The sequence below is a fragment of the Pinibacter soli genome (assembly GCF_029961145.1).
Classification (GTDB): Bacteria; Bacteroidota; Bacteroidia; order Chitinophagales; family Chitinophagaceae; genus Pinibacter; species Pinibacter soli.
Genome location: NZ_JASBRG010000007.1, coordinates 2,145,860 through 2,203,530, shown reverse-complemented (window position 1 = coordinate 2,203,530; position 57,671 = coordinate 2,145,860). Strand labels below are relative to the sequence as shown.

The window sequence follows — 57,671 nt, the reverse complement described above, 5'->3', positions numbered from 1 at the left end:
AATGAACGCAGACATTATCGACGAGCATTATTATCGCAAGCCAGAATGGTTCTTTGAGAATGCCAAACGATATGATAGTTATCCGCGCAACGGTTCAAAAATATTTGGTGGCGAATACGCTGCGCAAAGCGATAAAACAGTAAGTGTAGATAACAGAAACTGCTGGTTGACAGCATTGTCTGAAGCTGCTTTCATGACGGGCTTAGAACGTAATGCAGATGTGGTTAATATGGCATCATATGCACCTTTATTCGCACATGCGGACGGTTGGCAATGGACGCCGGATCTTATTTGGGTAAACAACCTGAAATCTTACGGAACACCTGATTACTATGTGCAGCAACTGTTCTCTTTAAACAAAGGAAACAAAGTAGTGCCGATTACTTTAAACAACGATGTCGTAGCAGGTCAGGATAGTTTGTATGCTGCTGCCGCAATCGATACCAAAACAAGTGAGTTGATCATCAAATTGGTAAACGCATCGAACAAGGCACAGGAAACGTCGCTGTCGCTCGATGGTGTTAAGAAGTTAGCTTCACAAGGCTCGTTGACTGTTTTGCAAAGCGATGACTTGATGGCGGTGAATTCATTCAACGATCCTGCAAAAGTCTCTCCAAAACAATCAACGATTAAATTAAGCGGTAAAAAAATAAATCTCTCTGCAGCACCTTATTCATTTAGCGTGCTACGAGTGAAAATATAAGTTCTCAGTTGTTGTTAAAACGGGTTTGAGGTGAGATGAGAATCTTATACCTTGAACCCTATTTTTTTAGGAATTAGAAGTTAGGAACTAGGGATTAGAGGCGTATGGAATTCTTTTTTGACCAAAAGATCCTTGTATCAGTCTAATCCGTGTCATCTGTGTGCCATATTCCAAATAAGTAATACCATGAAAAATATTTTACTTCTTAGTTTATTAGCTTGTTCAATTTTGGCACAGGCGCAAAAGCCAGAGACAAGCATTTCTGTACATGATCCGGTAATCATTAAACAGGATAGTGTGTATTATATTTTCTGTACCGGCATGGGCATTTCTGTTTGGTCCTCCACCAATATGAAAGAATGGAAAAAAGAGAAGCCTGTTTTTGAGAAAGCTCCGCAATGGGCCGTGGATGCAGTTCCTGGCTTTAAGGGACATGTGTGGGCGCCTGATATCAGTTTTCATAATGGCTTATTTTATTTGTACTACGCGGTTTCCGCATTTGGAAAAAACACTTCTTGCATTGGTCTTGCAATTAATAAAACATTAGATCCTCGGTCTCCAAACTATAAATGGACTGATCTTGGAAAAGTCATTCAATCTGTACCCAACAGAGACAAGTGGAACGCCATCGATCCTAATTTGATCGTAGAGGAAAATAAAACTGCATGGCTGGATTTTGGTTCATTTTGGGACGGCATAAAACTGGTGAAGCTGGATAGCAACTTGGAGAAAGTAGCACAACCGGAAGAGTGGCACTCTCTTGCATCACGTCCGAGAAGTTCTGCTGCAGATTCTGCTGCAGGTGACGGCGCCATAGAAGCACCATTCATCTTTAAGAAAGGAAAATATTTTTATCTCTTTGTGTCATTTGATTATTGCTGCCGCGGTCCGAAAAGCACTTACAAAATGATGGTGGGCAGATGCGAAAAAGTAACCGGGCCTTATCTTGACAAAAACAATAAAGACATGGCACTAGGCGGTGGAACACTGCTACTCCAAGGCGATAGCAACTGGTACGGTGTAGGACATAATGCGGTCGCAACATTTGACAACAAAGATTATCTCATCTTCCACGGCTACGATGCCCACGACAATGGAAAGCCAAAGCTACGCATCGAAGAACTTACGTGGATAAACGACTGGCCTGAAGTGAAGTAGTTTTTTTTACCACTAAGGCACTAAGGACACTAAGCCTCACTAAGGAATCGCTGAAATTAAAACCACTCTTAGTGAAACTTAGTGTCCTTAGTGCCTTAGTGGTAAATCTGAGTCTTGCACAGAAAACTAATTTCTGATTCCTGCATCATCGACGAAATCATTTCATCGCACATTCCCTGCAATCTATCTCTCATTTCCCCATCTCCCGCGATTATTAAAAATTAAAGGTTTGCCGTTGAATAATTTTATACGACAAAACAATACTGACCTTAATTTTTAAAATGATTTGTTATGAAAAAGATGCTCCTGATCCTCGCGATCGTTGTTACTGCCACTGGCTTTAAAGCAAGTGCTCAAGACGAAAGCGCTGCTAAAACTCCTAAATGGATATCCGACAAAGGCTACTGGGTTCTCGAAGACAACAAGAAAGGAAATTCATTTTCCGTTATCAACTTTTATAACAATGAAAATCAACTTGTTTACAGGGAAAAACTGATCGGCACCTCTCTAAATATCAACAAGAAAAAGACATTGATGAAGCTGAAAGATGCGCTGGATGCATCCATCGTAGCCTGGGAAGAAAAACACACACTAAGAGAAGATGAAGCCATCGTAGCCAAGGTATTGAAGTAGAGACAAGGCACCGCCTTGTCTTCGCATTTGTTGGAATTTTGGCTGAGACAAGGCAATGCCTTGTCTGTACGGAGCCTGAGATTTTCTGTATACAAAAAGCGAATGTTCGTCGCTTATCAGATTTTACGGGTTTTCAAAGGCTGAACATTTTTGTAACTTAGTAAGGAGGCTTAAATTCCTCGTAGTTATGGAAAAATATCCGCTCTTATTTTCCGACAAATACAAGTATACGCGGCATTTGCTGTGGTGGTTCAGCTGGTGGATATTCAGCGGAGTTCTATATTCATTTGGTTGTGGTTCGGCCTTTGTTCCTTATACCCAGCGACTGTCATGTGCACTGGCCGAATCGCTTCTATTTCTGCCCGCACATATTTTCATGGCTTACACACTTATGTACTTTGTGGTGCCAAGGTTTATCCTGAAAGGAAAATATCCAATGGCCGCAATAATGGTAATCATTGTAGTCGTTTCAACCGGCATAATTTCCGCGATGATTGCAAACTATTTGGTAATGCCTTTCAGGAAAATGTTCTTTCCGCAGATGTACACGAGCGTTACCAGTTCTCTCTATGCAACATTCTTTTTGTCATTCCTTGCAGGGCTTCGCGGTGGTATTACCATAGGTGGAATGGCGGCCGCGATAAAGCTCATGAAATACTGGTATGTAAAAGAACAACGCAACCTGCAACTGCAAAAAGAAAATGTAGAAACACAATTGCAGTTATTGAAGGCCCAGGTGCATCCTCATTTTTTGTTCAATACGCTAAATAACGTATATGCACATACGCAAGATTCATCTCCTGTTGCTTCGGGGCTTGTGTTGGGACTTTCAGATATGCTACGTTACATCCTGTATGAATGCAATCAGCCATTAGTGCCGTTAAGCAAGGAAATAAAAATGATCAGAAATTATGTAAAATTAGAGACTGTTCGTTACGGCAATAAGCCCGACATAAATATTGATGTGGAAGGAGAAGTGGATGAATACCAGATTGCGCCGCTGTTGCTTTTGCCTCTTGTCGAAAATAGTTTTAAACACGGCGCCAGCGAAATGCTTGAGAACCCATGGATCAACATGCATATTTATTTTGAAAAGAATATTATGCATTTGAAAATAATGAATGGTAAAGCTCCTTCCAAAGGAATTGCAAAAGTGGGAGGAATTGGTTTGCAGAATTTGACGAAGCGGCTGCAATTTTTATATGAAGGAAAACATAGCTTCTCTATCATTGAAGATGTTGATGTGTTTGTTGTGAATCTTGACATTGAACTACAGCAACAAAAAGTTAAGATGCCGGCAGTCGCCCTAAAATATGCCTGATTATGAGTGACCCAAATGTGATCAAATGCCTGGTGATAGATGACGAACCACCTGCACGCAGCATACTCAAAAACTACATTGAAGCAATGCCTGCATTAAAATGGGTGGGAGAGTGTGGAAATGCCATACAGGCTTTGTCGTATCTGCAACAGCACGAAGTACAACTTATTTTTCTTGATATAAGAATGCCGCAACTCAGTGGCATTGATTTTCTTAAAACACTTAAAAATCCTCCGGCTGTAATTTTCACAACTGCTTACTCTGATTATGCCATTCAAAGCTACGATCTTGATGCTGTTGATTATTTATTGAAACCAATACAATTTGAAAGGTTCATAAAAGCGATCAACAAAGTATTGTATGCAAAAGGCAGTAATCAACTTACTGAAACCACTGTAAGCAACGAAGCTCCCGCCGTTAAAGAAAGTTTTGTTTACTTCCGCGCTGATAGAAAAATGGTAAAGGTTATGCTGCGCGATATTCACTACATCGAAAGCATGAAGGACTATGTAAAAGTCTTTACCGGCAATGGCACCATTGTAACTCGTCAATCCATCATATCACTCGAAGCAATGTTGCCCGGCAATATGTTTCTCCGCACGCACCGTTCCTTTATCGTATCTCTCGAAAAGATTCGTTCTTTTACAAACGAAGTCATTGAAGTAGAAAAATCAGAAATTCCTGTAGGGAAGTTGTATAGGAATAATGTGATGAGAGCATTGGACGTTAGAAATTAGAAATTAAGAATTAGGAATTAAGAATTCTTCAAAGTGTGGTCAGCCAAATTCATATTCTACAACTCGCTTTTCCGAAATTGTAATGAATAATACGCTCAAACAATTCTTAATTCTTAATTGCTAATTCTTAATTACTTGCCATAGCTTACTCTCCAAATCTTATTACTCGTATCGTCAGTAATCAACATCGAGCCATCAGGAAGAACAACGATACCAACCGGGCGACCACGTACCTTTCCTTTGTCAAGATCTTTAATAAAGCCGGTTAAGAATTCTTCGGGATTGCCGGATGGTTTGCCATCTTTAAACGGAACAAATAGCACCCTGTATCCTGCGATAGGCTTGCGGTTCCAGGAGCCATGTTGTGTAATAAATGCCCCATTGTGATACTTTTCCGGAAAAGCTTTTTTGTCATAGAAAGCAAGGCCCAAAGACGCTGTGTGCGAACCCAGCGGCACATCCGGCACTATCGCCCGCTGAACAAGATCAGGCTGTACCTGCTCTACGCGGGGATCAAGATGCTGACCCCAATAACAATACGGCCAGCCATAAAAGCCATTCTCTTTAACACTTGTCAGGTAGTCAGGCACGAGATTGTCGCCCAATTCGTCGCGTTCATTTACGGAGGTCCAAAGTGTTTCTGTGCCCGGCGCCCAGGCCATGCCCACAGGATTGCGAAGGCCTGCCCCGTACACTCGCATCCCAGTTCCATCAAGACTTACTTCGAGAATATTTCCCCTTAATTTTTCATTTTCCAAACCTTTCTCACCGTGATCAGTGCCCGAGCCGACGGCTATGTATATTTTTGAATTGTCTTTGTTGGCAATGAGATTTCTCGTCCAGTGGCGATTGATTTTCCCATCAGGAAGATCTAGCAATTTCTCGCCCTTGGACGTGATTTGCGTAGCTCCGTTTTCATAAGTGTAACGTACAAGTGCATCTGTATTTCCGACATAAAAATGATTGCCAATTAACAACATTCCGAATGGCTGTTTGAGTCCGTTCAAAAAAGTTTCTTTTATTTCCGGTTTGCCATCGTGATCAGCATCGCGAAGCAAAGTGATCCGGTTCGCGCTTTTCTTCATGCTGTTGGATTTGTTCGCACCAATAAACGCAGCGCCTATCTTTTCAAAGAATCCATGATGAGTATTTGATTCTGCCACTAACACATCGCCATTAGGAAGCACGTACAGCCAGCGGGGATTTTGTAAACCATCATAATATAACTCCACTGTAAAGCCCTCCGGTGCAATTGGTTTTGCTCCGTCTTTCCACCCTTTCACCTTGCTGAAGTTCATGTGTGATTTTGTTGCATTCGGCGGCGGTAAAGTATCTTTTTGCTGCGCAAAAGACAGCAGAGGAGCAATGGTTATAATCAATAAAATGTGTCCTGTTTTCATGGTCATTTTATTTGGCTTGAATAATAATGGGAAGAGAAAATGATACAGATAAAGAGGTATATTCAAAAGACATGCCCCTGCCGATCGTTTGGATGCTGTGTTAAAAATGAGTAGTTTATGGAAAAACACTGTTTATGAAATGCAAGCTTTTACAATCATTGTTACTGGTTGTTATTGTTTCTTTTATGGCAATCAATTCAAACGCACAACAACGAAGCAATACAAACGAATATTTTACGATCGAAAATTATTACAAAGTAAAATGGGGATCTGCAGGTGAATTCATTGATCTGTGGAAGAAAAATCATTATCCTTTATTGAAGAAAGCGATAGAAAAAGGGGACATTATCAGCGTTTCGGCACAGGCTCCAATGTTACATTCCGGCGAAGACACAAGATGGGATTTTCGTGTAACAATCGTGTTTAAAAATGCGGCACTGGCCTTCGCTACCGATCTTCTCGATCCCTACAAAAAGCAGCTATATCCCGATCAGGAGAAGCTAAAAAAAGATGAACAACACAGGTTTGAGTTGTTGATTTCGCATTGGGATGTGATGGTAGAGCAATTAATAATTAATAATTAAAAATTAATAGCTGTTGCATTCTCTTATGAATGTTAACCTCTTGATAACTGAAGAGTTTTGAAGTCATAATTTGTAAGGGTTAGCACCTCCGATAATTATTAATTACTACGACTGAATCAATCTCGCAATGCCAAACGCACAACCTGCGGCAATAGCGCCAATGACAGTTACACGTAATGCGCCGCCCCACGGATTCACACCGGTAATTTTACTTTTAAAGAACCCAAATGCAAACAAACAAATTAGTGTAACAACCGCGGAAATTTTTAACGCCTGTAAGGGCGTATCGATAAAGAAATATGGCAACAACGGAACAATGCCACCGGCGACATAAGACAAACCGATATTGAAAGCGCTGTTCCTTGCTCTTTTAGGGTCTGGCTTGTCAAGTCCCAACTCGTATTTCATCATGAAGTCAACCCATTTTTCTTTGTCTTTCGTCATCTCCTCAACCGCTTGCTGCTGTACATCTTCACTAAGACCAAGATTAGCAAAGAACTCTTTTACTTCTGCTTTTTCTTTATGAGGAACCGTTTCCACCTCGTCATGCTCACGTTTCAATTCTGAGTTATAGTGATCAATTTCTGTTTTGCCCGCAAGATAACCACCAAGTCCCATCGCAATGGAACCTGCTGCAATCTCTGCCAAACCTGCAATTACAATCAAATGCGTCGAAGAAACAGCGCCACTCAAACCCGCTGCTAATGCGAACGGAACCGTAAGGCCATCGCTCATCCCGATAACAATATCTGTAAGAATATCCGAACTCTGAAGATGTAGTTCTTTGTGTTGGTGGTCGTGATGCTCCATGGGGTAAATGTAAAATGAATAATCGAATAACTGAATAGACTGAATGAACTGAATAAACTGATCTATAACGAGGACGTTCCATCACTAGTTCAATGATTACACAAGCAACGTTTCAGTCTATTCAGTTCATTCAGTCTATTCAATCAATCCAGCACCTTCAGGCTCTCCGCAATAATCCCCACGCACTCATCAATCTGTTCTTTGGTAATCACCAGTGGAGGTGCGAAACGTATTTTATCGCCGTGAGTTGGTTTTGCCAGCAAGCCATTTTCTTTTAGTTGTAAACACAGGTCCCATGCAGCTTCGCGGTTTGCATGATCTACAACAATGGCATTCAGCAAGCCTTTACCACGGATCAATTTGATGTGAGGAGAATTCAATGCCTCAATTTTTTCTCTGAAATATTGGCCCAATGTTTCTGCATTTTCAGCCATCTTTTCATCTATCAAGGCATTCAATGAAGCCATCGCTACTTTACAAGCCAATGGATTTCCGCCGTAGGTAGAACCATGTTCACCTGGTTTAATGGTGAGCATTAATTCGTCATTTGCCAATACTGCACTTACCGGCAAAGTGCCGCCACTCAAGGCTTTGCCAAGAATCAAAATATCCGGATGCACATTCTCGTGATCGCAGGCTAGCATTTTTCCTGTTCTTGCCAACCCAGTTTGAATTTCATCTGCAATGAAAAGTACATTGTGCACTTCACACAATTGTTTTGCTTTACTCAAATAGCCTTCTGTCGGTACCACAACACCTGCTTCCCCTTGAATGGGTTCTACTAAAAAACCTGCAACATTTTTATCCTGCAACGCATTTGCCAACGCCTCAATATTGTTATAAGGAATGATCTCGAAGCCCGGAGTATAAGGCCCGAATTTGCTGTAAGAAGCAGGATCACTGCTGAAAGAGATCACCGTACTGGTACGGCCATGGAAATTTTCAGAACACACAATGATCTTTGCTTTATTATCTTCAATGCCTTTCACCAAGTAACCCCAACGGCGACAAAGTTTGATAGCTGTTTCCACCGCCTCAACACCAGTGTTCATTGGCAATACTTTATCGAAACCGAAAATGTTGGTGATCATTTTCTCAAACTCTCCCAGCAAATTATTATAGAAAGCACGAGACGTAAGCGTAAGCTCTTGCGCCTGTTCAATAAGTGCCGCGACAATTTTAGGATGGCAATGCCCCTGGTTTACAGCCGAATAGCCGCTCAGGAAATCGTAGTAGCGCTTGCCATCAACATCATACACAAAAACGCCTTCTCCCTTGTTTAAAACAACAGGAAGCGGGTGGTAATTGTGTGCGCCATATTTTTCTTCCAGCGACAAATAATAGTTGGTTTGCTCACTTACAGAAAGGGTTTGTTCCATGATAACAGTCTTTAAAAAGTTGATATAATAGTGCAGCACGCAGTTAGTGTCAACACAGTATTGGTAAAAATAAATGACAGGTGAAATTGCCCGCCAGATGCAGCGGGTAGCACATTACCTAACCTCGATGATTAAGGAAATCAAGGTTGAAAGAAAGAAAATGTGGTATGTGAATTAGTGTTCTGATAGATGCAAGATAAGAAAAGTTCAATTAACAATTAATAATGAATAATTAATAGGTGTGGCGGCGAAAGAGGTTGTTGTCATCTTGAATTTGTATCTCTTAGAAAATATTTGTTGTGAGGTGAGCGGTGGAATAAGCATTAAGCTTCAATTGCGTCGTCGCGATTGATGTCTCATCGCGATTCCGATACGAAGTAAAATCGGAAGTTGAACCGTAGTAACTCTAATCAATGCAATAAGCGATGAATGACAACTATCTCGGTTCTGCACCTATTATTTTTTAATTATTAATTGATTTATTCGCCCGAATAAATCACCCCTGTTGTCGGTGTTTCATACAATTCTATTCTGCTGAGTTTTGGTAAAACAGGTTTTAATGTATTCCAGATCCAGATGGTAATATTTTCCGCAGTGGGGTTTTGCAGACCGGGTACATCATTGATCAGTTTGTGATCAAGTGTGTCAATGATAGGCGCGATAGCGTCTTTCAATTCTTTGAAATCCATGATCCAGCCGTAATGCTCATCCGGTTTTCCCTGAATGAAAACTTTCAGTTTGTAGGTGTGGCCGTGCATGTTTTTGCACTTGTGCCCTTCCGGTACATTCGGTAAAAAATGCGCTGAATCAAAAGAGAATTCCTTATAGATTTCCATACTGCCCAAATTTCAGGCTGCAAAAGTACTTAATTTGAAAATGTGGTAATTTGAAAATTTGAAAATTAGCTGCTTCGGGTGTTTACCCTTTGTTAGGGAAATGCACAGAAAGAATCTTCAAATTACCACATTTTTCAAATTTTCAAATTATTGAGCAAGGCGTAATAACGCTTGCCAGGCCTCATTCACCTTGCCCTCGTTCAGCAGTTCCGCGGCGTACTGAGCGATTTGTTTGGCTTTTTCGCCGTTGGTCGTTTGGGCAAGTTGGGATAGTTTTTCATCCCTAAAAGTGGCTTCTGCGGCCGGTAAAATGTCCACATTAGCCAGTTGACCCAAATGGTTGCCAGTCAGTGTGTTATGCTCTCTTATAAATGAAGGCAGTTTGTCAACGCCAATTCCAAGCTTGGTATTCGGCTTTTCTACCTCAAACAAATTATCCGGCGTAATGCGGGCGTACCAGTTGCTTCCCAACCTTGCGACATGGTGTATTTTGCGCTGATCAATCATGCCTTTGCCGTCCAAAATGGTTTCGTCGATATGCATGCAAAGTACTTCGCAAATCACCAGATTGCCGGCACCGCCATTGGTTCCCAGCGGTTTAACTTCAATAACCTTACATTCCAGTTTTATTTTAGATTCCTTCACCATTGGCGGTTTTACCAATGTTGCAGGTTCTTGTGTAAAGCCCGCTTTAAGAAACTCGTTTACCCCTTTCTCATATTCGCAGGACGCAAGGCTGGTCTGTTGCACCATGTCCTCATCCACAATATTGATTACCACTTCCGGCACTTCTTGCACGTTCAGCAGGGAGTGCTTTACGGTATTATCTCTCACTCTCCGGCTTGGAGAAAATATAACAATAGCCGGGTCAGACGAAAACAGATTGAAAAAACTAAATGGGCTAAGGTTTACATTGCCCTCCGCATCAATCGTGCTTGCAAACGCGATCGGTCTTGGTGCGATGGCGTGTTGCAAATATTGCTGCCTTTGTACAGTGGTTATTTCACTAAGATTGATGAGCATGTTTTTTCAATTGTAAAATGGAATAATCAGTGTCTTCTTTTACAATAGTATTGGAGAGTTTGCCCAGTGCGTCAATTTCCATATCCACCACATCGCCATCTTGCAGCCACTGTTCTTTATAATCAGGGTTTTCTAATTTGCCTGTGCCGTTCAGTTCAAGGAAACATCCTGTACCAACAGTACCGCTGCCAATCACATCACCCGGATAAAGCGTAACGCCATAGCTCGCACGTTCGATTATTTCAGCGAATGTCCAATCCATGTCTGCAAGATTGCCTGCGCTTACTTGTTTACCGTTTACAAAACATTTCATAGCTAGGTTCCAGGATTTACCTTCATGGTTTGGCTTTGCAGGAACTTCGTAGTTTGTCAATTCGTCTTTTGTAACCAAATATGGTCCAAGCGTCGTAGAAAAATCTTTTCCTTTTGCAGGGCCAAGGTTCAGTAACATTTCTTCCATTTGCAAAGTGCGGGCACTCATATCGTTCATGATCATGAGGCCGCCGATGTATTCATCAGCATCTTTCGCTTTAATGTTTCTGCCTTCTTTACAAATAACGATCGCACATTCCAGTTCAAAATCAAGTTTGTTGAAATGATCCGGCATGCAATAAATTTTTCCTGGTCCATCCACTGCCTGATGATTGGTAAAATAAAAGATCGGATATTGATCAAACTCAGGTATCATCGGCACTTTGCGGTTACGACGCGCCGCTGCTACGTGCTGACGGAACGCATAACCGTCACGCATGGATGTAGGACGCGGAACCGGCGAAAGCAATTGTACCTGACCAAACGGCGTGCTGGTCACCACTAATTTCCCGCTGATAATTTGTTCCAATGCCTGCGACGCCAGTCTGATCTGCGTATCCCAATCGCCAAGGAACAAAGCCATTTTCGAAAGCAGCTGTGGATGCAAACTTTGCATATCATACACATTACCTTCATGCAGCAAACCCAATTGCTCACTGCCTTTTTCGATATAAGAGAGAAGTTTCATGTTGCGCCAAATCTTGTTTTATTGTTTAAATAACCGAGGGCGAATTAATAATTAATAAAGAATAATTAATAGGGCGGTCTTCAAAATCAACACGAACTCTAAAGGTTGTGCGATATTTTTTTTTAAGTGGCCCCACTATTCTTTATTAATTATTAATTACTCCGCCCAGCTCATTATATACCCCTCATTTTCAATCTCCAGCGCTTCCTGGGTGAGCATGAGGGGGTGGAACGTATCTACCATTACGGCGAGTTCTTTTGTTTCTTTTGCACCGATGCTTTTTTCCACCATTCCCGGATGTGGGCCATGTGGAATTCCTGCCGGGTGCAATGTGATCATACCGCGAGTCACATTTTTGCGGCTCATAAAATCCCCGTCAACATAGTATAGTAATTCGTCGCTGTCAATGTTGGAGTGATTGTATGGAGCCGGGATGGCTTGCGGATGATAGTCAAACAATCTCGGTACGAAGGAGCACACTACGAAGTTGTTGGCTTCAAAGGTTTGATGTACCGGTGGCGGCTGATGTACACGACCTGTAATCGGTTCAAAATCGTGAATGCTGAAAGCAAAAGGGTAGCAGCAGCCATCCCAGCCTACAACGTCAAACGGATGTGTCCCGTAATGTAGATCGTACATGATGCCTTTCTTTTTCGCCCTGATAAAAAAGTCGCCTTTTTCATCAATTGTTTGCAGGTCCTGCGGCGTGCGAATATCTCTTTCGCAGTATGGCGCGTGTTCCAGCAATTGCCCATACTTGCTTTGATACCTTTTCGGAAAACGGATCGGACTGAATGATTCAACGATGAACAGTCTGTTGTTTTCCGTTGCAAATTCTATTTGATAGATAGTGCCTCTCGGCAACACCAAATAGTCTCCGTAAGAAAAAGGCAACTGGCCGTAAACAGTTTTCAGCACGCCACTTCCTTCGTGCACAAAGATCATTTCATCTGCATCAGTATTTTTATAGAAGTAATCCTTCATGCTTTGCTGTGGAGCGGCCAATACAATGTGGCAATCATTGTTTACCAAAACAGCTTTGCGACTGTCGAGAAAATCTTTCTCCGGCTTTACTTTGAAACCATCGAAACTATGATGTGCCAATGTATGTTGCTGTGCGATCTTTGGCGAAACGTCTTTGCCCGTCACTGCTTTAATGATCTGTGTTGGCGGATGTACGTGATACAGCAAAGAATAATCGTTGGAAAATCCTTCCGTTGAAAAAAGCTGCTCCGAGTAAAGCGTACCGTCTTTTTTGCGGAACTGCGTATGTCGTTTATGAGGAATTTCCCCCAGTTTGAAATAGTGTGGCATGACAAACAAGTTATGAGTTATGAGTAGTAAGTTATGAGTAGTAAGTTATAACTTACAACTTTCTTATAAATTCCCTCTTAATGCCTGCTCTCTTTCTATCGCTTCAAACAATGCTTTAAAGTTGCCTGCGCCAAAGCTTTTAGCACCTTTACGTTGAATGATTTCGAAGAAGAGAGTTGGTCTGTCTTCTACAGGCTTTGTAAAGATCTGCAATAAATAGCCTTCTTCATCACGGTCCACCAAAATGCCCAATTCTCTTAGTGGAGCAATGTCTTCGTCAATTTTGCCCACACGAGCTGAAAGTTCATCGTAGTAAGCACCCGGAGGAGCCGGTAAAAATTCAACGCCGCGGGCCTTCATCGCTCTTACGGTAGTAACGATATCTTTTGTAGCTACCGCAATGTGTTGAACGCCTTCACCTTCGTAGAATTCAAGGTATTCTTCTACCTGCGATTTCTTTTTGCCTTCAGCCGGTTCGTTGATAGGGAATTTCACATATCCATTACCGTTACTCATTACTTTACTCATCAAAGCGGAGTACTCGGTGTTGATTTGTTTATCATCAAATGAAAGAATGTTGGTGAAGCCCATGATTTTTTCATACCATTCAACTACAGGAATCATGCGATTCCAGTCCACATTACCCACGCAGTGATCAATATATTGTAAGCCTGTTGAGTCCGGATGATAGTTAGTTTTATACTCAACAAACCCCGGCATGAAAACGCCTTTGTAATCTTTTCTTTCTACAAAAAGGTGAACAGTTTCGCCGTATGTGTAGATACCACACATTTTCACTTCACCGTTGTCATCCATCAGAGTAGTTGGTTCCATGTAAACTTTGGCACCACGTGAAGTTGTTTCCTCAAAGGCACCGTAAGCGTCATCCACAGACAGCGCAAGTATTTTGACGCCGTCACCATGTTTTTTAACATGCTCAGCGATTGGGCCTTCAGAGCGCAATGCAGTAGTAAATATTAATCTGATTTTACCTTGTTGCAAAACGTAAGAAGCTCTGTCGCGAACACCTGTTTCCGGTCCGGCATATGCCAGGTCCTGGAAGCCGAATGCTGTTTTATAAAAGTGTGCGGCCTGTTTAGCATTACCTACGTAAAACTCAACGTGGTCAGTGCCATTAAGTTGTAAAAAGTCGTGTGCGGCAACCACCTCAGGTGCGCCTGAATTTGAAGCAATCATGTTTAATTTAGTATTAAGTGAAAAATAAATCGTGTCGGTGTATAGCAACAAATGCAGCTGCATAAAGCATACTGGCATTGCATAAGAACTATGTAACGGAGATTATATGGCCGAGTCGGTTGCGAGCGTCACTATGAGGAAAATGTAGTGTCCACGCTCATCAGAAAATATTTTATGAGAATAATCTGGTCTCAATATGTTTCGTGTTAGTACAAAGTAAGGGTTTTTTACAGGTATCAGCAAACGGAGTTTGTTAAAAGGTAAGGGGTATATTTGTGAATATGGAGGAAAGAAATCTGTACATTATTGCAGGTTGTAATGGAGCGGGTAAGACTACTGCCTCATTCACTATTCTACCTGCGATGTTGAATATTAGGGAGTTTGTCAATGCTGATGAAATTGCAAAGGGGTTGTCCCCTTTTCAGCCAGAAGGCGTTGCTCTTGAAGCGGGAAGAATAATGCTTCAACGTATCAATGAATTGCTGAACGAGAATAAAAGCTTTGCTTTTGAGAAAACGCTTTCTAGCAGAAGCTATAAGAATAAAATCAGGGAAGCAAAAGAAAAGGTTACAGAACTATTTTGTTGTTTTTTCATTTAAATTCTGTTGAATTGGCAAAACAGCGGGTGAAAACCAGAGTTTCCGAAGGCGGTCACAATATTGAGCCCGAGGTAATTGAAAGGCGATATATAGGCGGGCTAAGAAATTTGTTCGATATTTACCTTGAAATTGTAGATGAAATTCTCATTTTTGATAACTCAGAAGGAACGCCTGATTTGATTGCGCTTAAAATCGCTCCGCAAGACATTCAAGTCTCGAATCAGAAGATGTATGATAATTTAAAATTTCTCTATGGACGAAATAAGTAAAGCATTAGAACGTAAAGAGAAGATCTTGCTAGGACTCAAGGAGTCTTACAAAAGACTAATTGAGTTTAAAAAAAGCAAGAAAACGGATTTAGTCGTTTCTCGCGACGGCAAGATTGTAAGAATTAATCCAAACGATATTAAAATTTAATAAAAGTTCAGTTTTCTTCAAATCAGACTGATGCACGTATATTTTGGAAATCATACGCTCGGCTATTGTGCGGAGCGCATGATCGATAGTACGTTTAAACCCATGCATGTAGCATCACCGGTGAGCCGGTTTCCTGGTAAATACCTTTTGTGTGGATATTATACTCAGGAACAATTGATAGGAGGAGCTCTGTTATCATTTCGGCATGCGACTTCTCGTGATAAGTTGTAACAGCAATTTTAGGTTTATTCTTTTTTATTAATTCTTTTGCTCCTTTTAGAGTTTCAACATCAAAGCCTTCGACGTCAATTTTGATATAGTTAACAGGAATGTTGTTTTCGAAAAAAAGTTTGTCTAAGGTCGCAACTTTCACTTCGCCTGTTCCAATTGACAAACTTGAAGCGATATCGTTTTCACTTATCGAAGCATAGCCATCCTGGCTTGAAAGGCCCAGTTGAAGGATTTCGACGTTGTTCGACTGAGCAAATGTTTTATGCAAACTGTCACAAAAACTTTTTAGAGGTTCTATTGCGTACACTTTTTTGCAACGAGGCGCTACAATAAAACCAAATAAACCTTCTGCTGCTCCGCAATCCACTACAATATCATCCGGAGAAACACGGGTTTGTGGAATTTCATAGTAGTGCCAGTTCGCATCATAGAAGCTTTCGCAAATAACACGTTCAAGAGAAGTTATTGGCATGCTTTCGGGGTAATACATCGGAGTGTCGTAGCCTTTGAAGTATACTTTTTTAAATTTTCCCTCAGCCTCGATACTGGCTATTTTCCTTTTCGCTTTTTTGCTATAGGAGGTATCAAAGAAGAACTTTAGCATTTCTTTTGTTGATAATCCATTGCGTTGATGAAGCAGGAAATATTTCAGGACCTTTAGTCTTGTGGGAGTCATATAGTGTACATTTTAGAGTTAATTATTTAAAATAAGGTAAGATCACAAGGATAAATCCAGACGATATTTTGGTATAGTTTTTTACAGGTCGGACTGATGCACAAAGTAATTTTCAGGCAACCGAAGTTCTGCGATATTATTTTTGTTAAAAATACCAAACAAGGACGCTCCGCTTCCGCTCATGGACGCATAAAGTGCACCTTGCGCATACAATTGATCTTTGATGTTTTTTATAGCCGGATGTGCGGCAAAGACAGCTTCTTCAAAATCATTTTTTAAAACGTTCTTCCAGGTTGTTATCGGTTGTGCAATGATGTCAGATAATGAATGACTGATCGCGGTTGGTGTGATTTGAGAAAACGCCCAGCCGGTATTAACATGTATGCCGGGATTTACAATTATGATTTTAAGACCTTTCAAAGCAGGAACGTCAATCGGCTGCAATATCTCGCCACGTCCGCTGGCGATACAAGGTTTATTGATAATAAAAAAAGGACAATCGCTTCCCAGCTGCAGTGCCAAATCGATCAACTCGCCCGGAGATAGTTTCAGTTGAAATTTTTGATTGAGCAGCAAAAGCGTTGCCGCGCCATCAGAAGAACCGCCGCCAAGGCCCGCACCTAAAGGGATGGCTTTGTGCAAATGCATATAAACAGGAGGCAGGTCAAATTTTTGTTTGAGTAAATCATATGCCCTTACGCAAAGATTTTTTGCCGGATCGCCGTCAACAGGAATGCCTGTTGCCTTAAATGAAAATGTATCTGCCTGGATGATCTCTAAAACATCATTCAATGCGATAGGGTAGAAAATGGTTTCCAGATTGTGGTAACCATCGTTACGTTTCCCAACAATATGTAGTCCAAGATTGATTTTGCAAATGGGAAATGAAATCATGAGAGCGGGTTGTAGAGACAAGGCACCGCCTTGTCTTGATCAAAAAGAATATCAATTTTTTAATCCGAGACAAAGCAGTGCGTTGTCTGTACAAATATCAAAATAGTTATCTCTTCCTGTTATTTATTTCATCGCGGATAGCAATGGCACGGATGTAGTCCTCCTGCTCCAATACCTCGTTAAGAAGAGTATTCAATTCTTCCAGTGACAGGGCTTTGAGGTCTTCATTGTGCGTCATTTCCTCTTTTTGAGAAACGGTAGTAGTAGAAGACGATTTCTTTTTCTTGCCGGTGTCTTCCATTAGAATGCCGGCACTTTCGAGAATGTGCTCGTAAGTATAGATCGGGCAACCGAAACGAACTGCCAATGCCAGCGCGTCTGAAGTACGGGAATCAATTTCAACAGTATCGTGTTCGCTTACACATAAAAGTTTGGAGTAGAAGATACCTTCTTGTAAATCGCTGATAACGATTTCCGTAAGGTCAACATTAAAAGCGCTCATGAAATTTTTCATGAGGTCGTGTGTCAGAGGGCGGCTCGGGTGCATTTTTTCCAGCGCAACAGCAATCGCCTGCGCTTCAAAGCCTCCGATGACAATCGGCAAACGGCGAAGTCCGTTTATCTCACCTAAAACCACTGCATAGGAATGTGTTTGCGTAATGCTGTGCGATAGGGCCACAATTTCTAATTCTATTTTCCTCATATAATTAAACACATCCGCTTTTTACAAACGGACTTTTATGGTTGAAAGGCAAATATAAGAATTTGAAATCTGAAAAAAGGGAAGGAATTTGGGGAATTGAAAATTGAAAGTTGAAAATTGAAAATGAGCTTGAGTGGGAAAAAATATCTATGCCCATAGGCATTTTTAGATGAAAAAAAATGGAAAATGAGATATTCTTAATCCCATTTTCCATTTTCAACTTTCAATTATCAATTAACTAAGCTCCTTTCAGTTTTTTAACTGCAGCGATCATTTTAGGAAGTACTTCAAATGCGTCTCCAACGATACCGTAATCGGCGGCTTTGAAGAACGGAGCTTCAGGGTCTTTGTTGATCACGACAATTACCTTACTCCTGTTTACACCAGCCAAATGTTGAATAGCACCAGAGATACCGATAGCGATATAAAGATTTGGAGCGATTGCCAAACCTGTTTGTCCTACGTGCTCGTGGTGAGGGCGCCAGTGTGCATCTGCCACCGGACGGCTACATGCAAGCGCAGCGCCCAGCAGGTATGCAAGCTCTTCAAGCTGGCCCCAGTTTTCAGGTCCTTTCATACCCCGGCCACCGCTTACTACCACTTCAGCTTCACTCAATGGTACCTCACCGGATACTTTATTGGTAGCAGTAACTTTTACTTTTGGAGCGTCAACGGCGGCATCAAATGCAGCCACTTCTGCTGTGCCGGCACCTTCTGTAACCTGGAATGCATTTGGGTTCAAAGCGATGATCTTAATATCACTATTGATCGCCACATTCGCGAAAGCTTTACCGGAGAAAACAGTTTTCTTAACAGAGAAACCGTTGCTTGTATCTGGTAGTGCCATTGCGCCGGTTACGAGTCCAGCTTTTAGTTTTGCTGAAAGACGCGGAGCGATCGCTTTCCCGTCAACGTTATTCGAGAATACAATTACTTTAGCGCCTGTTTTTTCTGCCACTTGTGCAATTACTTTAGCATACACCTGGCCATCAAGATGAGCAAGATTGTCATTTGTAACCTGGTGGATCTTTTTTACACCATATTTACCAAGACCAGCAAGATCATCCTGTACTTTACCTAATAGCACGCCTTCTGCTGTTGTTCCTAATTGTTCAGCGATTTTTGCGCCATAAGAAAGCACTTCGTAAGAAGCCTTTTTAATGTGACCATCTGCCTGATCGATATATATTAAAACTGACATGAGTTAATTTGAAAATTTGAATAAATGAATGTGAGAAATGTGGTGAATGTGAAAAATGTGGAAATGAAAGACTAAAAACAATTTTCACATTTCCATATTTTCACATTAATTAAATAGCTTTCGCTTCGTCGTGAAGCAGTCTTACCAATTCTTCCGCCTGATCTGCCGGAAGAAGTTTTACGCCAGATTTTGCAGGTGGTAATTCAAAACCTACAATGCTTGTAAGATTGTCCACTGCAACAGGTTCTACCACTTTCAACGGTTTTGTACGTGCTGCCATGATACCGCGCATATTTGGAATGCGGGCTTCGGCCATACCTTTTTGGCAGCTAACTACCAAAGGCAATTGTACTTCGTTGATCTCTTCACCGCCTTCAATTTCGCGTGTAATGGTGGCAGTTGTACCATTCAAGTCAAATTTCGTAGCAAGAGCAACATATGGAAGGTCGAGCAGTTCTGCCACCAGACCTCCAATAGATGATCCGTTATAATCAATTGTTTCTTTACCTGTGAATACAAGGTCGTAAGCACCTTGCTTAGCCACCTCTGCAATTTGCGATGCGATGTAAAAACTGTCGTGATTGTCGGAATTTACACGAATGGCTTCATCGCCACCCAATGCCAGGGCCTTGCGGATAATAGGTTCTGCATCTGCAGCACCTACTGTTACAAGGTGAAGCGTAATGGAACTGTCTTTTTCTTTTAGTTCAAGGGCGCGAACCAAAGCATACCATTCATCGTAGGGGTTGATGATCCATTGCACACCGTCTTGTGCAAATTTCGTGTTGTTATCGCTGAAGGCTATTTTTGCCGTAGTATCCGGCGTCTTACTAACGCAAACTAAAATCTTCATATCGCATATTTAGAGTTGACTAAAAGGTTGTTTATGCAACCAAAACAAAGATAAGCGGTGTAAAGATAGGGCAAGAACATTTTTTGAATTAAATTTTGTCTACTGATTTTATGGACCGTATAGCAAAACTGAAGGAGTTTTTACAGCAAAATCCAAACGATAATTTCCTGGAACATGCGCTGGCATTGGAATATATTAAAGCTGGAGATGAAGAGAAAGCCCGGAATTTATTTGAAACAATTTTGCACCGCGATCCATCGTACATCGGTTCCTATTATCATCTCGCACAGCTGTTAGAAAGAAATGGCCTCACAAGTGAAGCCATTTCGTGGTATGAGAAAGGTATGGTTGCTGCTAAAAATGCGAATGATAATCACGCTTTTAACGAGTTAAAAATGGCTTGGGAAGAACTGACGCTGTAGTGCCAGCTGGGTTTTCCTGTAAGAAATGTCTGAAAGAAAATCTGCGGCGGCCAGCAAAAGGATCACACGTGTAAAAAAGTAGGCGCCAAGATTTAGCAAACCTATTTGCGGCACCAGCATTCTCTGTTCTTCAAACGTTTTTGCAAAGAAGTAATACGGCATCAACGCTTCAATTATAAAGTAGGTGAAATTGTAGATCATAAACCCGGAAACAATCAGGAAGCGTGTAAACACAAAGTTTTGCTTTTCCGGTTTTTGATAAAGCAGCGCCAAAGCTACGGCCGTGATGATTATTGACCACATGGAAGGCGGTATCAACGCTGCTAAATGAATGTGATCAATGGGTTCAAAGCAAAGTTCCTTCAACCACAGCACCATAACCGGTATAACTGAAAAAACCAGGAATTTCCTGAAAAGGGGCTTATCCCATAACACATATAATATTAGCAAAGCCGTAATAATATCTACAGGACGGGTAAGATTAAAGCCGATCGCATAAGCTGGATTTTCATGGCCCAGGAACAAACGCAGCAGGGTAATGATAAGATTGTAACCCGCATTTATCGCCAGTAATTTTAAGAATGTAAATTGCATTCCCTTTTTCAGCAGAATAAACAAGATGGTGCAAAGGAGGATGAGGGCGGACAAAACATCTGCGGTAGTGATAAGGCCATTAATGATCTCCATAGTTAAGGGGTTAATCTTATATAAGGGTTAAATTTACTTGTCTTGTATATTTCTTACAAGAGCAAAAACACTCTAGTAAACTTTCGATTTTTTCGAGTATTTGCTACATTGTACCGGTTACAAAAAACAACCATAGATCACGTTTTTATCGGATGAAAAGACTTAAAGAACTATTTAAAGATTTTATAGAGCAGGAAAAGCTTTTTTCTGCAAAAGATCGACTGCTCGTGGCTGTTAGCGGCGGTGTGGATTCAGTTGTAGTGTGTGAATTATTGCATCGCATCGGATTTTCTTTTGCCATAGCCCATTGCAATTTTCAGTTACGCGGAGAAGAAAGTGAGCGCGACGAACAATTTGTTCGCTCGCTTGCAGAAAAATATCAAGCGCAGCTTTATATAAAAAGATTTGATACAAAAAAGGAAGTTGATGAGAATAAAATCTCTATACAGGTAGCAGCCAGAAAGCTTCGCTATAACTGGTTTAAGGATATTTTGGAAAGTGAAGAATGGACTCAGGCTGCGGGCGCAAAGAATTATTTGGTGACGGCTCACCACCGCGATGATAATGTAGAAACGGTTTTGATGAATTTTTTCAAAGGCACTGGTATCGCAGGTCTTCACGGTATTTTGCCAAAAAAAGAACATGTTGTAAGACCTCTGCTGTTTGCCGGAAAAGAGGAGTTGAAACTATTTGCAAAAACTGAAAACCTTGACTGGGTGGAGGATAGCTCCAATAGTTCAGATAAATATTCCCGCAATTATTTCAGACACCAGGTTATTCCTCTGGTTGAGAAGATTTACTCAGAAGCTGCGCAAAATCTCGCTGACAATATTGAACGGTTCCGTGATATAGAGGTTTTGTACAGCAGCGCAATGGCCAAACAAAAGAAAAGACTGTTGGTACAAGACGGAAAACAGTGGCAAATTCCTGTGTTAAAATTGGCGCAAACACCTGCCGGCAGAACCATTCTTTTTGAAATATTGCAACCATTTAATTTTTCGGCTGCTCAAACGCCGGAAGTATGGAATTTGCTACAAAGTGAAAGTGGCAAATACATTGATTCATCAACGCACAGGGTGCTAAAGAACAGAAACTGGCTGGTGATTTCGCCATTGGCAACTGAGCAAGCGCAGATTATCGTTATCGAAGCAAATGATGAAGCAATAACATTTGCCGAAGGCAAATTAATCTTCAAAAAGACTGCGAACAGAGAGATCGATGCTTCTACTGATATTGCCAAACTCGATGCATCTCAAATCACTTTTCCTCTCTTGCTGCGTAAATGGAAGCAAGGCGACTATTTCTACCCGTTAGGTATGCAGAAAAAGAAAAAGATCAGCCGTTTTTTGATCGATCAAAAAGTTTCACTCACCAATAAAGACAAGGTATGGGTGCTGGAAATGAATAAAAAGATCCTTTGGGTAGTGGGAATGAGAATAGATGACAGGTTTAAGATAGGAGACAAGACAAAGGAAGTGCTGGAGATTTCTTTTCATCGGTAGGCCGCTCACTTTATTAAGATTTTTTTAACCACAGAGGTAACAGAGGTTTTTTTCACAGAGGAAAGGAGGTTTGTAAAACACTCTTTTATGCTCTGCACGTCGTTATTAGCTGTATGTTTTTAAGGAATTTCTCTTTCACTCTGTGAAAAAAAACTCCTTCTCTCTGTGGTAAAAAAAAGACGCCAAGGGCGTCTTAAATAAAATTTATATTCTCTAGTATAAAATTAAAACTTGATCCCGAACGTCAGTACAGCGTTCCCATTGCTGCCCATTACTGTAGCAAAAGTGTTGTCGCCGGAGCTGATGCGGTAAGGGAAGTTCACATCTTTTGTAAGCGTTTGAACATAGGATAGATCAACGAATATTCCTTTGTTTCTGTAACCAAGGCCTCCGCTTATATTCATCAGGTTTGCTTTCAGATTGCTTTTGTCTTTATAAGGATTGCCGTAATATGCAAAACCTGCACGAACCATATATTTTTCAAGTTTTATTTCCCCGCCTAATTTGAAATTAAACGCACCGCGATAATATCCTTTTACAGTACTATTTACTCCATCAAAATAGGCTTGATCATCGGCATAACCTTCATTTGCTGATGAAAATCTCGACCATCGGTGGTTCAGGTACTCGACATCTGCTGTAATAAAACCTTTTTGATTTTTCACATTTTCCTGGCCGCCACCAAACATATACGTTCCGCTCAGCATAAAGCGGGTGGGCGTTTGCAGATCGTACTTGTAAGAATTTGGCAGATTGGATATATAGTTCAGATTATCCGTCGTTTCTGTAAACTTGCCGTACCTGGTCCCTATGTCACTGGTGATACTTGCATGATAAGTATCCGTAAGTGCAAAAAGGCTCGGTGTATGGATTGCCAATCCCATTCTGAAAGTCTCAGAAAATTTATAGATCGCACCGATTTTAAAGTTGAAACCTACGCCGGTTGATTTGTAGTCTTCCGTGTATGTCATGCTATTGAATACGCTGTCATTGGGCAGCACTGTATTGCTTTCTGTGAAAACGTGGTGGCTGCGGAAATTAACAATAGGTATTCCTATACTACCGCCGATAGAAAGTTTATCTTGTTTCGAAGAAGCAAATCCAACTGCAATCTCTGTAATGCCCCCCTTATTGGTAATTGTATTTTCCTGGAGGAGAGGATGGTGGTCGAGGAAAATAACATCTTCCGGACGGGAGTAAACTTCATCGTTGCTTGGGTCTACACTCACGAGGTTGGTGGAAAGGCTCATTCTTGTATTGTAAGAAAGCGATGGATCTTTGATCCCCTGGTCTATGATTTGATCGATGGTACCTGAATTTTTGTTTTGCTGGTAATAGCCATAAAATTCGTTTGCCGGTTCTGTAGTAAATGAACTGTAATCATTTTGTCCCTTGTAATGAACGGTCGAGTTGAAATTTGCCGTGCGGTTTACCCCAATACTAAAAGCCGAGTTGTTCCATTTTTTGTAGGAATTTGGCATTCCCCAAACGATACCGCTTGTTCCAATTACAAAACGGGTCATATTATCAGCCTTAGTGCCGTCTGTTCCTCTGTAATCGCTTTTGCCACCATAAAAAGAAAGGCCGGGGCTAAAGGTAATTTCGCTTGTTTTATACAAACCAAGACCTGCAGGGTTGTAAAAGAGTGAAGTAATATCACCGCCTAAAGACACACTTGTTCCACCAATAGCCTGGTTGCGGGCGGTACCGGAAGGAGTGGCCCAGGAATGACGCAAGGCATCTTCGGGTACTTGTGAATAACCATAAACGTAACTGATTAAAAAGCCAATCGCTGCGAGAGTTTTTTTCATGTCCAGATTAATTCTAAGAAATTAGGAATACTAGACCTGACAGGTTTAGAGCCATATTCAATAAAATCAAAACGTTGAGAAAACCTGTCTGGTCTTAATAAAAAAGGAAACACGTTTCAAAGCATGTTTCCTTACAAGTATCGTGTCTTTGTGGTATTACATCAATGACCTCTGCTTGGTCTGCTGTAGCCACCGCCACCTCCACCACCAGAAGTACCACCACCGCCGCTACCTCTGTAGCTACCACCAGATGATGATGGTGCAGGGGAATAGGACGGAGGGGGAGTATAAGTTCTTTGCGGCCTGTTGTCGTTCGCGCTGTTGGTGTTATTATAAGTCCTGCTGGAAGTGCTGTTAGTGCTTCTGTTGCTGTTATTGTAACTATTAGGAGTATAATAACTGCTTCCGCGATTAGCGCTTGGTCTCACCGCATTCGCATTATTGTAACCATTGTTGAGGTAAGAACTACTTGATCTTGGGTTCAAATATTTATTTGAATTGCTATAACTGCTGCCCAAATAGCTATTGGTGTTAAATGCCGGACGCGTATATGTTGTTCCGGTAACAGGATATTTACCAGGATAATAACCATAACCACCTACAGGATAATAGCTGCAATATGGGCTGTAATATGCCATTGCATATGGATTGTAAAAACTGTTCCAGTAGTAATAGCTGTTCCATGGGTTGTAAATGCTTGAACCCATTCCGAAACCATAACCATAACTCATGCTGTTCCAGTAATAATCGCTGTATGCGGAATAGTACATTGGATTGCCAATGCTTAAACGCAGGAAACGGTCATTGTAATAATCGTAATTATTGTAGCTGTCATAAGTGCTGTTATGACCGCCGTAATAATCGCGATAACTGTCATTGTTGCCATTATTACCGGCGTGTGCCGTTGTATATGCTTCACCTTGTTGAGCGGGAGGGGCCGGAGAATAGTAGGTGTCATCAGGAGTTTGTCCTTGCTTGTACACGGAACAACTGCTTAGAACCACCAATCCCAAAACAACGCTCAAAAATTTGTTATTCATTGCTGAGGGTTTATATTATTAAATATATTTTTGCGCTTTCGCAAGTATAAAGTTACAACAAATAGTCCACGGATAACTACAAAAGTTCGGAAGGAAACCAACTTTTATATGAGCGGGAAGGTGAAACGTGAATGGTGAATCGTGAAACGGCGATTCCTTCATAAATTCGGAAACCTGAGATTTGGGGCATCATATTCACGATTCACGATTGACGATTCACGTTAAAAAAACTACAAGACTTCAAAAAATGAGCAAAGAAATTACAAGCAGGCAGCAGGATTATTCGCAATGGTACAATGACCTGGTTCTAAAAGGAGAGTTGGCAGACTATTCCGCCGTAAGGGGATGTATGGTAATAAAACCATATGGGTTTGCACTCTGGGAAAACATGAGAGATGTGCTGGACAGAAAATTTAAAGACACCGGGCACGTGAATGCGTATTTCCCCTTGCTTGTGCCGAAAAGCCTTTTTGAAGCAGAGGAGAAAAATGCAGAAGGCTTCGCAAAAGAATGCGCCGTAGTTACGCACTACCGCCTGAAAACAGATCCTGAGAAGCATGGTAAGCTGATGGTGGATCCTGAAGCGAGGCTGGAAGAAGAGTTGATTATCAGGCCAACCAGTGAAGCAATCATCTGGAACACCTATAAAGGCTGGATACAATCTTACCGCGATTTGCCTTTGCTGATCAACCAGTGGGCAAACGTAATGCGCTGGGAAATGCGTACACGTCTTTTCCTGCGAACTGCGGAATTTTTGTGGCAGGAAGGTCATACTGCACATGCCACTTCCGAAGAAGCCGTAGCGGAAACGGTTCAAATGCTGGATGTATATGCTGATTTCGTAGAAAAATACATGGCGTTGCCTGTAATTAAAGGTGTTAAAACTGAAAGCGAACGTTTCGCCGGTGCGGTTGATACCTATTGTATCGAGGCATTGATGCAGGACGGGAAGGCCTTGCAGGCTGGGACTTCACATTTCCTTGGACAAAATTTCGCAAAAGCTTTCGACGTAAAATACTCTGATAAAAATAACAAGCTGGATTACGTTTGGGCCACCAGCTGGGGCGTGAGCACAAGATTAATTGGCGCGTTGGTAATGGCGCACAGTGATGATGATGGATTGATATTGCCTCCAAAAATCGCTCCGTTGCAAGTTGTGATTGTGCCTATCTATAAAGGCGACGAGCAAAGAGGAATGATCAAAGAAGTGATGAATCCTGTGGTAAAAATGCTGAAAGAACTTGGCATTTCCGTGAAATATGATGACAGCGACAACTCAAGACCAGGATGGAAGTTTGCAGAATACGAGAAAAAAGGCGTGCCTGTTCGTATTGCCGTGGGTGCCAGAGATCTTGAAAACAATGTGGTGGAAGTTGCCAGACGCGACACAAAGGAAAAAATGAGCGTAAGCATGGAAGGTATTTCTTATTACATAAAAACATTGCTGGATGAAATTCAGCTGAACATGTTTGAAAAAGCAAGGATCTATCGCGACGAGCATATCACCAAAGTGAATACATGGAATGAATTTGTAAATACTTTGGAAACAAAAGCAGGCTTCGTTTCCGCGCACTGGGATGGTACAGCTGAAACAGAAGCGGCGATCAAAGAGAAAACGAAAGCTACCATTCGCTGCATTCCTCTAAACAATGAGCAGGAAAGCGGCAAATGTATTCTGACAGGTAATCCTAGCACGCAAAGAGTGTTGTTTGCGCAGGCTTATTAATAATGTGAGAATGTGGTGATTTGAAAATTTGAAAATTGGGGAAAGGAAGAACGCAGATTGTTATGATTATCAAGATTTGTCAAGATATTTTTAAGAAATCATCACAATGATAATAATCTGCGTTCTCTCTCATTCTCAAATTGTTCCTAACCCCTTAAATACTTGTATCTATGAAAAGTAGAATTGACTTGATAAAAGTAATTTGTTCGATTTTGTTGATTGCGATTTTTCAAATCAGTTGCGGTAAAACTAGTCGTGTTCAGACCAGTCAATTACCAAATGACAAGGCACTCGTACAAAAGGACTGGGTGGTAGATCAATTACACCACGTCATAGCGGGCAAATATTCGGCCTATCAGAGAAACGGAGATAATACGACTGGTACAAATTACGATAACCTGCGATTTACCTTTCATCCCGATGGCACTGGAATTCATGTCAATGAAAACGGCAAAAGTGTCGATTTTACATGGAGATTTACATCAGAAGATAAGCGAAGTTTAGCGCTAACTGAATATGGGCGTACCGACAATTGGCAAATGCTGGACATTAAAGGCCGGTACTTATATGCGTCAGTTAATTTGACACTCAACGGAGATCCTAATAATATTGAAACATTCAGATTGGTACAAATACCATAAACTAATTTGGAAATGTGGTAATTTGAAAATTGGAGAAATAAGCACGCAGATTGTTATGATTATGAAGATCTTTTTAAAAAATCATAGAAATCATCATAATCATGAAAATCTAGGTTCTCTCTCATTTTCAAATTACCACATTTTCAAATTTTCAAATTGAATTATGAAACTCCAACTCTGGTCTATAGGAAAATCACACGAAGCTTACGTAAAAATGGGTGTGGAAGATTTTACGAAGCGCATCAACAATTATTTTCCTTCCGACTGGACAATCCTACCTCCTCAAAAAAATGCAGCCACACTTTCTGAGGTCGACTTAAAAAGAAAAGAAGGCGAAGTAATCCTGAATATGCTGCAAAAAGATGATTACCTCGTACTGCTTGATGAAAGAGGTAAATCATTCACGTCGGAAAAACTTGCAGAGTTTGTACAGCAACGGGCAAATGAAAGCACAAAAAATGTGATCTTTTTAATTGGCGGCGCATTTGGCGTAGATGAAGCGGTTTCGAAACGTGCCAATTATAAATGGTCGCTTTCTCAACTTGTATTCCCCCATCAATTGGTAAGATTAATTTTGGCAGAGCAGGTGTACAGAGCATGTACGATTTTGCGAAATGAGAAGTATCATCATGTATAGCCGAGAAGTCAAAAGTCAAAATTAAAAAGTAAAAGGGCCAGCCGTATTCTGCTTTGGTGCCGCGTTTGAATTTTTACTTTTTACTTCTTACCTTTTTTAATAGTTTTAGTGAAAATGTCCTGAATTGCATCTTCGCATATACGGGCATTTTTACCTTTTATTTTTACTTTTTTTTACAACCCATGTTAACAACTTTTAGCATAACAACCATCATCATCGTCGTAACCTGTATTGTGTCATTCATGGCGTTCGGTAACGAGCGACTAAAAAATGATCTACTCTTCTGGCCCTCTGAAGTTGAGGACAGGCGGCAATACTATCGTTTTCTCACATATGGATTTGTTCATGGAGACTTTATTCACCTGGGGTTTAATATGCTTTCATTGTACTCATTTGGTACCTATGTAGAGAAATATCTTTTTACGCAAAGTCATTTATTTGGACATTCTGCAGCTACCATGTACATATTGCTGTATGTAATGGGACTTATCGTTTCTGCGATTCCAGATTTTTTTTACTACAAAAATTATTCTAGCTATCGTGCATTGGGTGCTTCCGGAGCGGTGTGTGCGGTGATATTTGCAGGAATTATGCTGGAGCCCAAGTTGCCAATATCAATGTTCTTTATACCTGTTCGCATACCGGGCTATATATTCGGTGTTATTTTCATTGCCATTTCAATTTGGCTCGGGAAAAGAGGGGGCGATAATATCGGTCACCGCGCTCACATAAGCGGCGCGATTTTCGGAATTCTGTTTACCATTATAGCAGCCAAGGCATTTTCAAATTTCGATGTAATGAAGTCGTTTTTGGATGAGGTGCTGAATAGATAATAGGGCGTTGGTAGTTGTTAGAAATGGTTCTTCAGTTGGCGACCGCTGACAACTATCAACTAACAACTCTACTGCGTCAACAGATCTCTGAACCAATACCCCGAATCTTTTATCGTGCGTAATTGTGTTTTGAAATCTACATGTATCAAGCCGAATCTTGCATTGTAGCCTTCTGCCCATTCGAAGTTATCCATTAAGGTCCATGCCATATAGCCCTTTACATTAATGCCTTCTTTTTTTGCTTTAAGCACAGCTTGTAAATGGCTTTGGAAATAGTCTATACGTTGTTGATCTGCAATCGCTCCATCTTTAACAACATCGTTAAAGGCAGCACCATTTTCTGAAATAATTATCTCTTTAATGGCGCCATATTTCCAAAACTGTTTAATGATATTGTAAAAACCATTTGCATTTATTTCCCAACCCATCGCTGTGTGCGGAACCTTGCGTGTGGTCGCTTTTACTTCAGATGCGTTAACAATTGGAATGAATGGATTGTGTTTTACAACCACCGGAAAGTAATTCTGCAATCCGATGAAATCCATGTCAAACCTGAGTTTGTCAGTATATTTCCATGCAGTGTTTTGCATCTCTAATTTTTCCAGCAATGCAAAATCATCTTTCGGATAACCTTTGCCAAGCAATGGTTCTATGAATAACCGGTTAAGCAGAATATCTGTTTTTAGTGCAGCAGCTTTGTCTTCTTTTGAATCGCTAAATGGAATAACCTGCGAACATGAAAAAGTAGTGCCGATATATGCTTTGGAAATCTCACTGCGTAAAATGCGTCCGCCCTCTGCCTGAGCCATGGCAGCGTGGTGAACAGCTTTCAGAAAGTTATTGACGCCTGTTTTGCCCGGAGCATGTTTGCCGATCATATAACCCAGCATGGTGAATCCAAAAGGTTCATTTAACACGATCCATTTTTTTACTTTATCCCCATATTCAGTTGCACAAAAAGTCGCGTAACGATTGAACCATTTGTTCATGTGATGACTTGTCCATCCTCCTTCTTTCTCCAATGCAGCAGGGAGGTCCCAGTGGTACAGCGTTACAAACGGGTCCATATCCAGCTTAAGGCATTCATCAATTACTTTATGATAAAATGCAACGCCTTCTTTATTTGGTTTGCCGGTGCCTTCGGGAAATATCCTTGACCATGAAATGGAAAAACGAAAGGCTTTAAAACCTAGCGCTTTTGCCAATATGAGATCATCCTTATAGCGATGATAGAAGTCGCAGGCTACATAAGGCTTTGCAGCGCCTTTGATCTTCCCTTGCCGGCGCGAAAAATTATCCCAAATGGAAGGGCCACGACCATCTTCATTATAGGCGCCTTCATTTTGAGCAGCGGCCATTGCCACGCCCCAAATAAAGTTATCTCCAAAATCTTTTAAGCGGAAAGGTAGTATACTTGTAGTCACGTCTTCACTAAGGTTTTGATTTTACGTTATCATAAAATCGTAAGGAACAATGTACGAAAGATGTGTGAACATATTGTTATGTTTTTCCGTACATGGCACGCAGATGACGCTGATTTAGCAGATTTGCACGGGGTATTTTTAGGCCAGTATGGCCCTAATTAAATTTGATGAATTTTCAATAAAATTTTGCTGTAAGAATTACAAAAAATAATCAGTGAAAATCTGCTAAATCAGCGTCATCTTCGTGCTCTCATTTATACTCTTTTTCAAACATTAATTTACCACGTTTGTTGTAGATGCTAAGCCGCACCAGACTGCCATTTGCATCATACCATTTCCATTCTCTTGTTTTCACGCCGTTATCATAATTGCCAACAGATTTCAATCTTCTGCCATTTTCTTCAACTGTTAATAACCACACGCCATTGCGCATACCGTTATTGTAATAGCCAGAATCCTGTACGGTTCCGTTTTCAAAATAATTCATGTACAGGCCGTGTTGAAGGCATGAAAAAAATGGAGGTTTGTAAGAAGATGAAGTTGTGTTTTGTTGCACCAGCTCCAGAAGAAAAATTCTTTCCGAAAGATTGCCGGATATATTGAATGAATAGTAAGAGGTAAGTTGTTTGAATGCCGCCGGCATGTCCTGTTTTGCAAGTGTAGTTAATGGATAGATAATCTGTTTGCCATCTTTTTTCGCAAATTCGTTTATTACCATGCTGTAGCGGAAGGCGTTGTAAGTTCTTACGTAACGCAAGTTGCCATTTGCATACCACACTTTCCATACACCATCGGGAATATTGTTTTTAAAACTTCCTGAATCACAAATAATGCCTGAATCGTACCAACTGTTCCAGGTGCCGTTTAGTTTGCGATTTTTAAAATGACCGTGGAAGCGAATATTAGCATTGCTTTCGGCGATTGCAATTTCATTGATTATATAACGACGACCATCTGCAATTTCATCCTGAAATACAGTCATGCTTTTAACTTGTCTGATCAATTCTGAGTGAGGCTGCGTAGAAGTATCAGACTTTGCAATCGTTGAATGGTTGGCAACACACCGTGTAATGCAAAACAGCATTACACAAGTGTAAGTAATGTGTTTCATATATGGCCTGCTTTTGTTATCGCGGGATATTGGACACGTAATCTTCTATGTTGCTGATGTTTGTGGGTGCAAACCATTGAATAGCTGCGTCTCTGGAAAACCAGGTAATTTGTCTTTTCGCGTAGTGTCTTGTGTTTTGCTTTATCAGTTCGACCGCTTTTTCTAATGTTATTTTTCTTTCCATATAGTCAAACAACTCAGAGTAGCCAACAGTTTGCAAAGCGTTCAAATTTCTTTGTGAAAATAATGCTGAGGCTTCCTCAAGCAATCCTTCACTAATCATTTCATCCACACGTGTATTGATTTGATTATAGAGAATTTCACGAGGTAATTGCAAACCAATCTTAACAATTTTAAACGGCCTTTCTTTTTTTATGTTTGATTGAAAGCTTCTTATGGATCTTCCGGTAGATAGCACCACTTCCAGCGCACGCATAAGGCGCTGCGGATTGTATAGCTCGCCGGTCGCGAAGTATTCGGGATCTTTTTCTTTTACTTCGCTTTGCAACCATTCAAGTCCTTTTTGCTCAAATGATTGTACGATTTCTTCTCTTACATCAGGAGAAATTGCTGGAATGTTATCCATGCCTTCGCAAAATGCCTTCACATACAACCCGGTACCACCTACCATTATAGTAGTGTTTTTTGTAATAAATATCTCCTCTGCTTTGGCGAGAGCATATTTTTCAAAAACGGCGGCATTTACTTCATCATGGATCGAGTGGGAGTTAATAAAATAGTGTTTTACCTCTTCTAATTGTTTCTGTGTTGGTTTTGCTACGCCAATATTCATTTCTTTAAAACATTGGCGAGAATCGGCAGAAATAATGGATGTGTCAAACTTTTTTGCCAGCTGAATAGCCAAAGAAGTTTTTCCGACAGCCGTGGGCCCAACGATTACGATGACTGTGTGAGGTAGAATAGAAATTAGGAATTAGAAATTAGGAATTAGGAGTTAGAAACCAGTCGGATGTCTAATTCTTTGTTTGGTAGAGGTTTGGCCACTAAGTTTCTTTAAGAGAATTTCTTAGCGAAACTTAGTGTATCCTCTGTGTCTTAGCGGTAACTTGAGACGCGAAGCAGCTCCTCTAGAAATCCTCATTTTCTTCGGTGCTTTCTTCTTCTTCTTCATTGGAGTCTTTGTCATCATCGTCTTCACCTTCCTCGCCAAAACCTTCAGCGCCTTTGGTAAGATCATATTTTTCTTCGATCTCGGTTAGTTTATCGCTGCCGATTCCTTTAGTGCCGTATTGAGATGGCCCAATGCCTTCAGTTCTGATAACAACCGGGTAGGTGAGCTTCGCGTTTTCTTCCTTCGAAACATTGATCAACTCAACAAGGAACGTCCAGTTCTTTGCAAAATCGTATACATAAACGAATTTTTGATTAGGATCAAAAATCTCGGTGCCAATTATAGTAGTATCCATCAGTAATGGCTCCGCTTTGTAAGGCTTATTATATTTTTCCAGAGAAATTTCTCTTCCTCTTTGCCAGTGATCATTGCTGCGATAAAAAGTAGCCTGGTGTTTACTGTCAAATTCATAGGCTTTTAATATCACCTGGTGAAGCTCCAAAAAAGTTTGTTTGTGCTTCACTACAACGTCTCTGTAAATACTATCATCTTCTTCGAAATAGATCCTGAATTTTAAAACAGCCATGATTTCTAAAAATTAATTCAATATCAATAAATCGTTCGTTTGCCCGCCCAAAATAAAACAAAATAGTGAAAAGCTAAATGCTAAATGTCGAACGCTTAATGCCTAACGTATAACGCTGAATGCTTGGTGCCAAATGTTTGAAGTCTGTTCTCTTGCATTAAGCATTTTGCGTTCCACGTTCTGCATTCAGCGTTATGCCTATCTCGCCAGCTTTTTTTATCATAAAAGAATGTGCCGCATCGTAAGTGTTTTCAATTTCTCCATCCAAAATAGCATCTTTTATTGCATCTTTAATAATGCCTACTTCGCGACCGGGACGTAAATTGAAGGTTTCCATAATTATTTCACCCGTAATAGGTGGTTGCCAGTTGCGGATCCTGTCGTTTTCTTCTACCCATTGTAATCGGTTGCGAACCAATTCGAAATTATCAAGATAGCGCTTTACTTTGTGCTTATTCTTGGATGTGATATCCGCCTCACATAGTGTCATCAATGAATCAATGTCATCTCCTGCATCAAATAATAAACGTCGGATAGCGGAGTCCGTGATGTTTTCTTTTGTTAAACTGATAGGCCTCAAATGCAGTTCCACCATCTTGCGGACAAAACGCATCTTTTCGTTTTGCGGCAGTTTTAATTTGGTGAAAATTTTCGGCACCATTCTTCCACCTACAACTTCGTGGCCATGAAACGTCCAGCCGTGCCCTTGTTCAAATTTCTTTGTTGCAGGCTTGGCAATGTCGTGTAGAACTGCTGCCCAGCGCAACCATAAATCATTTGTATTATGGCTGATATTATCAACTACTTGTAATGTGTGGTAAAAATTATCTTTATGACCTTTGCCATCAATATATTCGGCGCCAGCAAGATCCACCATTTGGGGAAAGATAATATGCAGCAATCCTGTTTGATAAAGCAAATCAAAACCAATGGATGGTTTGTTGCTCGCCAGAATTTTATTGAGCTCTTCTGTTATGCGCTCCTGTGTAATTATGCGAATTCGCTCAACATTGTTTTTAATGCCCTGTAGCGTTTCTTCCGCAATTTGAAAATTTAATTGAGAAGCAAAACGAATGGCACGCATCATGCGCAATGGATCATCACTAAAAGTAGCATCAGGATTGAGCGGCGTTTTGATGATCTTATTTTGGAGATCTCTCAATCCATTGAACGGATCAATTATCTCACCGTAGTCTTCATCATTCAAGCTTATAGCCAGTGCATTAATGGTAAAATCCCTTCGGTCCTGATCGTCCTTTAAAGTACCGGGTTGAACATCAGGATTGCGGCTGTGGTATTTGTAGCTTTCCTTTCGGGCACCAACAAATTCTACCTCAAAATTATCGAGCTTGATTTGTGCGGTGCCATAAGTTTTGAAGAAAGCCACCTGTGGCTTAGGGTTGAATCTCTCCGATACTTTATGTGCAAGATCAATGCCGTCACCTACGCAAACAATGTCAGCATCCTTTGTTTTTCTGCCGATAATTTTATCCCTCACAAAGCCGCCAATGATATAGCAAGGCGTTTGCAGGTCCTTAGCGGCATGTGCAATTTTTTTAAAAACAAATAATTCTTTTTCTGAGCAATTGATATACATAGATGGGACAAAGATAATTGAAGGTTGTGAGTTTTGAATCTTGAGTTTTGGTTGTAAGTAATAGTAATAGGGCGGGCAGTATAAAATAGAAAAGCCCCAGACGTCATATCCGAGGCTTTATCAGGTGAAATATTTTGAAAATTGCGGCGCAGCTATCTTCCAAAGTCGTCGTAGTTGTCGCTGGCATATTTTTCGATTGATTTGAGCAGTGCTTTGGATATATTTTACAACGAAAGCGTTTTTAACGGCAAAACAAAAAGATTTCAAAGCGCATGAACGCTTTATGATACGAAGCTATGCCTTAACGCTGTCTGCAATTACTTTACGTGCCTGGAAATACCTGTTGGTGGCATTATTTCATCCTCGACCTATGGATGTTTACATGATCGTGGCATGGATGGGCTGGGTGCTAAATATTGCGTTTGCTGAATGGTTAATAAGAAGAAAGGTTATTAATTTTCAACTCTCTAAGTAACTGCTCATCCTTTATTTCCATTGCGCATTTAAAATGCTTTAGCGGACAAGCTTTGTAGCCGTGTATGCCACAAGGACGGCAGGTAAGTTTTTCCTCAACTTCTATGATTGTTTTTTTGTCTGAAAGCGGCCCGAAACCAAAATATGGAACCGTGGAGCAATAGACTGCAGCAACAGGCGCATTCACAGAAGAAGCAAAATGCATAGGTGCAGAATCGTTTACATAGTTCATTATCGAACCTTTCATCAACGCCGCTGATTGAAGAAAACTTAGTTTGCCGCTTAAGTCGGTGATTTTTACAGACGGACAGCCATTAATGATTTCTTCGCACAACCCTTTATCAGAAGGCGCTCCCAAAAGATATACGTGAATATGCTTTGGAATTTTTTGTAGGAAACTTATCCATTTTACTGCCGGGTACTGTTTTGTGAACCACACAGAAGCTGGCGCTACGCAAATGTATTCGCCTTTCTTGTATTGTGCCACCGCATTTTCGTCTTCTGCAGTTGGATAAAGTCTTGGCTTAAAAACTTTATCGTCTGTGAAATGTTTTATCAAATCATTGCAGCGATCTATCTCATGAATGGGATGTTGTGCATCGCTGAAAATATGTTTAACCTTAGTAGTAAATAAAAAACTCAGTGGGTTTTTATCGTAACCGATTTTTTCTTTGGCGCCTGAAAACGCAGTGAGAATGCCGGTTGCAGCATAGCGCTGAACATTTATGACCTTGTCATATTTTTTTGACTGGATGATGTGTAACATTTTTTTCAGGTTGCGCAGTTTTCCTTCCTTCTTGTTCCAAACCAAGGTTTCTCGTATGAATGGATGGCCTTTCAGCAAACCTTCATTTCCCTTTCTTACCAAAAAATCGATTGACGCATCAGGAAAATAGGCATGCAGTTTTTCAATAATTCCGGTTGCTAAAACTACATCTCCAATAAAAGCGGTTTGTATAACTAAGAATTGTTGCGGCAATGTTCGTCTTTTTATTTTCTTATAATGGTAATGTCGTTCACTCCGTTCCATTTTACAATGGCAGATGCAGCAGCTTCAGCAATTTCATGTTGTCTATATTTTACTACATAGTCAACATTGTTTTTTATGCTCTCATCAATATCTGCAAACTTCGCCGGCGTGGGCTGTCCGGAAATATTCGCAGAAGTCGAAACGATAGGTTTGCGAAAGCGCTTGATAAGGTGTTTACAAAAATCATCTTTCACCAATCGTATACCAATGCTGCCATCTTTGTTGATCACATTATCTGCAAGTCCAATGGCGCCTTGGTAAATTACCGTGGTAGGTTTTGTGACACTATTCAAATAATCGAAAACCTGCAAGTCAATGCCGGCAACATATTTGAGTATGTCGCGTTCATCAGCCAGCAGAATGATCATGCTTGAAGAAGCAGGTCGTTGTTTTACCTCGAATATTTTATCTACTGCAGCTGCATCTGTAGCATCGCAGCCAAGCCCCCACACTGTATCAGTGGGATACAAAATTGTTCCCCCCGATCTCAGCACGTCAAGACATTTTTCTATATCGGCATCGAAATTTTCCATCCGGGCAAAGATAGAGAAGGAACGCAGATTTTCATGATTGTTATGATGTGAAGGATTTTTGCTTTGAAATTTGAGATTTGAAATTGCCGTCTCGGTCGGAGTTATCCCTTCGGGTATGTTAGTAAAAATAGGAGCTCCAGTCCTCAATCTCAAATTTTCAAATCTCGAATTTCAAATCATAGTAAATCATGACAATCATGAAAATCTGTGTTCCTTATCTTGCAAAAAAAGAGCAGCCGATCACTTGATCAGCTGCTCAGCCTTTAAATGGACAGGGCTAATGAATACTGGAATTCGGGCTAATAAATTATTGTGGCGGCGCCGTTGCCGTAGTTGTGTTTGTAATTGGCCAAATACCAGGCGAAGGAACACTTACGCCTTTGTTTATACCTCTGCTATTCGCTCCATCGGGGCCAAAGTAATATAATGGCCATCCTTTAAATGTGAGTTGTTTTTTACCAAACACCGTAATGGATCCGAAATCTGCTTTTGATAGTATAGATGGCAAACTTTGAACAGATGAAACCTGGAATATTGGCCACGTGGGGTCGTTGCTAAAATCAGCTGCCGTGTAATTGTTTTTATTGAATTTGTCCGGTGTAAAAGCATAGAGCGTACGGCCCATGCTATCTACGATATAGACTGTATTCTCCGTTCCTTCTGTATAATCGTGTTTATAATTTTTATTATCGTTGCCTACAAGTTGCGCTCTGGCAATCATCAGCGTGTAGTCGGGTTTTGCTACGAACCAAACGCCATTAAAACCATCGCCATTAACATCGCCTTCCTTGGTGTCGTTTACATTGTAGTATAGGGGCCAGCCTTTGTAAGTGAGTTGTTCCTGCCCATCTGTGCGGTCAATATCTTCAATGTCGTTATGGCCAATGCCTTGAGAAACAGATGGGTCTTTTATATAGAGAAGTGGCCATGTAACAAGGCAACTGCCTGTACACACAGAAGTTCCTTTAACATCCGGTGCAAAGACATACAGTGTCCGACCATTACTATCGGCGAGGATTTTTCCAAAACGCGGGTTGTCAATAATTTGGACAGAAGGCTTGCGGGTGTTGTTAGTATTGTTATTGTTGTTGTCCTTTGAGCATGATGCAAACAACATTGCCATACACAAAACTGCAGAAATGCCGGTGGCATAGTGAAATACTTGTTTCATTGAAAGATAATTTTTAATGGTAAAATTGATTGGATGCTTTCGCGGGTAACTAACAATGAATACGACGAATGAGAGAAATGGGTTGCCTGTGTGGAAACTTTTTATTGAAGATGGGCTTACTGCCGCAGTTTCAGAGAATTTTGTATTTTCATCTGGTCAAAAATTAAACAACAGAGAACAATTTTCAAAAGCATAAAGTGGAACAAACCGATATTAGAAAAATAAAATTGATAGAGTGCCCTCGTGATGCTATGCAAGGCTGGAAAAATTTTATTCCAACTTCAACAAAAGTTGAATACATCAACAGTCTTTTAAAAGTAGGATTCGATACACTTGATTTTACAAGCTTTGTTTCAGCTAAAGCTATTCCTCAAATGGCAGATGCAAAGGAGGTGGTAACGAAAATTGATATTGGCAGCTCAAAGACAAAGTTGTTAGCTATCGTAGCAAATGTACGCGGGGCGCAAGATGCAACAGCTTTTGATGCTATCAACTATCTTGGGTTTCCCTTTTCCATTTCTCCTACATTTCAAATGCGTAATACCAATCGTTCTATAGAAGATTCTTTCGAGACAGTAAAACAATTGCAGGAGATTTGTGTAAACAGCGGTAAGGAATTGGTGGTGTATATTTCAATGGCGTTTGGAAACCCTTATGGAGATGAGTACAACAAAGACATTGTGGTTGAATGGATAAACAAACTGACACCATTAGGAATTAAAATTATCTCCCTCGCTGATACCGTGGGAGTTGCAACTGCTCAACAAGTAAGCGATTTAACATTCTACGTAATAAAGATGTTGCCTGAATACGAAGTAGGCATTCATTTGCACTCCACTTCACTTAACAGAACAAAAAAACTGGAAGCAGCTTTAAGCGCCGGTTGCTATCGCATTGATGGAGCTTTAAAAGGTATTGGTGGTTGCCCAATGGCAAATGATAATTTGGTAGGAAATATGGATATGGAGTGGATCATCAACTATCTCGAAAACAAAAAGATTACTACAGGTATTGACAAAGAAGCGCTGCAAAAGAGTCTGGTATTGGCAGACAGCGTGTTTTATTAATTAATAATTAATAATTAATAAAGAATAATTAATAGGGCTGCACTATTGAGGAATTGTGACTCCGTTAAAGTCAGCGCTTTTGATGTAATGAGAAGGGAGGAGTGATCAGCGCTTTTGAGAGGTGCAATATTAATTATCAATTATTAATTATTAATTCGTTTTACTTTTGTCTTTTAAATTTTTAATTTTTCCGTCGGATGAATTTCATGCTCGATATAAACATCAAGTCTCCGGATGTTCCTGTGCAATATGGAGAAAATATAATGCTCATGGGCTCCTGCTTTACTGAGCATATTGGCAACAGACTTGAGGAGTTGAAGTTTAATACTTTACAAAATTCCAACGGTATATTATTTGATCCTGTTAGTGTTTGCAGAAGTCTTGTGAGTTACATTGAAAACAAAAAATATACTGCAGACGATCTTTTTTATCTGAATGAACTGTGGCAAAGCTGGCAACATCATTCACGTTTTTCCGGAATGGATCAGCAAAATGTTTTAGCACAAATTAACGCTTCGCAACAAAAGGCTCATGAATTTTTGAAAAAAGCAGATTGGTTGATCATTACTCTGGGCTCTTCTTTTTCATATAGATTGGTTGAAAACAATGATTCAGTCGCGAACTGTCATCGTGCTCCGGCGCAAACTTTCCGCAAACATTTACTTTCAATTGAAGAAACAGTTACATCGCTGGATACTACGATGCATAGATTGTTTCACTTCAACAAGAAATTAAAGATCATTTTTACCATTAGTCCGGTTAGGCATATCCGTGATGGCGTGGTGGAGAATAACAGAAGCAAAGCCAGACTACTTGAGGCTGTTCATCACATGGTTAATAAGTTTGACCGTTTGCATTATTTTCCTGCGTATGAATTGGTAATTGATGTGCTGCGTGATTATCGTTTTTATGACGTTGATATGGTGCATCCGAATTATCCGGCCACGGAATTTGTGTTTGAGAAATTTGCACAATATTATTTTTCCGATGCGTCAAAGGAGCTAATGAAAGAGATTCGCCAAATAGCGATTGCCCGCAAACATCGATCAATGCAGCCTGCAACAAATGCACATCAGCAATTTCTAAGAACACATTTTGAAAAGGCTCAAAAACTAAGCGCTCAACATCCCTTTTTGGATTTGAGTGAGGAAATGGAGTATTTCCGGGGGGATACTGAGACATCCCTCACAAAATGACATTTCCATGATTGTTGGCGATCTATAGATATTCTTCGATAAATGGAATGATGTGTATCTTTGCAAATATTTTAAAAATTAATTATGAGCCGCAAAGGAAAAGTCCTGGTTGCAATGAGTGGCGGTATTGATAGTACCGTTACGGCTCTGATGCTCAACCAGGAAGGGTATGAAGTGGTAGGCATTACCATGAAAACGTGGGACTATGCCACCAGCGGTGCCTCAAAAAAAGAAACGGGCTGTTGCAATCTCGACAGCTTCAATGATGCACGAATGGCCGCCGTACAGCATGGTTTTCCGCATTTTATACTGGATATACGTGAAGAGTTCGGCGATTTTGTAATCGACAACTTTGTGGAAGAATATATGGCGGGCCGCACGCCCAATCCATGTGTGATGTGTAACACGCACATCAAATGGCGCGCCTTGCTAAAGAGGGCCGATGCACTTGATTGTGAATTCATTGCGACCGGGCACTACGGAAATATTCACCAGCACAGCAATGGCAGATATTACGTGAGTAAAGGCCTGGATGAACTTAAGGACCAGAGCTATGTGCTTTGGGGATTGCAACAGGATCTTTTGGGCCGTACATTATTGCCCTTAGGAAAGTACCGCAAAACGGAAATTCGCCAAATGGCGGCAGATTTCGGTTACCCTGAGCTGGCAAAAAAGGCTGAGAGCTACGAAATATGTTTTGTGCCCGACAATGATTACCGCAACTTTCTGAAAAAGAAAGTAGAAGGATTGGAAGAAAAAGTTGCCGGTGGTTTTTTCGTAGATAAATCAGGTAAAATACTTGGAAAACATAAAGGTTATCCTTTTTATACAATCGGCCAGCGTAAGGGACTTGATATTGCGCTCGGAAAGCCTGTTTTTGTAACAGAAATACGTCCCGAAACCAATACAGTTGTTTTGGGTGATGAAGTTGATCTTGAAAGACCCGAGATGAATGTTGCCCGGATCAACTGGATGAAATATGATGCGGTTACAGATGGAATGGAAGCAACTACAAAGATCCGTTACAAGGACAAAGGAAGCCTTAGCAATCTTTACAATAACGATAACAACGGCATAGCCGTACGCTTTTACGAAAACGCCAAGGGCATTGCGCCCGGGCAGAGCGCCGTTTTTTACGAAGGCGATGATGTTATCGGTGGAGGCATTATTCAAAGGAGCACAATTCTTTAACAATATTTCTATATTTAAAACGTTCAGAAACCGGTTATACAACCGGTTTTTATTTTCTTGCATCTATAGAAGTATTATTTTAAACCAATTGCAGTGATCAATCAATCGTTCCAGGAAACAAATAAGTTCAGTATAAGCAGCCGCGTTCAGTGGCTGATTGTAATTGCTTGTATAACAATGGTTTTCGCAGCATGTTCAAAAACCGACAATTACAAGAGCGATCAACTGAGAGAATACATGCCTTTGGCAAAAGGCAAATACTGGATCTATTTGTTGGATTCTACTAATTATTACAATTCTCAAAAGGTTCAGACACAGTACCAGTTAAAAGATGTGGTTGACGATTCTTTAACAGATAATCTCAACAGAATTGCATATCGATTGATCCGTTACATACGTCCGTCGTCAAGCATAAACGATAATGATTGGAAAACTATGGGCGAATATTATATGGTCCCGACAAGAGAGACGCTTGAAACTGTCGATTTATACAACTTTAAATATCAATCGCTCAAGCTTCCTATCGCGGTGAATTTAACGTGGAAAGGAAATAGTTATCTTCCTGCCTTTCCGTATTCAGAAGCAAGTCCTGACGCTGCCAGATACAATTTTACGGTAGATGGCGGAATGGGAGATTGGGATTTCACTTATACAGGAGTAGGGAAAAATGATACAATAAACGGCAAGACATACACGAATGTGCTGACTGTAAGCCAGGAAGACGCCTCCACCAACCTGCTCGCTGACAATCAAACACCTACAAACGTAAACGACTTTGCCACCAGAGCTTATTCTGCAGAGAAATATGCGAAAAACATAGGATTGATTTATAAAAAGCTAGAGCTATGGGAACACCAGCCTGCCAGTCCAACAAATCCAGGCGGTTATTATGTTGGCTTCGGAATTCAGCTGCAATTAATTGATCATAATTAGAATTTATCGAAACTACAGTATCTAAGGATAAATTCTGTGGAGTCCTTGCAGATGAGTAGTGGCAAGAGCTGCTATTTAGTGCTTTAAACTATAAAGGCTGCCAAAAGTACTAAATGCCAAGTCAATGATTTGCGTAATTGATATAATGCTTTTTGAACGTGCCCCTCTACAGTTCGTATTGAAATTTTTTGTAGCGATGCAATCTCCTTGTTAGAAAACCCCTCCACATACGATAATAGAAAGATTTTTTTTCTGATTGGAGGAAGTTGTTCTATCGCTTTTTTTAACAGATCGGTAAGCTCCAGCCTGGAGGACTCATTTCTTTCTGTATCGTTTTCTATCTCTTTAATAAGCTTTCTTTGGTGGGCTTCTCTTCTGAGCCAGTCAATAAAAACCTGTTTTGCCTTTTGATATAGCTGAGCTTCTACAGAAATTTCCGGTGAATAAGAGGAGCGATAATTCCAGAATTTAACAAAGGTAGCCTGCGTTAAATCGCTGGCAATATCATGCCTTTTGGTTTTTGATAAAAAATTGGCATAGATATTATCAAAATACCTGTTAAATAGGTCTTGTAAAATATGTTCATCAAGCAATGTTACCCCTGACATTTCCCGGCATTTTTTTCCAAATAGTAAATGTGTTAATTGTAAAAGTAGTGTTTCAGGCAAGAAAGATTGCGTTAATGGAGACTTATTAAAAGCTGAAAAAGGCACTTTCCTGATTCAAAGTAATTTCAGCTTCGCTTGTTGGTTCCGGTTATTTCGTCCATTTGCCTGATAGTAGTTGGAAATGTATTTCTTCTACATAAAATAAATTTCAAATGTAAAAAAAGATTGGATGCCGTCTGCAACTTTAATTATGTTGAAAATTACAAACGGCATCTTTATTTTAATACGAATCCGCCAATGAGTAAGTCTGCACCTCTCTTTCTGTCACAGCTTCACTTACCGTAATCCGCTTAGCAGTTCCCGGCATAAGATCGAAAAAGTTATCAGAAAAGTGGGCGTTTTTTGCCTTTACAGATAACCAGACATTTTTAGCCAGCTTATCAGCAGTCACTTCCAGCGTAGTACTGTCAATCATCTTCACACGTATTGTGACCGGAGGTAGCGCAAGATTTTTAGGGCGGGTAAAATAATAATTTTGGGTAGCCAGTACTTCATTACCGTTTTTCAATTCAATTTGCATTACAGCGTTAGCTGTATCAATACGTGCAAAATCTTTGTTACTGAAATCTATATAGGACTTGCTACTGTTTTTACTCACTACCACGTTCTGTTGCTTTTTAGGCATCAGCACCTTACCGCTAAAGTCTGTTACTGTATACGATAATACTGCTTTTGTTTCAGTAAGTTTATCTGACACAATGTAAATGGATGGAGGTTGATTGTTATCCTTTACTGTAATTAAAAACGGTGCATAATTCTTTGCAAGTTGGTAGTGCAGCGCTTTCCAGTTGCCCGATCCATCAATGCTGCTCCATGATACTACCGGCCAGCAATCGTTCAGCTGCCAATAAAATGTACCCATGCAATAAGGCATTTTGCGGCGATGAATTTCTGTGCTTTTACCAATGCCATATTGCTGTAATACCTGGCTTACATAGGCTATGGCATAAAAATTTTTAGGCGTTTTATAATAGCGGCTCATGTACGATTTTATCTTTCCATATCCCGGTGGGTTACGCTGGTGCACACGCATTACATTGCTTGTTGTATCATAGTCCTCAGGTAATGCAAACCGCTCAATAGTATTCCAGGTAGGAAATCCCTGCATACCATATTCAGAAACAAAGCGTCCGGTTTTTTCTTCAAATATTTCAAAATCATATGCAGGTCCGTGCCACACACCCCAATAATGCGAATCGCCCTCGGTAAGGCTTTCCTTGTGTTCCCAACCATACGAAGGGGAAGTAGGCCAGTAATCCCGTTGTGGATCGCATTGCGTTATTATTTGAGGAATTGTTTTTTCAAATATGGTTTGATACCAATCATACAATTTCACCGAATCGGTTGCAGATATTTTATAGTCACGCTGCCAGAACCAGTTGAACCAGCCTTCCTTATTTTCATTGTTACCACACCACAACGCAATACTTGGATGGTTGCGCAATCTTTCAATATTTTCTTTTAGCTCTGTTTTTATATTATTCAGTGACGCCTCATCTGCCGGGTACATACCGCAGGCGAACATAAGATCCTGCCATACCAGGATGCCATTTTTGTCACACAGATCGTAAAACATATCTTCTTCATAGGTGCCGCCGCCCCATACACGTAATGCATTGAAGTTGGCTGTTTTTGCATCATTTATCAGCTTCGCATAGTCATCATATTTTTTTGCTGTAAGGAATGGAGATTGTGGAATATAATTGCCTCCCTTTAAGAACACAGGTACGCCGTTCAGTTCTATGTAAAAACTTTTACCTGCAGCATCCGGTTTTTGAATCAGGTGTACAGTACGCACACCAAACGTTTCATTTTTTTGCTGAAATACTTTATTGCCATCCGAAAAAGTAAATGCTAAAGAATACAAATGCGGTTCGCCCAATCCATTGCTCCACCACAGTACAGGTTTTGCAATATTAAATGAGAGCTCAATATTATTTTCTCCTTGTTGTAATGTTACCGAACGGTTATTGATATACGGTGAAGCATTGATGTTTACGGTTTTTGCAACGTCGCTTTGAATGTTTATAACGGCCTTGACTACTGCATTGGCCGCTGTTATTTCAGGAGTGGTGATCTGTATATTGTTTACTTTCACATCGTTCCAGCTAACAATTTTTACCGGGCGCCAAATGCCACATGTAGTAAATTTTGGGCCCCAGTCCCAACCAAAATGATACTGTGCCTTGCGGGCATATACACGGTCATTTTCGGGCAATCGCAATGGATAGTTTGCATTTTCTGTTGAATCTACAAAGTTTTGTGCCGATCTGAATTTAATGATCAATTCATTGCCCGATGCTTTCAAAAAGTTTTTAGCGTCCGCTTTCCATACACGAAACATATTGTTGGCACTCATGAAAAGTTTGCCGTTCAAATACACATCTGCATAGGTATCCAGCCCGTCAAATTGTAATAATATATGTTGCTTTTGCAAAGTAGCCACATCTATGGGAAAAGTAGTTTTGTATTCCCAGTTCTCACGTTCGATCCAGCGGAGCTTAGGCTCATTATCTCGATAGAAAGGATCTTCTATTTTTTTATTGCTCAAAAGATCTGTGTGCACTGTGCCTGGAACTGTTGCAGGTAACCATTGTTGTTGGTTTATGTTTTTGAATGTCCAGTTGGTATTGAGTTGTTGCTCGGTGTATTGAGCAAACAAAACTGTTGTAATTAACAATAATGAAAACGCAAGCAATATTTTTTTCATGGCTTAGTTGTTTTATTTCACACAAAGTGACAAGGAAATATTTTTATGTATCGGCTTTAGTATTTCTATGAAGCGACTGTTGCGACGCTCCGTTCATCTGTGGGATCTTTATTTAGCATTTCATTTTATGCTACACTAAATTTGCTTCCCGAAACACTAAATGCTATTGAATTAGTGTTGAATAAAGAACAAAAGGTACAAGAGTGCGACGCAAGTAAAGCTTAATAGTTATTCTGCTGCCGGGCCCATTAAAAAAACTGCTCTTTTATTCAACGACATGCTTCAAAGTTTAAAAAGGCCTGTCTTTCTTTTCGGCACCGTATTTATAATTGGGTTGCGGACCCATTACAAATACGAGCTTTCCGCCGTTTATAATATCCTTATGTGTAAAATATGTTTTAGAGTATTGTTTGCCGTTAAGCGTTGCACTTTGTATGTACTTATTCTTTGAAGAATTATTTTTAGCCTCAATAATAAATTTCTTCCCGGAGGATAATGATAATTCTACTTTATTAAACATAGGGCGACCAAATACATAATTACCACTTGCGGCATTTACCGGATAAAATCCTAAGGAGCTAAATACATACCACGCACTCATCTGACCGCAATCTTCATTACCACACAGGCCATCAACTTTACTGGTATATAAATCCCGCATTACCTGGTCAGCCTTTTCGGCAGTTTTATAAGCTGCTCCTGCATAGTTATACAAATAAATGGTATGGTGGCTGGGTTCATTGCCATGCGCATATTGTCCTATCAATCCGCTAATATCCGGTGATACGTTTTCGCCGGTTATTTGAGAAGAAATAATAAACAACGAATCCAGCTTTTTTATAAATTTCGCCTCACCGCCAAATGCGTTGATTAGTCCCTGTACATCCTGTGGTACAAACCAGCTATGCTGCCATGAGTTACCTTCAGTAAAGGCTGCTTTACCAAAATCATGTTCGGAGTAAACCGGATCGAAAGGCTCAACCCATTTGCCATCACTGGTTTTTGGTCGTGCAAATCCGATACTGACATCAAACAATTCTTTCCAGGATTGTGAACGTTTCATAAACGTATTATAATCCGTAGTCTTCCCCAGCTTTTTAGCTACTTGTGCTATGCACCAGTCATCATAAGCATATTCATAAGTAGATGTTACACTAGTGCCTGCCTTATCGTAAGGTATATAACCATATTGCCGGTAAACATCTGTGCCGCGAATATTTTGCATTGCACTCTTCATCATGGCTTCATAAGCAAGATTAACGTCTATGCCGGGAATATTTTTCATAATAGCATCGGCAACAATGGGTATGGCATGATAGCCGGTCATACAATCGGTTTCGTTGAATGCCAGGTCCCACACAGGCAACTGGCCATGTTGCTTGTAGAAGTCCAGATAAGAATTGATAATGTCTGAGACTCTGTTTGTTTGCAATATTGTGAATAATGGACTCTCGGCACGAAATACATCCCAAAGTGAGTGCGTACTGTATACCGTTCTATCACTATGTTCTACTTTTCCATTCACACCTTTGTAGTTTCCGTTCACATCATTGAATACAGTGGGCGCCTGGTACGCATGGTATAGTGCAGTATAAAATATTCGCTTTAAATTTTCGTCGCTCGTTGTTACTTTAACCTTACTTAATTCTGTTTCCCACATAGCAAGCGCAGCCTCTCGTGTCCGTTCAAAATTAGTTTTTGAGCATTGATTAAGTTCGTTCATCGCCCCTTCAATATTTGCGAAGCTTAATGCCACTTTCATTTCTACTTTTTCATTTTGTAGCGTAGAAAACATCAGGCAGGCGATTGTTTTTTGTGCTGTTACTTCCTGTGTATTGGTAATTTGTCCGTTGCCAAACAGCACCAATTCTTTTACAGGTTTGTTTAGCCTTACAGCAAAATATACTCTCTGGTCTTTTGCCCAGCCTGTAGAAAAACGATAACCTACAAAAGTGCTGTCATTTATTTTTTTGAAATAAGTGTCGGTAGGTTTATCCCAGTTAATAGCGAAACCAAGATCAAAGCGGATCATTGCCCTGTCTGATGCAGGAAATGTATAACGGTGCACTCCGTAACGAAGTCCGGTTGTAAGCTCTGCATTGATATTGTATTTATCAAGATGCACTTTATAATATCCGGGAGTTGCAACTTCGGTCGAGTGAGAAAACCCGGAAAATAATTTTGCAGTATCTGCCGGCTCGCCTACCACCGGCAATACAGAAATATCACACAGATCACCAATGCCGGTTCCTGTTAAATGTGTGTGGCTGAAGCCTGTTATTGTGGAGCTGGTATAGTGATAACCGCTCACCCAATCCCAGCCCTGCTCTCCATTATCGGGGCTCAACTGAATCATTCCAAACGGAACAGTTGCCCCGGGATATGTGTGACCATGTGCACCAGTTCCAATGAAAGGATCGACGTAGTGTGTAGCCGGTTGGCCAAAGCCAGGTAAAATGTACAAAACTGTAAACAGGTAAAGAATAGTTTTTTTCATGAGAAGCAAGAAGAAGATTGAATTATTTGAATTGGTGAATGTACAGCTAAGTTATAGGAGAAATATGATGTCATGCAGCTTTCAAAATGGTATAATGCAGGAAAAAAAGATTTCTTTTTGAGAGTAGGTAGTTTTGGCTTTTGAAACGTACATGTATGTTGCGGATGCCAAATAATATTGTAAACACAAGTCATTTGGCGTAGTGCAGGAAAATATTTTTGCGAGCAGGTAGTTTTGTTTTTTAAAACGTACTTATTTATCAGCGATGCCAAACGATATAGATATACAAGCCATTAAACGATTCTTGTCAAATGAGAGTGACTACATTGAAGCTGAACGTGTAGCTGCCTATCTTTTGCAAAATCCTCAGTTGTTAGACGAGTTTATTCTTTTTGACGAGAAGGCAGAATTGCCTTTAATTTCCAGCGAAGAAAAAAGAAAAATCTTAAACAAGGTACTTCCTCCGCGTCGTGGTTTTATAATAAGCATGAAGAAGCTGGCTGTAGCCGCTTCTGTTATAGGGGTGATAGCCATTAGCATTCTTTGGTTTAACCGACCACAAAAAATATCGAATACAACTACCGATATCGCGGTTAATTCCAAATTTTCAAAGGTAAAAAACAATACAACGTCATTAATGAAATTTGTCCTGCCCGACAGTTCGGAAGTGCAATTGAAACCATCGGCAGAAATAATGTTCGATAGTGATTTTAAGAATCATAGAGATGTTTTTTTAATTGATGGCGAAGCCTGTTTTGAAGTGTATAAAAATCCCAGTATACCATTTAGTGTATTTGCAAAAGGCATTAAGACCACCGCATTAGGAACAAATTTTTGGGTTGAAAGTCCCGTTTCCGCACCAACAGTTGTGGTGCGGTTGCAAAATGGGAAAGTTGTATTGACGTCAACGGACAGTTCGTTTAAAATGAAGAATGTTATGTTGTCGCCTGGCCTTTCATGCTATATAAACAAGCGTACAGGCGAGGTAAAAATTATGAATGAAAAACCGCCTGCAACGACCGTCTTGAAACAGCCGTCTAAAACTGATACCCAAAATAATAAAGCGGTATTGTGGAGCAACGATGGAATGCAGTTTAAGCAGGCGGCGTTAAAAAATGTGCTTTCGCAATTAGAGGCCCGCTATAATGTAAAAATTATAGCTGATGAAAATACAACCAAAGGCATTGTGCTTACCGGAAAATTATATGCAACTGATTCTTTACTGCCTATTCTGAAATCAATATGCGATATGAATAAGTTGGATTATGAAATTAGAAATGATAGCATTTTTTTGAAAAGAAAATAAATAGAAAAAGTACTGCCTGCATCCATGCGCAAATGCGATAGGTTTTGCGCATGGATAGTTTTAAATATTTCAATGCTTAACGGATAATTTTTTAAATCAATCAAGATCAAGGATGAGAAAATGTAAACAACGATTGGCAGCAATAGTGTTATTGCTATTTTGCTGTAATGCCGCCATTCTGGCACAGCAACGGATAAATGTTCCGGGAAAGGTATTAGCTGAGAATGGTGATGAATTAAGCAGTACAACCATTACTGTACTGAACGTGCAAACACGAAATAAGAATGTTCTTGTTTCGGATTCTTCCGGCTCTTTTGAATTAAAGGGTGTATTGGCGGGACAGAAGTACAATTTGTACTTTGAACATATTGGGTACGCTAAGGATTCTTTAGTGAGTCTGATATTTTCATCCAATGAAGCCAACACTCTTTTAATGCGAATGAAACTGGCTGCTGGTAACTCACTTAGTGAGGTTGTAGTAACAGCATTGGGTATTAAAAGACAAGCAAAAGCATTGAGCTATGAAGTACAACAGGTAAACCAAAGTGCTTTAACCACAGTGCAAAATTCTAATCTTGTAAACAGCCTGAACGGAAGGGTTGCCGGTATTCAGATAAATTCAAGTTCAGCAGGTATAGGTGGCGCATCGAGAGTTGTATTACGTGGAACCAAATCTATTGGTGGAACGAACGGCGCTTTTTATGTTATCGATGGTATTCCATTGGTTGATGTAAACCAGGGAAAATCAGAAGGCGTTTATGGTGGCACTGTGGGTTCTCAAGGTATTGCAGATTTCAACCCCGAAGACATTGAAAGCATCAGTGTATTAACGGGGCCATCTGCTGCTGCATTGTATGGTTCCCAGGCGGCACAGGGTGTAATCCTGATCAATACAAAAAAAGGGGAGAGGAATGGTGTTCGTTTAAACTATTCAAACAGCACAACATTTTACAATCCTATTGTAATGCCCAAGTTTCAAAATACATACGGAAGCTCTGATGCTTATCAAAGCTGGGGCGATAAAATGGGTATTCCTTCAACGTATGATCCCAAAGATTTTTTTAACACAGGGTTACAGGAAATAAATTCTTTGTCGGCCAGCATTGGTTCGGGCAAATCACAAACCGTTATTTCCGGAGCGGCGTTAAACGCGAAAGGTATTGTTCCTAATAACAAGTACAACAGGTACAATTTTACTTTTCGCAATACCAACAGTTTTCTGAATGACAAAGTTACAACCGATGTAGGCGCTTCTTATGTTAATCAGGCAGATCAAAACATGGTATCTCAGGGGCAATATTTTAATCCGATCCTGGCTACTTATTTATTTCCTCGTGGTGATGATTTCGACGCAATGAAATATTATGAAAGGTATGATGCCTCGCGTTTAATACCAGTGCAATACTGGCCTTACGGCACGCAGGGTTTAAGCCTTCAAAATCCATACTGGACTACCAATCGCTTACTCTTCCCTAATATTAAAAACAGGTACATGTTTACCGGGGCCATTTCTTATAAGCCATTATCATGGTTTACAATTGCCGCGAGGGGAAGGATAGACAATACCTACCAGGAATCTGAGAAAAAATTCTACGCATCTACCGACGCTGTATTCGGAGCTTCAGAAAAAGGATATTATTCTTATGCTAATAATAAACTATCTAATCTTTATAGCGACGTAATAGCAACCATCAACAAAAAGTTCGATGACTTTACTGTCAATGTAAGTGTTGGTAGCAGTTATCAAAAAGTACAACCAACCATTAAAGGATACCAGGGACCGCTGGCAACCATTCCTAATTTGTTTGCCTTACAAAATATTAATGTTGCTGCTTCTTCTGCTATTGAGGGTACTTCTAACTCTATCAACAGTGCCTATCCATATGATGCATGGGCAAACTCTGCTGTGTTTGGTGTTGCTGAAGTTGGGTATAAGAACTATTTGTTTTTAACTGTTTCCGGCAGAAATGACTGGAACTCGCATCTCGTTAATACGAGTAAAAACAATTTCTTTTATCCGTCTTTGGGTTTATCGGCAGTGGTATCTGATATGGTCAAATTGCCTTCTGCAATTTCTTATTTAAAAGTGCGTGGCAGCTATGCGCAGGTGGGTAGTCCTATTTCCATCTTTGGTTTAACTCCGGGCACAGTTACATATCCTATCAGTGCAGGGCAGGTTGGAAAAGTGGGCTATCCGGCAACTTCTACTTTCCAGCCTGAAAAAACAAATTCTTACGAAGCTGGGTTTAATCTGAAAATGTTCAGAAACAAAGTTGGCCTTGACGTAACGGTATACAAATCGAATACGTATAATCAGCTAATCCTTACCGCAGCTTCAGGCACATCAGGTTATGATTATAATATGATACAAGCCGGTAATGTAATGAATAAGGGTATTGAAGCAGCATTAACCTATGATAACAGAGGTGCTGTAATTAAATATTCAACTGGCCTTACACTGAGCTTGAACCGTAATAAGGTTGTTGAAATTGCAGATAACCCGGTTGGTGAAGATGGGAAAATAGGCACTCCTATTACAAACTACGTGGTTCCCGGTACAAACAATATGGGAAAGGTTTATAAGGGAGAATCAATGGGCGAAATTTATGCTACTCAGCTTCTACAAAGAGATGGCAATGGAAATATTTTAATTTCCGGCGACGGCACTTTTGTGAGGGTCAATCAAAATACAAGACTGGGAAATACCAATCCTGATTATACGCTGGGTTGGAGAAATGATATCGGATATAAAAATTTCAGCCTTGGATTGATGTTTTTTGCAAGAGTAGGGGGTATAGTAACATCGCAAACTCAGGCAATGCTGGATGCATACGGCGTTTCACAGGCATCTGCAGATGCAAGAAACAACGGAGGTGTTTTAGTGAATGGTGTTCCTTATGACACAAAGTCTTTCTATTCACAGGTTGGCGGACTTGATCCGTTGCTTGCATTCTACACTTATGATGCTACCAACATAAGGTTGCAAGAGGCTTCATTAAGCTACACATTACCGAAGCATTTATTCAATGATAAGCTTAAACTTACTGTTTCTCTTTTAGGCAACAATTTGTTGATGATTTATAACAAAGCTCCATATGATCCGCAGCAAACACCTTCTACCGGCACTTATTACCAGGGCTATGATTATTTCATGTTGCCAAGTTTAAGAAGTTTTGGTTTTGGTATTAAAGCACAATTTTAAATTATTGGGATATGCAAAAACGATGTTTGATAAATAAAATAAATATAGCTGTTCCGGTTGCCTGCCTGCTTTTTATTGCAGGTTGCACCAAAGGCTTTGAAAAATTAAATACAAATCCTAATCAGCCAACGGACGAGATGTTGAATTGGGACAACGTAAAAATCGGTTCTTATTTTCTGCAAATGGAAAAAAATGTAAAACCGATTGGTACCGCTTCAGAAGCTACAGGCCCGGTGAATGATTACCAAATAGCCTACAATCTTGCGAGTGACAACTGGAGTGGCTACATGGCTGCGCCGCAAAGTGCCAAGTGGGGCAGTGGATCGAATTTTACCACTTATTTTTTTACAAGTAACTGGAATGACGGTACGTTCAATACAATGTTTACAAAAACATTTGAACCGTATTTGAATATAAGGAAGAATGTTGACTCTGCTAAAAGTCCTGAAATTGTAGCATTGGCCAACATTATTAAAATTGCGCAGCTTCACCAGGCGACAGATTCTTACGGCCCGATGGCTTATGATGGAGTGGGAACCTCATTGAATGCACCATACCAGTCACAGGAAGTAGTGTACAACAGGTTCTTTCAAGATCTGACCAGTGCAATAGCTGTACTTGGTAATTACCAGAAAGCATCCAATTCGATCATCCCCAACTATGACGCTGTATATGCCGGTAACGTTTCAAAATGGATCAGGTTCGCCAATTCATTATTGTTGCGATTGGCGATGAGATTATCATACGCGAACGCTACGAAGGCACAGTTGTATGCAGAACAGGCAGTGAATAATGAATATGGTGTAATAACGGATGTAGCCGATGCTGCACAAATGAGCCAAGGCGCGGGTTTTACATTTCAAAACCCTGTCACTACCATTTGGAACGGTTATGCTGATACAAGAATAGGCGCATCTATCTTGTCTTTCCTGAAAGGATATAATGATCCTCGCCTTACCGCTTATGTACAGAAGCCTGCATTAGATACGGCAACTACGTATTACGGTGTGCGTACGGGTTTTATCACCGGCGATTTTACCAAACTGTCAAGCCCAAATATTCAGTTAACAACACCATTGTATTGGTTAAAAGCATCTGAAGTTGCTTTTTTAAGAGCAGAAGGAGTATTGCGTGGCTGGAACATGGGAAACACCGCGGCCAATTTTTACAAAGATGGTATTGCAAAATCATTTGCTGAAAATGGTGTATCAAGCGATGCTTATGTTAACAACAGCACGAGTGTTCCTGCGGCTTATGTTAATCCAGTAACACCCGCTTTCAACAGCCCTGCTGTAAGTTCGGCTACAATAGCCTGGAATGAAACAGCCACTTTTGAAGTGAAGCTGGAAAAAATCATCACCCAAAAATACATTGCTACGTTTCCAAACGGGCAGGAAGCATGGAGTGAATTCAGAAGAACAGGATATCCTAAACTGTTTCCCATTATTAACAATATGAGTGGTGGAGTGGTGCCAACAGCAACAGGTGTAAAAAGAATGCCGTTTCCATCGTCAGAGTATTCAACCAATGCTGCTAATGTAAACAACGCGGTTTCCAATTTACTCGGCGGCCCTGATAATGGTGGTACAAAAGTGTGGTGGGATCAAAAAAACTAACAACAAAACTGAATTTAACATGAAACATTCGTTCTATTATTATATTCTTCTTTTAGCGTTTGCTGCAATTAGCTGTAGCAAATGGAACGAGCCATCTGCTTTGGTGGTGCAGGATCTGAATTTAGATCCTTATACCAACCCGGTGTATAAAGACTACCTCGATCATTTAAAAACATACAAAACATCTAAGCATAGCATAATGCTTGGCTTTGTGGGCAAATGGGATGTAACGGCTTATAGCAATAAATTAGCTGCCGTTCCGGACAGCGTCGATATGATAGCGTTGCTAAATCCACCTTCCACTTTTACAGATGCGCAGACTGCCGATTTTAAAAAAGTACAATCTGAAAAAGGAACCAAAATACTTTTTTATCTCAACAGCAAAACGATGAGTGACAGCATTCGAAACAATCCTTCGATGTTTACTGGTGGCGATAGTGCGGCCATTGCTACATATGTTGGTAAGGTGACTGACCAGCTAAGTAAAGGCGGTTATGGTGGTCTTGTGTTGAATATGGAAGGAAATGTGTGCTACACTTGCAACTCCGTTTTTACGTCCCAGCAAAAAACGTCTTACCTGATTTCTCTACTTGGAAAAGCTGTTGGACCTGTGTCATCCACAGGAAAGCTTTTCATGGTACAGGGAGAGCCGAAAGACGTGGGAGCAAGCAATGGCAATTACTTTGATTATTTTATTGCCAATACAAACACGTCTTCCTTCTATTATGTAGAGAATGCAGCTTACGATTTGTACAAACAGTTTACCAATTTCAGCAACGACAAATTTATCGTTACTGCGGACTTCACACAAGTGGCCGATGCAAAAGCCGGAGGAATTTCCTTTTACACCAATGCAAGCGGAGCTGTAAAGCCTGCATCACTCGGCCTTGCTGGCTGGAATACAGCTGATGGTAAAAAAGGGGGATTGGCCATCTATAGTATTGAAAACGATTTTGGCAACAACTACTACTCATATACAAGGGGCGCAATTGGTATTCAAAACCCATCTGTAAAATAAAAATGCACCATTCATGAAAAAAATATGTTTATATATACTTTGTTTAGTGGCCTTCTCCCGATGCAACAAAATTGAGGAAATAGGTCAGGGAGCTAATGCCGTTTTCATTGATGAAGCTCAACCAAGTTCATCATTCCAGGTGGCAATACCTGCAGGTGTTACCACAAAGACTCTCGACATTACGCCGAAGCTTGTTTACCTCACCAATCAAAACACTGACATTACCATCAGTGTGGCCCCGGAGTTAATTGATGGTTATAACAAGAAAAACAATACAAGCTATGTAGTTGTGCCTTCTGCAAACTATAAATTGGCGAAGACCACTACAACCATACCTGCAAACAGTTCTGCTGCTACTCCTCTTCAAATAGTGTTTAGTAAAACAGATACTTTGAGCCGCGCAAATAAATATTTGCTTCCGGTTACTATTACTACTATTTCCAATGGTTTGACAGCTATTGCAGCCACTAAAACCATTTATTATATAGTAGACAATTCAGTGTTGATTTCTACAGCGGCGGTTCTTACTAATAACTACTTTACCCCTGCAATGGCCGGAACAGCGAATGCTTCTCTGCTGAGTGGTTTAACACAGTTTACAATGGAAGCACTGGTAAATGTAAACGCTTTCAGAGATGGCGGTGACGCAGGTATCAGCAGTGTTATGGGTATTGAAGGATACTTGTTGATGCGGTTTGGTGATGCAGGTATCGGTAACAACATTTTACAAGTGGCTACAACTTCAGGAAATATTGCATCAAGCATTTCTGTGAACGCAAAAAAATGGACACATTTAGCTGTTACCTATGATGGAACTACTGTGAAAATGTATATTGACGGTGCATTAGCTGCCAGCCAGGCTAAGGCTTTGGGCACCATCACCTTTGTGCCTGCAGGAAAAGATCCCTTTTATATTGGCAGATCATACAATGACAACAGACCTCTGGATGGAGCTATCAGTGAATGCAGAATATGGAACGTTGCCCGGACTGTTGATCAGCTGAGCGGAGACAACAAATACAAGGTTGATCCTACAAGTGCAGGATTGTTGTGTTACTGGAAATTTAACGAAGGATCAGGCAATTCCGCACACGACTATACAGGACATGGGTTTGATGCTACTGCTAAAAATCCGGCATCATGGATTGCAGTAAAACTCCCTTAATTCAATCAACAAATAAATATTGCTAAATATGAAAAGATATATGCAGTTATTATTGGCAACATCAACAGTAGTGATACTGTTGCATGCATGCGCCAAAAAGAACGATTATAATACATTCGATACAACACAATACGCAGCATCCAGCCAACAATATGTGTATTTAAAAAACTCTGTGAATACACAAAATACAGTGGTCATAAACGCCACTGTATCAGGCAGCGCTGTTACAGCTTTATCCAATGATTCCTTATCGTTGTATTTGAATACAACAAAGCCAGTATCGGGAGCGATCAGCGGATCTGTTGTTACTGATGAGAGTTTGGTAACAACATATAATACGGCCAACAAGACATCATATACGTTGTTGCCGTCTGCTGCTTACACACTTGCCAATAATACAGGCCTTTCTGTTGCAGCGGGGGCATCAAGCTCAAGCAACGGCGCTTTATTAAAACTTAATAAAGCTGCACTGGTGCAGGGTGTACAATATTTACTCCCGATAAAAGTTTCAGCTATCACTGGCAGCATTGATATTTCAACAAATCAAAATGTAGTGTATGTTGCTGTAAATGTACCATTGGCCAATACTGCAAGTACAGCAAAACCCGGTGGTTACAAGCAAATATTATATGTTGAGGTAAACGACAATAATCCATTGAATGCACTCAACTATAATTTGACAAATAGCAAAACGCCATTCTTTGATGTGGTGAACATTTTTGCGGCAAACATTAACTACGACAATGTAAAGCAGAAACCTTACATATATTTTAATCAGCAGGTAAGTGCCATCCTTTCCAACAGGCAAAAATATATTGTGCCGTTGCAGGCAAAAGGGATGAAGGTTTGTCTCGCATTATTGTGCAACCACCAGGGTGTTGGCTTTGATAACTTTACCTCTGCCACAGGTATAAACGATTTTGTACAACAGGTAAAAAAGATTGTTGATGACTACCAGCTTGACGGAATCGATATCGACGATGAATACGCACAATATGGCACAAACGGCCAGCCTGCTGTTAATGACTCGTCATTAGTCTTGCTGACGAAGCGTTTCAGAGAAGTGATGCCAAATAAAATCATAAGCTATTACTATTTCTCCGATGCTGTTTCCATTCCTAAATATGCCCAATGGA

Annotated in this window: 52 protein-coding genes (2 of these 52 running past the window's edge); 25 read left to right on the top strand and 27 right to left on the bottom strand. The window is 40.4% G+C overall.

Features of this window, described 5'->3' with window-relative positions:
- The 5 genes from QJ048_RS19365 to QJ048_RS19345 form a co-directional block, all read left to right on the top strand.
- Window positions 1-703: the end of an alpha-L-arabinofuranosidase C-terminal domain-containing protein gene (locus QJ048_RS19365; RefSeq protein ID WP_282336064.1), read on the top strand. It extends 1,265 nt beyond the left edge of the window; only the last 703 of its 1,968 coding nucleotides appear in the window; its start codon lies off the left edge, out of view; the stop codon is at window positions 701-703.
- Between the two features lie 186 nt (window positions 704-889).
- Window positions 890-1,861 (top strand): arabinan endo-1,5-alpha-L-arabinosidase, encoded by a 972-nt coding sequence (locus QJ048_RS19360; protein WP_282336063.1) that lies wholly within the window; start codon window positions 890-892, stop codon window positions 1,859-1,861.
- A 291-nt stretch (window positions 1,862-2,152) separates the two neighbouring features.
- Complete coding sequence (locus QJ048_RS19355; protein WP_282336062.1) at window positions 2,153-2,494, top strand: hypothetical protein; 342 nt, start codon at window positions 2,153-2,155, stop codon at window positions 2,492-2,494.
- Between the two features lie 187 nt (window positions 2,495-2,681).
- Window positions 2,682-3,815, top strand: a complete 1,134-nt coding sequence (locus tag QJ048_RS19350) for a sensor histidine kinase (protein ID WP_282336061.1) — start codon at window positions 2,682-2,684, stop codon at window positions 3,813-3,815.
- Between the two features lie 2 nt (window positions 3,816-3,817).
- Window positions 3,818-4,552: a LytR/AlgR family response regulator transcription factor gene (locus QJ048_RS19345; RefSeq protein WP_282336060.1), complete on the top strand. Its 735-nt coding sequence runs from the start codon at window positions 3,818-3,820 to the stop codon at window positions 4,550-4,552.
- 131 nt (window positions 4,553-4,683) lie between these two features.
- On the opposite strand, the gene QJ048_RS19340 is transcribed toward QJ048_RS19345, so the two are convergent.
- The gene (locus QJ048_RS19340) at window positions 4,684-5,952 is read right to left on the bottom strand and encodes a PQQ-dependent sugar dehydrogenase (RefSeq protein ID WP_282336059.1); all 1,269 of its coding nucleotides are present in this window, start codon (window positions 5,950-5,952) and stop codon (window positions 4,684-4,686) included.
- Window positions 5,953-6,086: 134 nt separating this feature from the next.
- Here QJ048_RS19340 and QJ048_RS19335 point away from each other — a divergent pair, with 134 nt between their 5' ends.
- Complete coding sequence (locus tag QJ048_RS19335) at window positions 6,087-6,536, top strand: EthD domain-containing protein (RefSeq protein WP_282336055.1); 450 nt, start codon at window positions 6,087-6,089, stop codon at window positions 6,534-6,536.
- A gap of 105 nt (window positions 6,537-6,641) precedes the next feature.
- On the opposite strand, the gene QJ048_RS19330 is transcribed toward QJ048_RS19335, so the two are convergent.
- From QJ048_RS19330 to hppD, 7 genes are all read right to left on the bottom strand, one after another.
- A complete protein-coding gene (locus tag QJ048_RS19330) occupies window positions 6,642-7,346 on the bottom strand; it encodes a VIT1/CCC1 transporter family protein (protein ID WP_282336054.1) in 705 nt (234 codons plus the stop codon).
- Between the two features lie 143 nt (window positions 7,347-7,489).
- Entirely contained in the window at window positions 7,490-8,725 is a 1,236-nt protein-coding gene (gene rocD, locus QJ048_RS19325) for an ornithine--oxo-acid transaminase (protein WP_282336053.1), read from the bottom strand.
- 479 nt (window positions 8,726-9,204) lie between these two features.
- The gene (gene queD, locus QJ048_RS19320) at window positions 9,205-9,561 is read right to left on the bottom strand and encodes a 6-carboxytetrahydropterin synthase QueD (protein WP_282336052.1); all 357 of its coding nucleotides are present in this window, start codon (window positions 9,559-9,561) and stop codon (window positions 9,205-9,207) included.
- A 147-nt stretch (window positions 9,562-9,708) separates the two neighbouring features.
- Window positions 9,709-10,584, bottom strand: a complete 876-nt coding sequence (locus QJ048_RS19315; RefSeq protein ID WP_282336051.1) for a flavin reductase family protein — start codon at window positions 10,582-10,584, stop codon at window positions 9,709-9,711.
- Window positions 10,568-11,584, bottom strand: a complete 1,017-nt coding sequence (locus QJ048_RS19310) for a fumarylacetoacetate hydrolase family protein (RefSeq protein ID WP_282336050.1) — start codon at window positions 11,582-11,584, stop codon at window positions 10,568-10,570. Before QJ048_RS19310 ends, QJ048_RS19315 begins: the two co-directional genes overlap by 17 nt.
- Window positions 11,585-11,740: 156 nt before the next feature.
- Window positions 11,741-12,898 carry a homogentisate 1,2-dioxygenase gene (locus QJ048_RS19305; RefSeq protein WP_282336049.1) on the bottom strand — a complete coding sequence of 386 codons (1,158 nt, stop codon included), beginning with the start codon at window positions 12,896-12,898 and terminating at the stop codon, window positions 11,741-11,743.
- 63 nt (window positions 12,899-12,961) lie between these two features.
- Window positions 12,962-14,095: a 4-hydroxyphenylpyruvate dioxygenase gene (hppD, locus tag QJ048_RS19300; RefSeq protein WP_282336048.1), complete on the bottom strand. Its 1,134-nt coding sequence runs from the start codon at window positions 14,093-14,095 to the stop codon at window positions 12,962-12,964.
- Window positions 14,096-14,376: 281 nt separating this feature from the next.
- Between hppD and QJ048_RS19295 the strand changes: the two genes are divergently transcribed.
- Both QJ048_RS19295 and QJ048_RS19290 read left to right on the top strand, forming a co-directional pair.
- A complete protein-coding gene (locus QJ048_RS19295; protein ID WP_282336047.1) occupies window positions 14,377-14,694 on the top strand; it encodes an ATPase in 318 nt (105 codons plus the stop codon).
- A 26-nt stretch (window positions 14,695-14,720) separates the two neighbouring features.
- Window positions 14,721-14,963: a hypothetical protein gene (locus QJ048_RS19290; RefSeq protein WP_282336046.1), complete on the top strand. Its 243-nt coding sequence runs from the start codon at window positions 14,721-14,723 to the stop codon at window positions 14,961-14,963.
- A gap of 242 nt (window positions 14,964-15,205) precedes the next feature.
- Here the strand turns inward: QJ048_RS19290 and QJ048_RS19285 are convergent, their stop codons facing one another.
- The 5 genes from QJ048_RS19285 to QJ048_RS19265 all read right to left on the bottom strand — a co-directional run bounded on the left by QJ048_RS19285 (window position 15,206) and on the right by QJ048_RS19265 (window position 19,669).
- On the bottom strand, window positions 15,206-16,018 hold the full coding sequence (locus QJ048_RS19285) for an FkbM family methyltransferase (protein WP_282336045.1): 813 nt from the start codon (window positions 16,016-16,018) through the stop codon (window positions 15,206-15,208).
- A gap of 81 nt (window positions 16,019-16,099) precedes the next feature.
- Window positions 16,100-16,912, bottom strand: coding sequence for a 4-(cytidine 5'-diphospho)-2-C-methyl-D-erythritol kinase (ispE, locus tag QJ048_RS19280; protein WP_282336044.1), 813 nt, complete (start codon window positions 16,910-16,912; stop codon window positions 16,100-16,102).
- Window positions 16,913-17,018: 106 nt separating this feature from the next.
- Window positions 17,019-17,615, bottom strand: a complete 597-nt coding sequence (locus tag QJ048_RS19275; protein WP_282336043.1) for a bifunctional nuclease family protein — start codon at window positions 17,613-17,615, stop codon at window positions 17,019-17,021.
- A 238-nt stretch (window positions 17,616-17,853) separates the two neighbouring features.
- Window positions 17,854-18,816, bottom strand: a complete 963-nt coding sequence (locus tag QJ048_RS19270) for an electron transfer flavoprotein subunit alpha/FixB family protein (protein ID WP_282336042.1) — start codon at window positions 18,814-18,816, stop codon at window positions 17,854-17,856.
- A gap of 109 nt (window positions 18,817-18,925) precedes the next feature.
- Window positions 18,926-19,669 (bottom strand): electron transfer flavoprotein subunit beta/FixA family protein, encoded by a 744-nt coding sequence (locus QJ048_RS19265; RefSeq protein ID WP_282336041.1) that lies wholly within the window; start codon window positions 19,667-19,669, stop codon window positions 18,926-18,928.
- Window positions 19,670-19,779: 110 nt separating this feature from the next.
- Here QJ048_RS19265 and QJ048_RS19260 point away from each other — a divergent pair, with 110 nt between their 5' ends.
- The gene (locus QJ048_RS19260; protein WP_282336040.1) at window positions 19,780-20,091 is read left to right on the top strand and encodes a tetratricopeptide repeat protein; all 312 of its coding nucleotides are present in this window, start codon (window positions 19,780-19,782) and stop codon (window positions 20,089-20,091) included.
- Here the strand turns inward: QJ048_RS19260 and QJ048_RS19255 are convergent.
- Window positions 20,059-20,778: a hypothetical protein gene (locus QJ048_RS19255; RefSeq protein WP_282336039.1), complete on the bottom strand. Its 720-nt coding sequence runs from the start codon at window positions 20,776-20,778 to the stop codon at window positions 20,059-20,061. The two genes, QJ048_RS19260 and QJ048_RS19255, sit on opposite strands and share 33 nt — an antisense overlap.
- A gap of 152 nt (window positions 20,779-20,930) precedes the next feature.
- On the opposite strand from QJ048_RS19255, the gene tilS reads away from it, so the two are divergent.
- Window positions 20,931-22,280 carry a tRNA lysidine(34) synthetase TilS gene (tilS, locus tag QJ048_RS19250; protein WP_282336038.1) on the top strand — a complete coding sequence of 450 codons (1,350 nt, stop codon included), beginning with the start codon at window positions 20,931-20,933 and terminating at the stop codon, window positions 22,278-22,280.
- Between the two features lie 224 nt (window positions 22,281-22,504).
- Here the strand turns inward: tilS and QJ048_RS19245 are convergent, their stop codons facing one another.
- Together QJ048_RS19245 and QJ048_RS19240 are read right to left on the bottom strand one after the other, a co-directional pair.
- Window positions 22,505-24,091, bottom strand: coding sequence for an OmpP1/FadL family transporter (locus tag QJ048_RS19245; protein WP_282336037.1), 1,587 nt, complete (start codon window positions 24,089-24,091; stop codon window positions 22,505-22,507).
- 161 nt (window positions 24,092-24,252) lie between these two features.
- A complete protein-coding gene (locus tag QJ048_RS19240) occupies window positions 24,253-25,131 on the bottom strand; it encodes a hypothetical protein (RefSeq protein ID WP_282336036.1) in 879 nt (292 codons plus the stop codon).
- Between the two features lie 247 nt (window positions 25,132-25,378).
- On the opposite strand from QJ048_RS19240, the gene proS reads away from it, so the two are divergent.
- The 4 genes from proS (at window position 25,379) to QJ048_RS19220 (ending at window position 28,968) form a co-directional block, all read left to right on the top strand.
- Window positions 25,379-26,857: a proline--tRNA ligase gene (proS, locus tag QJ048_RS19235; protein ID WP_282336035.1), complete on the top strand. Its 1,479-nt coding sequence runs from the start codon at window positions 25,379-25,381 to the stop codon at window positions 26,855-26,857.
- 170 nt (window positions 26,858-27,027) lie between these two features.
- Window positions 27,028-27,498: a hypothetical protein gene (locus QJ048_RS19230; RefSeq protein ID WP_282336034.1), complete on the top strand. Its 471-nt coding sequence runs from the start codon at window positions 27,028-27,030 to the stop codon at window positions 27,496-27,498.
- A gap of 163 nt (window positions 27,499-27,661) precedes the next feature.
- Entirely contained in the window at window positions 27,662-28,135 is a 474-nt protein-coding gene (locus QJ048_RS19225; protein WP_282336033.1) for a 23S rRNA (pseudouridine(1915)-N(3))-methyltransferase RlmH, read from the top strand.
- A 182-nt stretch (window positions 28,136-28,317) separates the two neighbouring features.
- Window positions 28,318-28,968, top strand: coding sequence for a rhomboid family intramembrane serine protease (locus QJ048_RS19220; RefSeq protein ID WP_282336032.1), 651 nt, complete (start codon window positions 28,318-28,320; stop codon window positions 28,966-28,968).
- A gap of 68 nt (window positions 28,969-29,036) precedes the next feature.
- Here QJ048_RS19220 and QJ048_RS19215 read toward each other — a convergent pair whose 3' ends face one another.
- The 5 genes from QJ048_RS19215 to QJ048_RS19195 all read right to left on the bottom strand — a co-directional run bounded on the left by QJ048_RS19215 (window position 29,037) and on the right by QJ048_RS19195 (window position 34,758).
- Window positions 29,037-30,392: a GH1 family beta-glucosidase gene (locus QJ048_RS19215; protein WP_282336031.1), complete on the bottom strand. Its 1,356-nt coding sequence runs from the start codon at window positions 30,390-30,392 to the stop codon at window positions 29,037-29,039.
- A gap of 250 nt (window positions 30,393-30,642) precedes the next feature.
- Window positions 30,643-31,503, bottom strand: a complete 861-nt coding sequence (locus QJ048_RS19210) for a toxin-antitoxin system YwqK family antitoxin (protein WP_282336030.1) — start codon at window positions 31,501-31,503, stop codon at window positions 30,643-30,645.
- Between the two features lie 16 nt (window positions 31,504-31,519).
- Window positions 31,520-32,401, bottom strand: a complete 882-nt coding sequence (gene miaA, locus QJ048_RS19205; RefSeq protein WP_282336705.1) for a tRNA (adenosine(37)-N6)-dimethylallyltransferase MiaA — start codon at window positions 32,399-32,401, stop codon at window positions 31,520-31,522.
- Window positions 32,402-32,591: 190 nt separating this feature from the next.
- Window positions 32,592-33,161, bottom strand: coding sequence for an IS1096 element passenger TnpR family protein (locus tag QJ048_RS19200; protein ID WP_282336029.1), 570 nt, complete (start codon window positions 33,159-33,161; stop codon window positions 32,592-32,594).
- A gap of 157 nt (window positions 33,162-33,318) precedes the next feature.
- Window positions 33,319-34,758 (bottom strand): CCA tRNA nucleotidyltransferase, encoded by a 1,440-nt coding sequence (locus QJ048_RS19195; RefSeq protein WP_282336028.1) that lies wholly within the window; start codon window positions 34,756-34,758, stop codon window positions 33,319-33,321.
- A gap of 208 nt (window positions 34,759-34,966) precedes the next feature.
- Between QJ048_RS19195 and QJ048_RS23495 the strand changes: the two genes are divergently transcribed.
- On the top strand, window positions 34,967-35,233 hold the full coding sequence (locus QJ048_RS23495; RefSeq protein ID WP_425607794.1) for a DUF2306 domain-containing protein: 267 nt from the start codon (window positions 34,967-34,969) through the stop codon (window positions 35,231-35,233).
- Here QJ048_RS23495 and QJ048_RS19190 read toward each other — a convergent pair.
- The 3 genes from QJ048_RS19190 to QJ048_RS19180 form a co-directional block, all read right to left on the bottom strand.
- Window positions 35,192-36,211: a glycosyltransferase family 9 protein gene (locus QJ048_RS19190; protein WP_282336027.1), complete on the bottom strand. Its 1,020-nt coding sequence runs from the start codon at window positions 36,209-36,211 to the stop codon at window positions 35,192-35,194. The genes QJ048_RS23495 and QJ048_RS19190 overlap by 42 nt on opposite strands.
- A gap of 11 nt (window positions 36,212-36,222) precedes the next feature.
- A complete protein-coding gene (locus QJ048_RS19185) occupies window positions 36,223-36,795 on the bottom strand; it encodes an L-threonylcarbamoyladenylate synthase (protein ID WP_282336026.1) in 573 nt (190 codons plus the stop codon).
- A 307-nt stretch (window positions 36,796-37,102) separates the two neighbouring features.
- Entirely contained in the window at window positions 37,103-37,966 is an 864-nt protein-coding gene (locus QJ048_RS19180) for a hypothetical protein (RefSeq protein ID WP_282336025.1), read from the bottom strand.
- Window positions 37,967-38,163: 197 nt separating this feature from the next.
- On the opposite strand from QJ048_RS19180, the gene QJ048_RS19175 reads away from it, so the two are divergent.
- The 4 genes from QJ048_RS19175 to QJ048_RS19160 all read left to right on the top strand — a co-directional run bounded on the left by QJ048_RS19175 (window position 38,164) and on the right by QJ048_RS19160 (window position 42,353).
- The gene (locus QJ048_RS19175; protein WP_282336024.1) at window positions 38,164-39,033 is read left to right on the top strand and encodes a hydroxymethylglutaryl-CoA lyase; all 870 of its coding nucleotides are present in this window, start codon (window positions 38,164-38,166) and stop codon (window positions 39,031-39,033) included.
- Between the two features lie 197 nt (window positions 39,034-39,230).
- Complete coding sequence (locus QJ048_RS19170) at window positions 39,231-40,229, top strand: GSCFA domain-containing protein (RefSeq protein WP_282336023.1); 999 nt, start codon at window positions 39,231-39,233, stop codon at window positions 40,227-40,229.
- 84 nt (window positions 40,230-40,313) lie between these two features.
- On the top strand, window positions 40,314-41,420 hold the full coding sequence (gene mnmA / locus QJ048_RS19165; protein WP_282336022.1) for a tRNA 2-thiouridine(34) synthase MnmA: 1,107 nt from the start codon (window positions 40,314-40,316) through the stop codon (window positions 41,418-41,420).
- 93 nt (window positions 41,421-41,513) lie between these two features.
- Window positions 41,514-42,353, top strand: coding sequence for a hypothetical protein (locus QJ048_RS19160; protein ID WP_282336021.1), 840 nt, complete (start codon window positions 41,514-41,516; stop codon window positions 42,351-42,353).
- Window positions 42,354-42,436: 83 nt separating this feature from the next.
- Here QJ048_RS19160 and QJ048_RS19155 read toward each other — a convergent pair whose 3' ends face one another.
- The 3 genes from QJ048_RS19155 to QJ048_RS19145 all read right to left on the bottom strand — a co-directional run bounded on the left by QJ048_RS19155 (window position 42,437) and on the right by QJ048_RS19145 (window position 48,228).
- A complete protein-coding gene (locus QJ048_RS19155; protein WP_282336020.1) occupies window positions 42,437-43,066 on the bottom strand; it encodes an RNA polymerase sigma factor in 630 nt (209 codons plus the stop codon).
- 175 nt (window positions 43,067-43,241) lie between these two features.
- Complete coding sequence (locus QJ048_RS19150; protein WP_282336019.1) at window positions 43,242-45,731, bottom strand: beta-mannosidase; 2,490 nt, start codon at window positions 45,729-45,731, stop codon at window positions 43,242-43,244.
- Window positions 45,732-46,020: 289 nt separating this feature from the next.
- The gene (locus tag QJ048_RS19145; RefSeq protein ID WP_282336018.1) at window positions 46,021-48,228 is read right to left on the bottom strand and encodes a GH92 family glycosyl hydrolase; all 2,208 of its coding nucleotides are present in this window, start codon (window positions 48,226-48,228) and stop codon (window positions 46,021-46,023) included.
- 265 nt (window positions 48,229-48,493) lie between these two features.
- Here QJ048_RS19145 and QJ048_RS19140 point away from each other — a divergent pair, with 265 nt between their 5' ends.
- From QJ048_RS19140 to QJ048_RS19115, 6 genes are all read left to right on the top strand, one after another.
- Complete coding sequence (locus QJ048_RS19140) at window positions 48,494-49,534, top strand: FecR family protein (RefSeq protein WP_282336016.1); 1,041 nt, start codon at window positions 48,494-48,496, stop codon at window positions 49,532-49,534.
- A gap of 112 nt (window positions 49,535-49,646) precedes the next feature.
- Entirely contained in the window at window positions 49,647-52,736 is a 3,090-nt protein-coding gene (locus tag QJ048_RS19135; RefSeq protein ID WP_282336015.1) for a SusC/RagA family TonB-linked outer membrane protein, read from the top strand.
- An 11-nt stretch (window positions 52,737-52,747) separates the two neighbouring features.
- Complete coding sequence (locus QJ048_RS19130; protein ID WP_282336014.1) at window positions 52,748-54,352, top strand: RagB/SusD family nutrient uptake outer membrane protein; 1,605 nt, start codon at window positions 52,748-52,750, stop codon at window positions 54,350-54,352.
- Window positions 54,353-54,371: 19 nt separating this feature from the next.
- Entirely contained in the window at window positions 54,372-55,370 is a 999-nt protein-coding gene (locus QJ048_RS19125) for a glycoside hydrolase family 18 (RefSeq protein WP_282336013.1), read from the top strand.
- Between the two features lie 13 nt (window positions 55,371-55,383).
- A complete protein-coding gene (locus tag QJ048_RS19120) occupies window positions 55,384-56,535 on the top strand; it encodes a DUF1735 and LamG domain-containing protein (protein WP_282336012.1) in 1,152 nt (383 codons plus the stop codon).
- A gap of 28 nt (window positions 56,536-56,563) precedes the next feature.
- A protein-coding gene (locus tag QJ048_RS19115; RefSeq protein WP_282336011.1) for a BT_3987 domain-containing protein crosses the window boundary here: on the top strand, window positions 56,564-57,671 show its 5' portion. The gene runs 344 nt beyond the window's last position; the window shows 1,108 of its 1,452 coding nt (coding positions 1-1,108); it begins with the start codon at window positions 56,564-56,566; its stop codon lies beyond the right edge, outside the window.

Excerpts from the sequence above, each read along its gene's own strand:
- QJ048_RS19150 (WP_282336019.1), bottom strand. The coding sequence starts at position 45,731 with ATGAAAAAAATATTGCTTGCGTTTTCATTATTGTTAATTACAACAGTT.
- QJ048_RS19295 (WP_282336047.1), top strand. The coding sequence starts at position 14,377 with ATGGAGGAAAGAAATCTGTACATTATTGCAGGTTGTAATGGAGCGGGT.
- QJ048_RS19145 (WP_282336018.1), bottom strand. The coding sequence starts at position 48,228 with ATGAAAAAAACTATTCTTTACCTGTTTACAGTTTTGTACATTTTACCT.
- QJ048_RS19170 (WP_282336023.1), top strand. The coding sequence starts at position 39,231 with ATGAATTTCATGCTCGATATAAACATCAAGTCTCCGGATGTTCCTGTG.
- QJ048_RS19200 (WP_282336029.1), bottom strand. The coding sequence starts at position 33,161 with ATGGCTGTTTTAAAATTCAGGATCTATTTCGAAGAAGATGATAGTATT.
- QJ048_RS19330 (WP_282336054.1), bottom strand. The coding sequence starts at position 7,346 with ATGGAGCATCACGACCACCAACACAAAGAACTACATCTTCAGAGTTCG.
- QJ048_RS19275 (WP_282336043.1), bottom strand. The coding sequence starts at position 17,615 with ATGAGGAAAATAGAATTAGAAATTGTGGCCCTATCGCACAGCATTACG.
- QJ048_RS19130 (WP_282336014.1), top strand. The coding sequence starts at position 52,748 with ATGCAAAAACGATGTTTGATAAATAAAATAAATATAGCTGTTCCGGTT.
- QJ048_RS19185 (WP_282336026.1), bottom strand. The coding sequence starts at position 36,795 with ATGGAAAATTTCGATGCCGATATAGAAAAATGTCTTGACGTGCTGAGA.
- QJ048_RS19355 (WP_282336062.1), top strand. The coding sequence starts at position 2,153 with ATGAAAAAGATGCTCCTGATCCTCGCGATCGTTGTTACTGCCACTGGC.
- tilS (WP_282336038.1), top strand. The coding sequence starts at position 20,931 with ATGAAAAGACTTAAAGAACTATTTAAAGATTTTATAGAGCAGGAAAAG.
- QJ048_RS19335 (WP_282336055.1), top strand. The coding sequence starts at position 6,087 with ATGAAATGCAAGCTTTTACAATCATTGTTACTGGTTGTTATTGTTTCT.
- QJ048_RS19210 (WP_282336030.1), bottom strand. The coding sequence starts at position 31,503 with ATGAAACACATTACTTACACTTGTGTAATGCTGTTTTGCATTACACGG.
- QJ048_RS19270 (WP_282336042.1), bottom strand. The coding sequence starts at position 18,816 with ATGTCAGTTTTAATATATATCGATCAGGCAGATGGTCACATTAAAAAG.
- QJ048_RS19220 (WP_282336032.1), top strand. The coding sequence starts at position 28,318 with ATGTTAACAACTTTTAGCATAACAACCATCATCATCGTCGTAACCTGT.
- QJ048_RS19265 (WP_282336041.1), bottom strand. The coding sequence starts at position 19,669 with ATGAAGATTTTAGTTTGCGTTAGTAAGACGCCGGATACTACGGCAAAA.
- QJ048_RS19255 (WP_282336039.1), bottom strand. The coding sequence starts at position 20,778 with ATGGAGATCATTAATGGCCTTATCACTACCGCAGATGTTTTGTCCGCC.
- QJ048_RS19310 (WP_282336050.1), bottom strand. The coding sequence starts at position 11,584 with ATGAAACTTCTCTCTTATATCGAAAAAGGCAGTGAGCAATTGGGTTTG.
- QJ048_RS19360 (WP_282336063.1), top strand. The coding sequence starts at position 890 with ATGAAAAATATTTTACTTCTTAGTTTATTAGCTTGTTCAATTTTGGCA.
- QJ048_RS19245 (WP_282336037.1), bottom strand. The coding sequence starts at position 24,091 with ATGAAAAAAACTCTCGCAGCGATTGGCTTTTTAATCAGTTACGTTTAT.
- proS (WP_282336035.1), top strand. The coding sequence starts at position 25,379 with ATGAGCAAAGAAATTACAAGCAGGCAGCAGGATTATTCGCAATGGTAC.
- rocD (WP_282336053.1), bottom strand. The coding sequence starts at position 8,725 with ATGGAACAAACCCTTTCTGTAAGTGAGCAAACCAACTATTATTTGTCG.
- QJ048_RS19125 (WP_282336013.1), top strand. The coding sequence starts at position 54,372 with ATGAAACATTCGTTCTATTATTATATTCTTCTTTTAGCGTTTGCTGCA.
- QJ048_RS19180 (WP_282336025.1), bottom strand. The coding sequence starts at position 37,966 with ATGAAACAAGTATTTCACTATGCCACCGGCATTTCTGCAGTTTTGTGT.
- QJ048_RS19305 (WP_282336049.1), bottom strand. The coding sequence starts at position 12,898 with ATGCCACACTATTTCAAACTGGGGGAAATTCCTCATAAACGACATACG.
- QJ048_RS19315 (WP_282336051.1), bottom strand. The coding sequence starts at position 10,584 with ATGCTCATCAATCTTAGTGAAATAACCACTGTACAAAGGCAGCAATAT.
- QJ048_RS19120 (WP_282336012.1), top strand. The coding sequence starts at position 55,384 with ATGAAAAAAATATGTTTATATATACTTTGTTTAGTGGCCTTCTCCCGA.
- hppD (WP_282336048.1), bottom strand. The coding sequence starts at position 14,095 with ATGATTGCTTCAAATTCAGGCGCACCTGAGGTGGTTGCCGCACACGAC.
- QJ048_RS19195 (WP_282336028.1), bottom strand. The coding sequence starts at position 34,758 with ATGTATATCAATTGCTCAGAAAAAGAATTATTTGTTTTTAAAAAAATT.
- ispE (WP_282336044.1), bottom strand. The coding sequence starts at position 16,912 with ATGATTTCATTTCCCATTTGCAAAATCAATCTTGGACTACATATTGTT.
- QJ048_RS19285 (WP_282336045.1), bottom strand. The coding sequence starts at position 16,018 with ATGACTCCCACAAGACTAAAGGTCCTGAAATATTTCCTGCTTCATCAA.
- QJ048_RS19345 (WP_282336060.1), top strand. The coding sequence starts at position 3,818 with ATGAGTGACCCAAATGTGATCAAATGCCTGGTGATAGATGACGAACCA.
- QJ048_RS19340 (WP_282336059.1), bottom strand. The coding sequence starts at position 5,952 with ATGAAAACAGGACACATTTTATTGATTATAACCATTGCTCCTCTGCTG.
- QJ048_RS19225 (WP_282336033.1), top strand. The coding sequence starts at position 27,662 with ATGAAACTCCAACTCTGGTCTATAGGAAAATCACACGAAGCTTACGTA.
- QJ048_RS19350 (WP_282336061.1), top strand. The coding sequence starts at position 2,682 with ATGGAAAAATATCCGCTCTTATTTTCCGACAAATACAAGTATACGCGG.
- queD (WP_282336052.1), bottom strand. The coding sequence starts at position 9,561 with ATGGAAATCTATAAGGAATTCTCTTTTGATTCAGCGCATTTTTTACCG.
- QJ048_RS19135 (WP_282336015.1), top strand. The coding sequence starts at position 49,647 with ATGAGAAAATGTAAACAACGATTGGCAGCAATAGTGTTATTGCTATTT.
- QJ048_RS19260 (WP_282336040.1), top strand. The coding sequence starts at position 19,780 with ATGGACCGTATAGCAAAACTGAAGGAGTTTTTACAGCAAAATCCAAAC.
- QJ048_RS19240 (WP_282336036.1), bottom strand. The coding sequence starts at position 25,131 with ATGAATAACAAATTTTTGAGCGTTGTTTTGGGATTGGTGGTTCTAAGC.
- QJ048_RS19140 (WP_282336016.1), top strand. The coding sequence starts at position 48,494 with ATGCCAAACGATATAGATATACAAGCCATTAAACGATTCTTGTCAAAT.
- QJ048_RS19230 (WP_282336034.1), top strand. The coding sequence starts at position 27,028 with ATGAAAAGTAGAATTGACTTGATAAAAGTAATTTGTTCGATTTTGTTG.
- mnmA (WP_282336022.1), top strand. The coding sequence starts at position 40,314 with ATGAGCCGCAAAGGAAAAGTCCTGGTTGCAATGAGTGGCGGTATTGAT.